The sequence below is a fragment of the Acinetobacter sp. FY683 genome (assembly GCF_059515885.1).
This window is the reverse complement of the sequence record NZ_JCAKNA010000001.1, coordinates 173,015-218,218: the sequence shown is the minus strand read 5'-3', so window position 1 is coordinate 218,218 and position 45,204 is coordinate 173,015. Positions and strand designations below refer to the sequence as shown.

General features: G+C 37.0%; 44 protein-coding genes and 1 tRNA gene (1 of these 45 running past the window's edge). 12 read left to right on the top strand and 33 right to left on the bottom strand.

Annotation, left to right across the window (positions count from 1 at the left end):
- Nucleotides 1-52: 52 nt before the first annotated feature.
- From AC5YDH_RS01010 to AC5YDH_RS01000, 3 genes are all read right to left on the bottom strand, one after another.
- Complete coding sequence (locus AC5YDH_RS01010; protein ID WP_496116183.1) at nt 53-985, bottom strand: IS5 family transposase; 933 nt, start codon at nt 983-985, stop codon at nt 53-55.
- A gap of 7 nt (nt 986-992) precedes the next feature.
- Nucleotides 993-1,559 carry a hypothetical protein gene (locus AC5YDH_RS01005; RefSeq protein WP_496116394.1) on the bottom strand — a complete coding sequence of 189 codons (567 nt, stop codon included), beginning with the start codon at nt 1,557-1,559 and terminating at the stop codon, nt 993-995.
- Between the two features lie 369 nt (nt 1,560-1,928).
- Nucleotides 1,929-2,015: transfer RNA gene (locus AC5YDH_RS01000), tRNA-Leu, on the bottom strand.
- A 171-nt stretch (nt 2,016-2,186) separates the two neighbouring features.
- Between AC5YDH_RS01000 and queA the strand changes: the two genes are divergently transcribed.
- The 5 genes from queA to secF all read left to right on the top strand — a co-directional run bounded on the left by queA (nt 2,187) and on the right by secF (nt 7,977).
- Nucleotides 2,187-3,224: a tRNA preQ1(34) S-adenosylmethionine ribosyltransferase-isomerase QueA gene (gene queA, locus AC5YDH_RS00995; protein WP_496116393.1), complete on the top strand. Its 1,038-nt coding sequence runs from the start codon at nt 2,187-2,189 to the stop codon at nt 3,222-3,224.
- 259 nt (nt 3,225-3,483) lie between these two features.
- A complete protein-coding gene (tgt, locus tag AC5YDH_RS00990; RefSeq protein ID WP_496116392.1) occupies nt 3,484-4,614 on the top strand; it encodes a tRNA guanosine(34) transglycosylase Tgt in 1,131 nt (376 codons plus the stop codon).
- A gap of 101 nt (nt 4,615-4,715) precedes the next feature.
- A complete protein-coding gene (yajC, locus tag AC5YDH_RS00985; protein ID WP_496116390.1) occupies nt 4,716-5,045 on the top strand; it encodes a preprotein translocase subunit YajC in 330 nt (109 codons plus the stop codon).
- 54 nt (nt 5,046-5,099) lie between these two features.
- Nucleotides 5,100-6,998: a protein translocase subunit SecD gene (gene secD / locus AC5YDH_RS00980; RefSeq protein ID WP_496116389.1), complete on the top strand. Its 1,899-nt coding sequence runs from the start codon at nt 5,100-5,102 to the stop codon at nt 6,996-6,998.
- A 7-nt stretch (nt 6,999-7,005) separates the two neighbouring features.
- Nucleotides 7,006-7,977, top strand: coding sequence for a protein translocase subunit SecF (gene secF / locus AC5YDH_RS00975; protein WP_496116387.1), 972 nt, complete (start codon nt 7,006-7,008; stop codon nt 7,975-7,977).
- 45 nt (nt 7,978-8,022) lie between these two features.
- Here the strand turns inward: secF and AC5YDH_RS00970 are convergent, their stop codons facing one another.
- From AC5YDH_RS00970 to cysM, 25 genes are all read right to left on the bottom strand, one after another.
- The gene (locus AC5YDH_RS00970) at nt 8,023-8,679 is read right to left on the bottom strand and encodes a 4'-phosphopantetheinyl transferase family protein (RefSeq protein WP_496116386.1); all 657 of its coding nucleotides are present in this window, start codon (nt 8,677-8,679) and stop codon (nt 8,023-8,025) included.
- Nucleotides 8,680-8,699: 20 nt separating this feature from the next.
- Entirely contained in the window at nt 8,700-9,134 is a 435-nt protein-coding gene (locus tag AC5YDH_RS00965) for an excinuclease (protein WP_496116385.1), read from the bottom strand.
- Nucleotides 9,135-9,247: 113 nt separating this feature from the next.
- Complete coding sequence (locus tag AC5YDH_RS00960; protein WP_496116384.1) at nt 9,248-9,652, bottom strand: hypothetical protein; 405 nt, start codon at nt 9,650-9,652, stop codon at nt 9,248-9,250.
- A 16-nt stretch (nt 9,653-9,668) separates the two neighbouring features.
- Nucleotides 9,669-10,895 (bottom strand): beta-ketoacyl-ACP synthase, encoded by a 1,227-nt coding sequence (locus tag AC5YDH_RS00955; RefSeq protein WP_496116382.1) that lies wholly within the window; start codon nt 10,893-10,895, stop codon nt 9,669-9,671.
- The gene (locus AC5YDH_RS00950; protein WP_496116381.1) at nt 10,895-11,620 is read right to left on the bottom strand and encodes a 3-ketoacyl-ACP reductase FabG2; all 726 of its coding nucleotides are present in this window, start codon (nt 11,618-11,620) and stop codon (nt 10,895-10,897) included. The genes AC5YDH_RS00955 and AC5YDH_RS00950 overlap by 1 nt, the downstream gene beginning before the upstream one ends.
- Nucleotides 11,617-12,057: a hotdog family protein gene (locus tag AC5YDH_RS00945; RefSeq protein ID WP_496116380.1), complete on the bottom strand. Its 441-nt coding sequence runs from the start codon at nt 12,055-12,057 to the stop codon at nt 11,617-11,619. The genes AC5YDH_RS00950 and AC5YDH_RS00945 overlap by 4 nt, the downstream gene beginning before the upstream one ends.
- A gap of 3 nt (nt 12,058-12,060) precedes the next feature.
- Nucleotides 12,061-13,257 (bottom strand): beta-ketoacyl-[acyl-carrier-protein] synthase family protein, encoded by a 1,197-nt coding sequence (locus AC5YDH_RS00940; protein WP_496116379.1) that lies wholly within the window; start codon nt 13,255-13,257, stop codon nt 12,061-12,063.
- Nucleotides 13,247-13,810 carry a DUF3261 domain-containing protein gene (locus tag AC5YDH_RS00935; RefSeq protein ID WP_496116378.1) on the bottom strand — a complete coding sequence of 188 codons (564 nt, stop codon included), beginning with the start codon at nt 13,808-13,810 and terminating at the stop codon, nt 13,247-13,249. Before AC5YDH_RS00935 ends, AC5YDH_RS00940 begins: the two co-directional genes overlap by 11 nt.
- 15 nt (nt 13,811-13,825) lie before the next feature.
- Complete coding sequence (locus AC5YDH_RS00930; RefSeq protein ID WP_496116377.1) at nt 13,826-15,097, bottom strand: NAD(P)/FAD-dependent oxidoreductase; 1,272 nt, start codon at nt 15,095-15,097, stop codon at nt 13,826-13,828.
- A gap of 18 nt (nt 15,098-15,115) precedes the next feature.
- Nucleotides 15,116-17,440, bottom strand: coding sequence for an MMPL family transporter (locus AC5YDH_RS00925; RefSeq protein ID WP_496116376.1), 2,325 nt, complete (start codon nt 17,438-17,440; stop codon nt 15,116-15,118).
- Complete coding sequence (locus AC5YDH_RS00920) at nt 17,415-17,999, bottom strand: LolA family protein (RefSeq protein WP_496116402.1); 585 nt, start codon at nt 17,997-17,999, stop codon at nt 17,415-17,417. The genes AC5YDH_RS00925 and AC5YDH_RS00920 overlap by 26 nt, the downstream gene beginning before the upstream one ends.
- Before the next feature lie 53 nt (nt 18,000-18,052).
- Entirely contained in the window at nt 18,053-18,481 is a 429-nt protein-coding gene (locus AC5YDH_RS00915) for an acyl-CoA thioesterase (RefSeq protein WP_496116375.1), read from the bottom strand.
- Nucleotides 18,482-18,506: 25 nt separating this feature from the next.
- Entirely contained in the window at nt 18,507-20,039 is a 1,533-nt protein-coding gene (locus AC5YDH_RS00910) for an HAL/PAL/TAL family ammonia-lyase (RefSeq protein WP_496116374.1), read from the bottom strand.
- Nucleotides 20,039-20,917, bottom strand: coding sequence for a lysophospholipid acyltransferase family protein (locus tag AC5YDH_RS00905; RefSeq protein ID WP_496116401.1), 879 nt, complete (start codon nt 20,915-20,917; stop codon nt 20,039-20,041). Before AC5YDH_RS00905 ends, AC5YDH_RS00910 begins: the two co-directional genes overlap by 1 nt.
- Before the next feature lie 54 nt (nt 20,918-20,971).
- Entirely contained in the window at nt 20,972-21,709 is a 738-nt protein-coding gene (locus AC5YDH_RS00900; RefSeq protein WP_496116373.1) for a glycosyltransferase family 2 protein, read from the bottom strand.
- Nucleotides 21,710-23,386, bottom strand: a complete 1,677-nt coding sequence (locus tag AC5YDH_RS00895) for an ApeI family dehydratase (protein ID WP_496116371.1) — start codon at nt 23,384-23,386, stop codon at nt 21,710-21,712.
- Nucleotides 23,387-23,409: 23 nt separating this feature from the next.
- Nucleotides 23,410-23,970 carry a COG4648 family protein gene (locus AC5YDH_RS00890; protein WP_496116370.1) on the bottom strand — a complete coding sequence of 187 codons (561 nt, stop codon included), beginning with the start codon at nt 23,968-23,970 and terminating at the stop codon, nt 23,410-23,412.
- On the bottom strand, nt 23,967-24,215 hold the full coding sequence (locus AC5YDH_RS00885; RefSeq protein ID WP_496116368.1) for an acyl carrier protein: 249 nt from the start codon (nt 24,213-24,215) through the stop codon (nt 23,967-23,969). Before AC5YDH_RS00885 ends, AC5YDH_RS00890 begins: the two co-directional genes overlap by 4 nt.
- 9 nt (nt 24,216-24,224) lie before the next feature.
- Nucleotides 24,225-24,485, bottom strand: a complete 261-nt coding sequence (locus tag AC5YDH_RS00880) for a phosphopantetheine-binding protein (protein ID WP_496116367.1) — start codon at nt 24,483-24,485, stop codon at nt 24,225-24,227.
- Nucleotide 24,486: 1 nt separating this feature from the next.
- Complete coding sequence (locus AC5YDH_RS00875; RefSeq protein ID WP_496116366.1) at nt 24,487-25,281, bottom strand: lysophospholipid acyltransferase family protein; 795 nt, start codon at nt 25,279-25,281, stop codon at nt 24,487-24,489.
- Nucleotides 25,275-25,916: a beta-ketoacyl synthase chain length factor gene (locus AC5YDH_RS00870; RefSeq protein ID WP_496116365.1), complete on the bottom strand. Its 642-nt coding sequence runs from the start codon at nt 25,914-25,916 to the stop codon at nt 25,275-25,277. The genes AC5YDH_RS00875 and AC5YDH_RS00870 overlap by 7 nt, the downstream gene beginning before the upstream one ends.
- A 191-nt stretch (nt 25,917-26,107) precedes the next feature.
- Nucleotides 26,108-28,414, bottom strand: a complete 2,307-nt coding sequence (locus tag AC5YDH_RS00865) for a RelA/SpoT family protein (RefSeq protein WP_496116364.1) — start codon at nt 28,412-28,414, stop codon at nt 26,108-26,110.
- A 34-nt stretch (nt 28,415-28,448) separates the two neighbouring features.
- Nucleotides 28,449-29,837 (bottom strand): 23S rRNA (uracil(1939)-C(5))-methyltransferase RlmD, encoded by a 1,389-nt coding sequence (rlmD, locus tag AC5YDH_RS00860; protein WP_496116363.1) that lies wholly within the window; start codon nt 29,835-29,837, stop codon nt 28,449-28,451.
- A gap of 6 nt (nt 29,838-29,843) precedes the next feature.
- Nucleotides 29,844-30,665, bottom strand: a complete 822-nt coding sequence (locus AC5YDH_RS00855; RefSeq protein ID WP_496116362.1) for a 3'-5' exonuclease — start codon at nt 30,663-30,665, stop codon at nt 29,844-29,846.
- A gap of 16 nt (nt 30,666-30,681) precedes the next feature.
- Nucleotides 30,682-31,602, bottom strand: coding sequence for a cysteine synthase CysM (cysM, locus tag AC5YDH_RS00850; RefSeq protein ID WP_496116360.1), 921 nt, complete (start codon nt 31,600-31,602; stop codon nt 30,682-30,684).
- Between the two features lie 256 nt (nt 31,603-31,858).
- Between cysM and AC5YDH_RS00845 the strand changes: the two genes are divergently transcribed.
- The 5 genes from AC5YDH_RS00845 (at nt 31,859) to rsfS (ending at nt 37,779) form a co-directional block, all read left to right on the top strand.
- Nucleotides 31,859-34,672: a GacS-like sensor histidine kinase gene (locus AC5YDH_RS00845; RefSeq protein ID WP_496116359.1), complete on the top strand. Its 2,814-nt coding sequence runs from the start codon at nt 31,859-31,861 to the stop codon at nt 34,670-34,672.
- Between the two features lie 120 nt (nt 34,673-34,792).
- Nucleotides 34,793-35,581, top strand: coding sequence for a crotonase/enoyl-CoA hydratase family protein (locus tag AC5YDH_RS00840; protein ID WP_496116358.1), 789 nt, complete (start codon nt 34,793-34,795; stop codon nt 35,579-35,581).
- 25 nt (nt 35,582-35,606) lie between these two features.
- Nucleotides 35,607-36,476 (top strand): NAD(P)-dependent oxidoreductase, encoded by an 870-nt coding sequence (locus AC5YDH_RS00835; RefSeq protein WP_496116357.1) that lies wholly within the window; start codon nt 35,607-35,609, stop codon nt 36,474-36,476.
- 30 nt (nt 36,477-36,506) lie between these two features.
- Nucleotides 36,507-37,286, top strand: a complete 780-nt coding sequence (locus tag AC5YDH_RS00830; RefSeq protein ID WP_496116355.1) for a hydroxypyruvate isomerase family protein — start codon at nt 36,507-36,509, stop codon at nt 37,284-37,286.
- A gap of 91 nt (nt 37,287-37,377) precedes the next feature.
- A complete protein-coding gene (gene rsfS, locus AC5YDH_RS00825; protein WP_496116354.1) occupies nt 37,378-37,779 on the top strand; it encodes a ribosome silencing factor in 402 nt (133 codons plus the stop codon).
- Between the two features lie 73 nt (nt 37,780-37,852).
- On the opposite strand, the gene AC5YDH_RS00820 is transcribed toward rsfS, so the two are convergent.
- The 5 genes from AC5YDH_RS00820 to AC5YDH_RS00800 all read right to left on the bottom strand — a co-directional run bounded on the left by AC5YDH_RS00820 (nt 37,853) and on the right by AC5YDH_RS00800 (nt 43,050).
- On the bottom strand, nt 37,853-38,464 hold the full coding sequence (locus AC5YDH_RS00820; RefSeq protein ID WP_496116353.1) for a hypothetical protein: 612 nt from the start codon (nt 38,462-38,464) through the stop codon (nt 37,853-37,855).
- A gap of 11 nt (nt 38,465-38,475) precedes the next feature.
- Nucleotides 38,476-39,813 carry an ammonium transporter gene (locus AC5YDH_RS00815; protein WP_496116351.1) on the bottom strand — a complete coding sequence of 446 codons (1,338 nt, stop codon included), beginning with the start codon at nt 39,811-39,813 and terminating at the stop codon, nt 38,476-38,478.
- 328 nt (nt 39,814-40,141) lie between these two features.
- A complete protein-coding gene (locus AC5YDH_RS00810) occupies nt 40,142-41,584 on the bottom strand; it encodes an NAD(P)(+) transhydrogenase (Re/Si-specific) subunit beta (RefSeq protein WP_496116349.1) in 1,443 nt (480 codons plus the stop codon).
- Between the two features lie 3 nt (nt 41,585-41,587).
- Nucleotides 41,588-41,911 (bottom strand): proton-translocating transhydrogenase family protein, encoded by a 324-nt coding sequence (locus AC5YDH_RS00805; RefSeq protein ID WP_004783638.1) that lies wholly within the window; start codon nt 41,909-41,911, stop codon nt 41,588-41,590.
- An 11-nt stretch (nt 41,912-41,922) separates the two neighbouring features.
- On the bottom strand, nt 41,923-43,050 hold the full coding sequence (locus AC5YDH_RS00800; RefSeq protein ID WP_496116348.1) for a Re/Si-specific NAD(P)(+) transhydrogenase subunit alpha: 1,128 nt from the start codon (nt 43,048-43,050) through the stop codon (nt 41,923-41,925).
- 795 nt (nt 43,051-43,845) lie between these two features.
- Between AC5YDH_RS00800 and AC5YDH_RS00795 the strand changes: the two genes are divergently transcribed.
- Complete coding sequence (locus tag AC5YDH_RS00795) at nt 43,846-44,769, top strand: DMT family transporter (RefSeq protein WP_496116347.1); 924 nt, start codon at nt 43,846-43,848, stop codon at nt 44,767-44,769.
- 138 nt (nt 44,770-44,907) lie between these two features.
- Nucleotides 44,908-45,204, top strand: partial view of an MFS transporter gene (locus tag AC5YDH_RS00790; protein ID WP_496116346.1) — the 5' end (the start) only. The gene runs 891 nt beyond the window's last position; only the first 297 of its 1,188 coding nucleotides appear in the window; its start codon is at nt 44,908-44,910; its stop codon lies beyond the right edge, outside the window.

Genomic DNA, 45,204 nt, shown 5'->3' with positions numbered 1-45,204 from the left:
GGCTTTGTTGCATAAAGGCTTGAAAGGCTGAGCTCCCCTAGGTGAGCCAAATTTAAGAGACAACTTGGGTATGAGGACGACCTAATTCTGTGAATTTATTCAAGACTGCCATGCGTGCGTGGATCTCATTCACCTGACTAGGAAAACTCCTTGCTGTTAATTTATCGCCTAATAATTTGATGCAATGCATCTTCGTTTCAACCAAACTCCGACGGTGATAACCAGACCACTTTTTCCAAAGCGATCTACCTAGACGTTTGACTGTCTTTAATAACTCGTTCCGCTCGATAGACCTCGCTTGCTGATCTTTCCAAGGCTTTGCATTTTTCCTCGGTGGAATGATCGCATGTGCATCTCGATCTAAAATGACTTGTCGGCAATGCTTTGTGTCATAAGCACCATCTGTATAAACAGAATCAATTTTCTCATCCAAGGGAATTTGAGAAAGTAAATCTTCAAGTACTTGAGAATCACCAACATCATTTGTAGTGAGCTGTACAGCACGTATTTGAAGAGTTTTAGCATCTATAGCAATATGCAGCTTACGCCATTGACGACGATATTCAGCCCCATGTTTCTTGCATTTCCATTCACCTTCACCTAGAAACTTCAAACCAGTAGAGTCTACGAGTAGATGCAGACCATCACTACTTTTTTCATAGCTAATCGCAATATCAATATGTTTTTGTCTTCTGCAAAGCGTAGTGTAATCCGGCGCTGTCCAATCTAATCCAGAGAGTTTAATCAGACTTTGAACAAAACCTGTGACCATACGTAAAGAGAGTCGAAATAGAGATTTGATCATTAAGCAGCATTGAATCGCTGTATCGGAGTAGGTCTGATTTCGACCTTGCTTGCCTTGTGATTGTGCATACCACTGGGTCTTTGGATCAAACCAAATGGAAATATTACCCCGGTTGATTAAGGCTCGATTATAGGATGACCAATTGGTTGTACGATAGATTTTAGGGGCAGGTTTATTCATTTTGAAATTATATTGCTGAATAAGCCTTCCATGCTAGGTTTGTGCAACAAAGCCTTTTGGGTTTAGGAATAGCAAGCTCAACTTTAGTGAAAAGCTCATAATTTCCTTGAAAGAGTTTTAATAGTCTTTGATAAATAATTGCAACTTGTAATTCTTCTGAAATTGCTGTTTCACGAACATGTAAACCAGCACTGTAATAAGCAGGTTTTCCCCACGAAACCTGAACCTGATCACCTATCGTTTCTACATCTTTATACATATAGTCATACCACACCGAAATATACTGTAGTGGTAGCTCTGTATAGCTTTTTAAGCTTTTGCAAGATGCAGCGATATACAATGAAACACCTAAATGACTTGGATGACTTAACTTCGCAATTTCTAAGCCGATTCCCTCTTTACCGTACTGTTGATCTACATATTTGAGTTTTCTCAACCAACGACTAAAAATCACTCTATCATCAAGATCATAAATACTATGTACTGGTGTTTTTAAATTATTCTGCTCACAAAAAGCATCCAACAATCGAACCATTCCACTATAAACACTTCTCGTTTTTAAAAATGATTTCATGTTAGATTCCTTCTAATCTCATAAAAATTTAATACTTATAATGACTAAAATAATGATGTAAATGACACTTCATTATTCATCTAAAAACTGTAATATTTTTAACATAAAGTTATTCTAAAACGACATTATTATTTTGCGAATACCTAAAGATATCTAAATTTTAAATATCAGATTCAATTTATATACTAGACCATAAATTAGATCATTTGCCTTCATTTTTATAAAACTTAACAGTAAATATATTGGCTTATAAAGTTCATAATATCTAATCCGTGACATGCCCAATACTAGAAAAAATAATAAAATAGTAAATTACAGGCAATAAAAAAGGCTCTAAGTCTTAATTTGCTTAGAGCCTTTTTAGGTAGATGGTCCCGAGGGTCGGACTCGAACCGACACATCATCTCTGATAGTGGATTTTGAATCCACCGCGTCTACCAATTTCACCACCTCGGGATGCGGCTATATTACTCTATTTCAAAAACTTGTCAACGCAAGTTTAAAACATTTGTATATTTTTAAATCAGTCTTATTTTTTTTGACTTATAATCAATCAATATCATCTATAAAACTTAAAAAAGCATATACTAAGCCCAGTTTTAATATATGTGTTTGTTCTATTTCATCATGCAACTTTCCGATTTTAATTTCGATCTCCCAGATGAGCTTATTGCTCGCTACCCTCTTGAAACTCGTAGTGCTTCTCGCCTTTTACATTTAAATGCACAAGGTCAGTACCAAGACCTTCATTTCACCGACATTTTAAATTTACTAGAACCTGGTGATTTACTTGTATTAAACGACACCAAAGTCATGAAGGCTCGCTTAAAAGGTAAACGAGCAAGTGGCGGAGCTGTAGAAGTTCTTGTTGAGCGTATGCAAGATCAATTTGTTGCACACTGTCACATCAAAGCAAGTAATTCACCTAAAGCAGGTGCTGAATTATTTATTGGTGTAGATGAGGTTAAGGTCACGGTAACAGGTCGTCACGAAAATCTATTTATTGTTGAGTTTTCTCAACCTATTTTAGATGTACTCGATAAATACGGAAAGCTCCCTATTCCGCCATATTTCAATCGTGAAGCTGAAGATATTGATACAACACGCTATCAAACTGTTTTTAACGATCCAACGAAACTTGCTAGTGTTGCAGCACCAACAGCCAGTCTTCATTTCGACCAAGCACTTTTAGATCAATTAGAAGCAAAAGGGATTAATAAAACATTTGTCACGCTTCACGTTGGCGCGGGTACTTTCTTACCTGTTCGTACCAATGACATCGAAAATCATATTATGCACAGTGAATGGTGCCAAGTTTCCGATGAATCAATGCAGTTGATTAAAGAAACAAAAGCTCGTGGTAATAAAGTTATTGCTGTAGGAACAACTGCAACTCGTGCAACGGAAAGTGCTGCTCAAGCCAATGGTGGTGAATTAAAAGGTTGGACTGGAGACACTCAAATCTTCATTTATCCAGGTTATGAATTCAAGGTAGTTGATCGTTTAATTACAAACTTCCACTTACCTGAATCTACATTGCTTATGCTTGTTTCTGCTCTGTCAAATCAAGAAAATATTTTGAATGCATATCATCATGCTGTTGCAGAGAAATATCGCTTCTTTAGCTATGGCGATGCCATGCTGATTGACCAATTTAAAAGTTAAATATTCTTAGCAAACTCTAAGAATGATCTCATTTTATGAGATCGTAAAAACCCAATATCTAAAACCTTTGATATTGGGTTTTTTAATGAATAAACTTGAATGCTTAAGCACTCCTATTCAAAAAATTAATTTCCATAAACAAAAATAACAGAGTTAAAACTCAATAAAGCTAGCGTTTCATAGCAGAATCTAGGAAAATATTGAACTTTTAGCACATTTAATCAGCGAACTGTTTTTTCGCCTCGATTTCGGAACGTATATGAAGTTTGAAAAATTAGGTCAGTCGGGTCGTGCTCGACGTGGTCGTTTAACACTTGAACATGGTGTTGTTGAAACGCCGATGTTTATGCCTGTTGGTACTTACGGTACAGTAAAAGGCATGCTTCCTCGTGATGTTGAAGAAATTAAATCTCAAGTCATTCTTGGTAATACCTTCCATTTATATTTACGCCCAGGTTTAGATGTAATCCGTGAACACGGCGGTTTACATGAATTCATGAAATGGAATAACCCTATTCTTACAGATTCGGGTGGTTTCCAAGTGTTTAGCCTTGGTGCTATGCGTAAAATTAAAGAAGAAGGTGTAACTTTCCGATCTCCTATTGATGGTTCAAAAGTTTTCCTTTCTCCTGAAATTTCAATGGATATTCAACATACATTGAATTCTGACATTGTGATGATTTTTGATGAATGTACGCCTTACCCTGCTACACGTGAAGAAGCTCAAAAATCTTTACAGCTTTCTTTACGCTGGGCAAAGCGTTGTAAAACTCAACATCATGACGTATTAAAAAACCGCAATGCCCTATTTGGTATTATTCAAGGTGGTATGTATGAAGATCTTCGTGAGGAATCACTAAAAGGTCTACTCGACATCGACTTTGATGGTTATGCAATTGGTGGTTTATCTGTAGGTGAGCCAAAAGAAGAAATGATTAAAGTACTGGATTATCTACCTGAGCAAATGCCAGCAGATAAGCCACGTTACTTAATGGGTGTAGGTAAACCTGAAGATATCGTAGAAGCCGTGCGCCGTGGTGTCGATATGTTTGACTGTGTTATGCCAACACGAAATGCACGTAATGGTCACTACTTTGTGACAGATGGCTTGGTTCGAATTCGTAATGCTAAATATCGTCATGACCAAAGCCCACTTGATCCTCATTGCGATTGCTACACTTGCACAAACTTCACTCGCTCTTATTTATTCCATTTAGAAAAATGCGGTGAAATGTTGGCTTCTATGTTGGGCACAATTCATAACTTACGTTATTACCTGCGTCTTGCAGAAACTATGCGTGATGCACTAGATAACGGCACATTCGATGAATTTGTAGCAGATTTTTATGCTCGTCGTGGCTTAGAAGTTCCACCTTGTCCTCAAGATTAATATTTCAGTGTTTGCGCTGAAGAAAAAGACAAGGTAAATTGCTATCAAGTTAATTTATTATCATTTAGTTAATTACTGCTTTTTTATTTTAGGAAAATCAAATGAGTCTTTTCATTTCTACTGCTCATGCAGCGGGCGAAGCTTCACAACAGCCTAGCCTAATTGCTAACTTAGGTATGATTGCTGTATTCGTTGCAATCTTTTACTTCCTTATTTGGCGTCCTCAGTCTAAACGTGCTAAAGAACACCGCGCATTAGTTGAAAGCTTAGGTGTTGGTAGTGAAGTAGTTTTTGCTGGTGGTCTTATGGGTAAAGTCCTTAAGATCGAAGGTGATTTCGCTGTTGTTGAATTGAACCGTGGTGTTGAAGTAAAAATTCAACGTGCAAGCGTGATTTCAGTTCTTCCTGAAGGCACATTAAATAATCTTTAATCAAAAAAAAGTCGTGCGATTCGCACGACTTTTTTCATTTTAAGAAGAAAATAAATGCGTTACCCAGCATGGAAATATCTACTAATCCTATTTGTTCTTGTGATTAGTACATTATATGCCCTGCCAAGTTTGTATCCAGATGAACCTGCTGTTCAAATTTCTGGTGCCAAAGCTGGTACCCAAATTGATCAAAGCATCGTACAAAAAGCAGAGCAAATTTTAAAAAGCGAAAAAATTGCCAGTCATGACAATAGTTTCACCAACAACGCGGCATTATTACGCTTAGATTCGTCTGAAGCACAATTAAAAGCAAAAGATGCTTTGCGCCGTGGCCTTGGTGACAATTATGTTGTTGCTCTTAACCTTGCGCCTACAACTCCAGAATGGCTTCAAAAAATTGGTGCAAAACCAATGAAGTTAGGTCTAGATTTACGTGGTGGTGTTCACTTCTTACTTGAAGTAGATATGGACAAAGCCATTAGTCAGCGCATGGAAACATCAGCAACTGATTTACGTCGTCAATTCCGTGATAACAAAATTAAATTCAATAGCCTTTCGCTAAACAACAATGTCATCACAGTTCAATTCGCAGATAACGCTGATCGCGATGCCGCTGCAGATTTCTTACGCCGAAATGGTAATGAATATACACAGCAAGCCGTAGCAACAACGAATGGTTCAACTTTACGTTTAACTTATACAGATGTTCGTAAGCAAGAAATTCAGTCTTATGCGGTTAACCAAAACTTAACGACTTTACGTAATCGTATTAACGAGTTAGGTGTAGCTGAAGCACTTGTACAAACTCAAGGTAGCAACCGTATTGTGGTTGAACTTCCTGGTGTACAAGATACTGCTGAAGCAAAACGTGTATTAGGCCGTACAGCAAACTTAGAATTCCGTTTAGTATCTGACTTAAACGATCAACATATTGACCCTTATACGGGTCAGTTAAAAGATCAAGCACCTCCAGGTACAGAAGTATTCGCTTTCCAATCACTAGACAGTGGTCGTGAATTACTTTTAAACCGTAGCCGTATTTTAACAGGTGAACGCGTTCAAAATGCATCTTCAGGTTTTAGCCAAGATTCTGGCGGTGCTGAAGTTAACATTACTCTAGATTCTTCTGGTGGTAAGTTAATGTCTGATGCCACACGTAATGCTGTTGGCAAACGTATGGCTGTATTGTTCATTGAGAACAAACAAAAGATTAGCTACGTTAAAGATCCTGTAACTGGTGCACAGACTGAAGTACGTACACCATATACAGAATCTGTTGTTATTAATGCTGCAACCATTCAAGCTGTATTAGGCTCGCAATTCCGTATTACAGGTCTAGATTCTCCTCAAGAAGCAGCTGAGCTTGCATTAATGCTACGTGCAGGTGCTTTAGCAGCGCCAATGTATTTTGTTGAAGAGCGTGTTATTGGTCCAAGTTTAGGTCAAGAAAACATCGACAAAGGTGTTCTTTCTACTCAAATTGGTTTCTTACTTGTTGCAATTTGGATGGTTGTATTCTTCCGTCTATTTGGCCTCATCGCCAACTTTGCGCTTGTACTTAACCTTGCTATGATTTTAACAGTTATGTCTTGGCTTGGTGCTTCTCTCACCCTCCCTGGTATTGCAGGTATTGTGATTACCATTGGTATGGCGGTCGATGCCAACGTACTTATTTGTGAGCGAATAAGAGAAGAAATGAAATGGGGAGCCTCTCCTAAACAAGCCATTGTGGCAGGTTATGATCGTGCGTATAACACCATTTTTGACTCAAACTTAACCACATTCCTTGTTGCATTTATCTTATTTGCTATTGGTACAGGTCCTATTAAAGGCTTCGCTGTAACACTAATGATTGGTATCATTTGTTCGATGTTCACTGCCATTACGGTAACACGCGCAATTGTTCAAATTATTTATGGCAAAAAACGTAACTTGAAAAAGTTGAGCATTTAGGAGATCAATGATGACTGATAATACTCAACTAGATTCAAAAAAATACGGTCGCCCTGAAGAAGAACGTGTTATTCCGTTTATGAAAGTTGCAGTGCCTATGGCATTGATCTCAATTTTTTTAACAGTAGCAAGTATCTTCTTTATTGCAACCAAAGGTCTAAATCTAGGTTTAGATTTTACGGGTGGTATCGCTGCTGAGCTTAACTACAGCAAACCCGTTCAAGCAACTGAGGTTTCTGCTGCATTAACTAAATCGGGTTTCCGTGATCCTGTTGTGCAAACATTAGGTTCAAACCAAGACTTAATGGTGCGTATGCCCGTACAAGCAGACATGTCTGTGGAAGACCTAAATAACGTCATCAATACAGCGGTACAACTCCCTGGTAATCCAGCAGTTGTAAATAAAATTGATGTGGTTGGTGGTCAAGTTGGTAATGAGCTTTATTTACGCTCTGCTGGAGCAGTTGCTTTAGCATTACTATTAATGCTTGTTTACGTCACAATCCGCTTCGAATTTAAGCTTGCAATGGGTGCTGTACTTTCATTGTTCCACGATATTGTGGTGACTTTGGGTATTTTCGCCATGATGCAGTGGCCTTTCGACTTAACAGTTCTTGCGGCGTTACTTGCAATTATTGGTTTCTCACTCAACGATAACATTGTTGTGTCAGACCGTATTCGTGAAAACTTCCGTAAAATTCGTGGTGCTTCGCCATTAGAAATCATCAATATTGCATTGACTGAAACTTTACGTCGTACCATTCATACATCTATGACTTTATTGCTTGTTGTTATTGCAATGATGTTAATGGGTGGTGATGGTCTTAAATGGTTCTCTGTTGCAATGTTTGTTGGTGTTTTTGTAGGTACATATTCATCTATCTACATTGGTACTGCATTCGCTTTATGGCGTGGTATCAACCGTCAAGACTTCATTGTTCAAGTAAAACCTGAGTTTGAAGAAGAAGAAACTCACTAAGTAGATGTCTAATTTCATCAAAAGCTCATCTTAGGATGGGCTTTTTTAATGCTGATAAATTTGTATTTGGGCTAGGTTAAAGCCTTTACAAGACTGCTCTGAACGCCAAGCAACCGTTAACATAACATGACCAAGCTGGAAGTTTTGGAAAGCGAATGTACCTATTTGAGGATGATGACACATCCCCCCATTTTGTTCAGGATGGACTTGCGTATCAAACTCATTTAAATTAATTCGAATACCTAAACCTGCTGCTTTTAGTACAGCTTCTTTGGTTGTCCACACTTTAAACCAATATTCTTTTTGCTGTTCTAAGCTATTCCAAGTTTCTAATTCTTTAGGATGAAAAGCATGTTGAGCTAAAGCTTCAAAACGCACTTTACGGTCTAAGTCCTCAATATCAACACCCAAATCTTGTACAGAATGACTGAGTGCCAAAGCATAATTTTTTTGACTATGACTATGATTAAAATAAAACTTTGGATGATGCTCTAAATAAGGCTTACCAAATTCTGTTGACACAATATCTGCATTCGAAACTTCAGTATTTAATTCACTAGACAAATATTGATTACGCTGCGTATAAATCTGTTCTTTTTTATAAAAATTAAATGATCGAATATCAGAAAAGTTGGATTTCGATTTTGCAATAAGTTGTGCCAATGAATGTACATGGATATTAATTAATCTTTGCTTTTTCATTGGCTCAACTCAAGTCCTGCTTAGAACTTAACAAGATTGCCCTTTAAAGCAACACCAGCAAGTGCTGTACCCTTATAGCATTCGTATGTTGTAGTGCTCTTAGACGTATTTGCCTTATAGTAACTTACAATATTTGTGACTGCATTAGCACCGCGTGCTTTTGCTGTATTTTGTAACTGAATCAATGCTGAACGAAGCACATGATCACATGCATTTTCAGCAGATTTTGCAAAACCATTGGTTTTTTTATTGGTAACAACACCTTTTTCAATTAGCTTTCCACCAGACTGTGTTCCTGCTAAAAAAAAGCGCACTGAACCATCTAAAGTACCATCAGCAACTGCACGATCAACAGCTTCTTTAAAATTAAAGTTGTGCACCTTATCTGCAGCTTGAACAGATGTAAAGCCAACCAAACCTAATGCAGTAACTAAACAGATTTTTTTCAATAACATGGTATAACCTCTTTGCTTGTTATTATGGAATATCTTTTACCCTTCACCTTTTCTTACAACCTAATCATAAGACAAAAGTGTAAATTCAGATAAAAAATATATCCCTAAAGTACTTATACACGCATTAATTGTGCATAAACATGTTTGTCTAATTTAAGTTTCCAAGCCATAGCATTCTTATGAATAACATCGCCTTTTTGATTTAAATTTTGACTACCTGTGATTTGTGAAAATACTTGCTTACCGTGAACAAAATACGTTACTTGTAAATAATGACGACCATGAGTAAAACCTGCCGTCACCTTATTTACATCAGAATTTTCTACATACCAACCTGCTTTTGCATTACGTGCAATTGCAGCACGAATACGATCTTCAATATCTACAGGTGTTAAGTTTCCACGAACCATCATTTGTTTCTGTGGGTACGAAGAAATTCGAACACCACTTCCACATCCCACAAGAGCTAAAGTACTACAGCTCAAAACTATCGATAAAACGATATGTTGAATCTTCATTCCACCCCCGAAAGTATTATTCACTTTCACGTTTTAAAATAATTGACGTATTAATTCCGCCAAAAGCAAAGTTGTTACTCATTATAATATTGGCTTGCATTGGACGTAATCCGCCAGTGATATAGTCCAAATCACCACAAGCTTCATCAACTTCATCCAAATTTAATGTTGGAACAAATTGATTGCGATGCATCATCTCGATACTCAACCATGCTTCAACAGCACCACATGCCCCAAGCGTATGACCAAAATAACTTTTCAATGAACTAATAGGCTTACATCCAAGAGTACGTGCTGTAGCTTGTGACTCAGCAATATCGCCCTGATCTGTTGATGTACCATGTGCATTCACATAGTCAATTTCTTCCGCTGAAATTTTTGCATCCTTTAATGCAAGCTCCATGCATCGCCCCATCATTTCTGAATCTGGACGTGTTACATGTTGACCATCTGTATTGCTACCATAGCCAATAATTTCCGCATAAATTGTCGCACCACGTGCTTTCGCATGCTCATATTCTTCTAGAATCAAACAACCTGCACCCTCACCAACAACTAAACCATCACGTGACTTATCAAATGGTCGTGGTTTTTTTTCAGGATGATCATTTTTAGTACTTGTCGCAAGTAATACATCAAATACAGCCGAACCTGCTGAACTTAACTCTTCAGCACCACCTGCTAACATCACAGTTTGTTTACCGTATTTGATCGCCTCATAAGCCTGCCCAATTGCCATTGAACCCGAAGTACAGGCACTTGAAGTAGGTAAAGTTAAACCTTTTAAACCAAAATACACGGTCATATTCACAGCGGATGTATGAGACATCATTCGAATATATGTAGTCGCATTGAGTTGGTTCATATTGTTATCTAACAACATTGCACCAAATTCACGAACAGCATCTACACTTCCTGCAGATGAACCATACGCCACACCCGCTTCACCGCTTTGTAATATAGGATCGTTTAATAGACCTGAATCTTCCAAAGCTTTTTCAGCACAAATAACAGACATCAAAGCGACACGCCCCATCCCACGTGTAACTTTACGATTAAAATGCTTAGGCACTGTAAAAGATTCGACAGGTCCACCAAGTTTACTACGTAAGTCTGTAAAAATTTCCCAGTCAGGCATATAGCGAATACCGCTTTTGCCTTGAGCAAATTGCTCAAAAATTTGATCTGCTGTTTCACCTAAAGAGGTTATTCCCGACATTCCTGTCACTACAACACGTTTCATTAGATCAATCCCCCATTCACTGAAATGACTTGGCGAGTGATATAACTTGCATCATCGCTACATAAGAATTTAACGACTTTTGCAACTTCATCAACTTGCCCCATGCGTTGTAATGGAATCATTTTTAACGCATGTTCTTTAACTTCTTCTGTGACCATTTCAGTTTCAATTAAACCTGGTGCAACACAGTTCACTGTAATTTTTCGCTTGGCCAATTCAAGTGCCAGCGCTTTAGTCGCACCAATTAAGCCTGCTTTCGCTGCACTATAATTAACTTGACCACGATTCCCCATAACGCCTGATACTGAAGATAAAGTCACAATACGACCACCTTTCTTCAAACGAATCATTGGCATGATGAGTGGTTTTAATACGTTATAAAAACCATGAAGTGATGTATCTACGACCTGATCCCAATCATCATCTGTCAATGCTGGAAATGCACCATCACGTGTTAAACCTGCATTTAATACAACACCATAAAATGCTCCATGCTCAGCAATATCTTGCTCTAACATTTCAGCAATTTTTTCACGCTCATTTACATCAAACATAAGAACGTGGCTTTGTTGTCCTAAAGCCTGAATTTCAGCAACAACGGCTTCTGCTTCTTGTAAACGTGATCTAGCATGAACAGTGACATCAAAACCTGCTTGTGCAAGTTGCAAAGCAATTGCCTTACCAATTCCCCGACTTGATCCTGTTACCAATATTCTTTTATTCACGTTAAATTCCCAACTATTTGATCAACTTCTGGAGGTTCATATACACTCAGCATGGCTGAAATTTCATGTTCTTTATATTGAATAATGCATTGAAATTGTCCTAAGCCCTCATGCAAATAACTTTGTTCTACATGAATGACCAACACTTCATTTAATGCAAAATAAGCAATAGGAAGCTGCATTTTTCGAGTGCCAAGTAAAAAACCTATTTTAGGTTTTGCATTACCAGCCTGCTTCCCTCTATATCCTGCATAAGCACTTACTGTTTGTGCCATAATTTCAATACTTGCCCAAGTCGGTAAACCTTGCGCTTCACAAAACATTAAATCTGGTGTAATTATTAGTTCAGCTGTTGCTTTTAACTCATCAGCTTCAAGTAAGTGATCCACAAAAACCATAGGTTTATCGTGTGGAATAAAATCAATAGCATTCATCATATTCTAAAAATGCCTTCCAAAAATTAAACTAATATTGCTACCACCAAATGCAAAAGAATTACTCATTGCATAATAAAGAGGTGCTTTTAATTGTGGATCTAATACATAGTTCTGATCATCTAGCTCAGGATCTAATACGCCTGAATGATGCAGTGGCAACCAAGATTGATCTAACAATATTTGCTGACAAATATAGGCCTCTATTGCCCCCGCTGCACCTAAGCAGTGCCCTGTTTTATGTTTGGTACTACTTAAAGCTACATCGTCACTTTTAAAAACCTTCTGTACTGCTTTAATTTCCATCGCATCATTTTGCAGTGTCGATGTGCCATGCATATTTAAGTAACCAATTTCAGAACTATCTAAGCCTGCCATTACCAAAGCTTTTTGCATAGCTTCTGTGGCCCCCTTACCATCAGGATGTGGTGCAGAAATATGCCAAGCATCCATTGACTCTCCCGCCCCCATCAACATGACTGGTGCAGATTCTTTCGACATCAAAAATAATGCTGCCGCTTCACCAATATTAATACCATCACGTTGTTTTCCGCATGGCTGACAAATGCCATTAGATAAACTTTCTAAGCTATTAAAACCATTTAAAGTAAGCTGACATAATGTATCTACACCACCCACCAAAACAGCATCGACCAAACCTGAATTTAATAACCGCTGTCCCGCAGCCATGGCTTTTGCACTCGATGAACATGCTGTTGAAATTGTATAAGCAGGTCCACTCCAGCCTAAATATTGCTGTAAGTCTTTTGCTAAACTTCCCATTTGCTGTTTTTGATGTGAAATTTCAATTTCTTTTTGATATAAAAAATGCTGTTTCAACACTTTTTCATTATCAGCAATTCCTGAAGTGGACGTTCCCATAACAATAGCTAAACGTGCTGGATGAAATTGATTTGTATAGTGACGAATATCAGCTTCAATTTTTTGTAATGCGGTTAAAGCAAAGCGTAAATTTCGAGAATCTTCAGTAGCTAAACCATTAGGAATTTCTGCAATTAGATGACTAGAATATTCTCCAACCCATACTTTCTTTTCTTCAATAAAATCTACGCACTGACTTAATGTATTTCGTTCAGAAACCAAAGCATGTTGAACTTGCTCCGCTGTTTCCCCTAACGCAGATAAACCTACGCCAAATTGAATCCCAACTGCAGGACCATCGATACGAATATTATTGAGCATCTAAATTCTCATCATTTTCTAAACTGTCACTCATAGCACTGATGACCATTTGATAAGGCACCTGCACATTATTTAAGTCAATTGTATCTGAGCGATGAGAAATCTCTAATACGACCTGTTGTTGAATATAAATTTTTTCAATTGACCCTTGCTTTTCCAGGTGTACGCTTTCATTTTGATAGTCTGCAAAATTTGGATAAGTCGCATATAAAATGTCACGAACCACATAATCAAATGGAAGATATTTCATTTGATCTATACGTTGTTGCACATCAACTTTTTGCCCATCAAAACTGAGTTTGAATAATTGCTGTCCCGTTAAACTCAAAGCAATCATTTCCAATTGATTACCTTGCTGTTGTTGGTACAGTAAAAAGCTAAAGCTACGTTTATTCCACTCAACTTCAATTTGATCTTGACGTTGATAAGCCTGTGCAACCCAACTCGGTGCAACTAAACCTTGTGCTTTTGGAACCAAAACTTGGCAAGCACTGCAAGACAGTGCTATTACCAAAATCATCCCTGATAATTTAAAACCTTGGGTCAAATCCATAAATAAAACGTTCTCTTATAATTCTTCACGACAATATTCAGCAATGGTACTTAAACGTCGTTTTGCATTTTTATAAATTGGATTAGCTTCATCCCAAGCATAACCTGCCAATAATGATGCAATCATACGGCGCACTTTATCATCTTGCTTTTTAGAGAATACAACATCTTGAAACTCTCCCGTATACCACGACTCCACATAAACACGGAACACATTAATACCTGCACGAAGAGGTTTTTCATATTGCTCCATCCAATCTATCGTTTCACCTTGTAGATAACGATCGACCAAAGGAACTGCCATACTTGATGATTTAAGAGCAATGGTTACACCCGAAGAAAATACTGGATCAAGAAACTCACCCGCATTACCCAATAATGCATAATTGCGTTGAGCCAAATGTTTTACATTTGCAGAATAGCCAACAAGTGTACGAACAGGCGTGTCGAATTTTGCATTGCGAAGCACATGAGAAAGTGCGTCATCATCTGCTAAAATACGACGTTGTAAAGCTGCAATATCATAATCTGCACTACCATCAAAACCATATTTCTCAAAAAAATCTTCTTCCGCAACAATACCGAAAGATGAGCGTCCATCGGCAAATGGAATAAGCCAATACCATGCACGTGGGTCTTTTTCATGAACGGTAATTAAGATTTTTTCACGATCAAACTCTGGGTCATCCAAAATTCCATCTTCAATATGTGTAAATACAGCACGGCGTACGGGGAAGTCTGATGGACTTTCTAAATCCAAATGTTTCGGTAAAATACGCCCAAAACCACTTGCATCTAATAAAAATTTTGCCTGAATTTGGTATGTTGTACCATGTTCATCTTTTACTGTTAATACGGGCTGTTCAGACTCAACATCCACTGCTAAAACTTCATGTCCAAAACGAATATCTGTACCAAATTTCTCAGCTTGTTGAGCCAATAGATGATCAAAATTGGCACGGCGTATTTGCCAAGTTGTTCCAGGGCCTTCACTAAATTTTTGCGTAAAATCGTAAAAATTACGTTTTTTCCCCTTTAAAAAAGCAGCACCATTTTTAAATTGAAAAGCATATTGGTCTACGTGTTCTCGAACTGTATCTAATAATCCAGCTTCTTCTAAAAAAACCATACATTGAGGTAGTAAAGATTCACCTATCGAAAATCTTGGAAAAAATTGCTTCTCAATAATAGTAACCGCATAACCTTTCTTCTTCAGTAATGTCGCTGCCGAACTTCCTGAAGGTCCCGCCCCAATAATAATGACATCTGTATTTTGTATTGTGCTCATGCACTGTTCCCCACACCATCAGCTCTTTGACTGATATTGCTGAATAACAACATGTTTTTCATCTGAACGTGTAAACAATGTTGCGTAAATAAAAGCAAAAATAACGCCCAATAAAACAGTTAAACCAAAACAATGAATGGCATAGGTTTGACTAAAAGACAGTAATCCAAAGCCAAAGAATGTCGACATCATACAAAGGAATAACGCCATACCAACCACTTGAGGATGATCATGTCCATGTCGATAGAAAATCGCATAATCTACGCCTATCCCCATAATGAGAAATGTCCCCATTATGCTGAATAAGTTTATTTCAACACCTAACCATGCTTGAATGGCAAATGTTGTCATTAATGCCATGGTCACGGGTAAAACAAGTGGTAAAACCGATTTAACTCCATATAAAACCCCCAAGCCCACCATAAGCAGAATAATTGCGCTTAATAACAACCACTGTGCATGAACTCGATGTTCTTTAAATAATTCAGACAGCTGATGTACAGGACGTAACAATTGTACATTTTGCCCCACTAAAGCTTGAATCGCCCGATCATCCTTAACACCTTGCAACATCACCAATCGCTCTGTTGGTGCCATTTGCATAAATGCGAGTGGATGGTTTTTAAAGATCTGTTCTGTCAGTAAGGGTTGTTGCTTTAATGATGATTGCCATGCCAGAACATCATTCACATTTAACTGCATAGCTTGGGCATATTCAGTTAATGTTTCACGTGGAATCTGCATTAATAATGCTACGTTTTGCTTTTGCTGATCGACAGATGGTAACCACTGTCCTAAACCTTGGAAATTTTCCAACTTGTCTGATTCTTGCAATAACTTTAATTTGGTTAAAAGCTGCTGTTCATTTTGTTCTAATTCATTCTCAGACTTTCCACTTACAACAAAATATTCACTACCTTGTTGTTGCATAAAGCGATCACGTACATATTGATCTTCCTGCTTTAAGCTTTTATCCATACTTTGCAAATTGCGAATGTCATCATTGCTTTGTACAAAGAATAAACTTGCTCCCGTAACCACTAAAATACCTGCCATCAAACCATATTGCAGCTTAGGTTTGGCTTGAACAAAGTTTCGAGTTTTACCAATAAAAGCCAAAGTTCTAATTGCTGGTTCTGCATTTAGTGCAGGCAAACGTGGTAGTAGTAAAATACTGGTGATCCAAGCCGCTGTTAAACCAACCATAGAAAAAACAGCAATTTGTTTAAAACCAGGGAATGGTGTAAAACTTAAAACGACATAAGCAAACAAAGTGGTAAGTAAGCCCACAAATAAGCTTGGTAGAACTGGTGCTAAAACTTTAAAACCATCAATATGTCTATGCTGAGATTGCATTGCCATAAAGTAAAAAGAGAAATCTACACAAACACCAATTAAGCTGGCACCAAAAACCAAAGTCATGAGGTGAATTTCACCAAAAATCCAATAGGTCATGGCAAATGCAACCAAGCAACCTGTTCCCACCGCAACCATTTCTGTCAACATTGGTCGTATAGATCGAAAACCAAACCAGACAAGTAATAACACACCAATAGTCGAGCCAATACCAATGGTCGAAATTTCATTTTTTGCAGAATCTGTACCAAATTGGGCAAACATCAAAGTGCCTGTCCAATGTGGTTGAACCTGATCTTGCTTTAATTGCTGAGTTAAATGTTCAATAAATTGTGTCGTTTTTTCTTGATATTCAATATTGTATGGGCTTTCTTTAAGTCCAATAACCAATAATCTCGAAATACCTTGATCATCTCGAATGGTGGCAAAACCCTGCTCCAAAGTAATATCTGCATTATTTTGTAAGCTTGAAAGACCCATCGCATAACGAGGAAAAAGTAATAATGGATCTTGCTGTAAAAGTTCGGCAGTAATTGGCATGCCCGGACTCATCAGCTGTAACATGCTTTGTTCTGTCAAAGATTGATAATCTTTTTGTTCTAATAATTTACGGTCATTTTCATTCAATAAACCTGCTTTATGCAGATATAGCGACTTGGCAAACTCATCAGTGTTTAACTGAGCTGTTAGAGGCTTAAATAATGCATTATTTTTTAATGCATCTTCAACTTGTGTAGTCGCTTTTTCTAAAGATGCATCATCTTTCGCATCTAACACCAAAAATACTTTATCGTTGAGTTGATTACTCACGTAATTTTGGGCTTTTTCCAATCGCTCATCTTGATGAGACTCGGGTAACAATGCAAAGATATTCGTTTCAATATGAATGTCTTTTTTAAGCCATGCCGCACCCAAAAACAGAGCAATTACACAAAGTACAATCACCCAAATGAGCGTGCACTTATTTTGCCAATTGGAAAAGTGCATTTTCGTTTGCCGTTAAAGTTTGTGGTTGTGCTGTTTGCTGACTAAAGCGAATAGTAGTACTGTTATTAGCTTGCTCATAAATCACGATTCGATCGACATATCGACCACCTTGTGCATTCACTTTTACAAATAACTTTTTAAATAGACTGCTTTTCGGTGACAACGTTACATTCCATGAAGATGGCGAATAACTTACTGAATCAACATTAAAATTCTTCACCAATGCAGCCTCATTACCCGACATCAACTGTAAAAACATAGTCGTAACAGAACCATAAGGTGTTTTGTCGACCTCAATTTGGCTATATGTACGCTGTGTTTTTTGCACAAGCTTTTTCGGACTCACAATTAAATCCGCTTTTACAGGACTCTGAATTTGCCACAACACGCCATTTTGCTTAGTAAAAACAACATTACCTTTAGAAACATACGTCTTATTAATTGAAGCCAATTTTTTATGCTGTTCAAAATTTGCACGCACCACAGGTGTTGATGAAAGTTGGCTAAAAATTTGTTTCAGCTCTGTATTATCTGCATGTGCCGAAGTCATCAAAAACATAATAAATGATAGAATCATGCTTAAGAATGTCATCATGCTAAGGTTTATTTTTTTCATGATAACTCTCCCACTTTAAATTCAGACCATGCATTTAAATGGTCTATTAAAATTTGCGGAGATTGAAAACACATTTCACGAGTTTCCATATTCACTGCAACTTGGGACGTAAAACCTTTGGTTAATCGTTTGTTGGTTTCTGCATCGAATATTTGATATTCAATTTTCAAACGATTTTCCCACTCTTTCAAAATGGCACGTACCTTAATTTTTTGTGCAAATTCGATACCTTGCACATAACGCACATAGCTTTCAATGACAGGCCATGCATAACCTGAATGACGCATTTCATTATAGTTGTATTGAAATTGATCGAGTAGTTTGCATCGTGCAATCTCAAAATACTTTAAATAATGCCCATGCCAAACCACATTCATAGTATCTACATCATGAAATGGCACTTCAATAATTACATCGGCATGCATAGCAAGTTCCTATTTTAAAACTGTTTTACGAAGCAGTAAGTGTGTTTTGTAATTCAAGATTTTCAAAACGATCAACCAAATTTTGCAGTTCTGTCTGCAAAGGTCGATCTTCATCTACATAGTTGAAGCTTTCAAGAACCCACTGTTGAAATGCTATTAATGTTGCACTTAATTCTGTCTCTAAGCCACGTAATTTAATCGCTTGAACACTTGCACAACTCAATGCCGCAATCACTTGTTCAGTTAAAGTAATCACACGTGTTGCATCACGTGCTGCAATTGTTCCCATGCTCACCTTATCTTGATTATGACATTCTGTTGAACGTGAAAAAATTGAAGCCGAAAGTGTTTGTTTTAAAGCCTCAGCCGTCCAAGCAGAAACGCCTATTTGTACAGCTTTAAAACCATGATTTAACGGCAGACGCTCATTACTTGACCCAGTCAAATTGCGTGGCAAACCATTGTTCATTTTATAGTCAACTAACTGTGCAAGTTGTCGATCCATTAAATCGGCAATATTAGCAATCATGATTTTTAGGCTATCCATGGCCTGAGCAATATGCCCACCATAGAAATGCCCACCATGTAACACTCGTAAATTCACAGGATCAATCAATGGATTGTCATTACTTGAATTGAGCTCATTTTCAATAAACTGGCGCAACCATGTTTTTGAATCCTCAAATACACCAATAATATGCGGTGCACAGCGTAGTGAATAACGATCTTGTAGACGTGAGTTTTGGTGTTCCGTTTGTACTTCGCTATTTAACCATTCACGTAATTGTGCCGCAATATGTTGCTGACCGACATGCGGTTTTTGAGCAAATAATACTTCGTCAAAGTGACTAGGATTACCTTCTAAAGCAAGTACGTTTAACGCAGTAATACAAGTGCTTGCCAAAGAAATTTGTTCTGCTTTTTTATAGTTCAAACATGCAATTGCTGTCATTACGGCTGTACCGTTCATGAGTGCAAGACCTTCTTTGGGACGCATCACATGTGCTTGCATTTCTTTTTCAGCATATACCTCTGCAATAGGTACAATCTTACCTTGGTAATACACATCACGCTCACCGACCAATGCACCTGCCACATAAGACAATGGCGTTAAATCACCACTTGCCCCCACTGAACCTTCAGAAGGAATAACTGGAATAACATTTTCATTAAGCATCCAAACCAAACGCTCAAGCAAAGCATGAGAAACACCTGAATAACCACGAGCTAAAGAACATAGACGTGTCACTACAACTGCACGCGCTGTAATTAAATCTAAATTTTGACCTAAACCACAGCCATGAAAACGTGATAAATGAAGTGGAAGTTCATTGACTTGATGTGGTGGAATTTCAACGAGACAAGAATCGCCATAGCCCGTAGTTACACCGTAGATCACCCCTTCATCTTCTAAAAGTTGATCTAAGAAATCTGCACCACGTTGAATAAGCTCACACCATGCAACACTTGTTGGCAATGCAACTTGTTTTTCTTGTCTTGCAACTGCAACAACATCTTCAATTGAAAGAGGCGTTTCTCCAACCACTAACACGTTCATTACTTCTTTACCCAAAAATTATAAAAATTAAACCATTGATACGGTACGCGTACACAGTGCATCTCGAGAAGCATCACATACTGTCGAATCACTTTTTGCATTTCTTCCATGCGTGTTTTTCGAGGAAATTGAAGCTGATCTGCAATTTTATGAATATGCACTTCAAACTTTGCATTCATTCGATAACAAAAAACTGCCAACACAGGTACTTTCAGCAAATTTGCTAAAATCCATGCACCTTGTGGCCAATGGGCATCTTTACCCAAAAACTCAACGGATTGAACCCGATCTGATTGAACAGGCACTCGATCTGCTGCCACAATAATCCATTCACCCTGATCGAGTTTTTCTTGTAAAACAACGGCTGTTTCTATACCTAATTCATCTACTGAAACCAAATTAACATCGGCATGTGCATTTAATTTTTTTAAAAATTCATTAAATTTTGTGGCATGCTTTTGATACACCAAAACATTAATTTTTTGGCTGTGATCAGATTTAATTGCTCGTAATAACTCAATATTGCCAAAATGAGAGACAACAATAACTGCCCCTTTTTGGTAATGCTCTCGAAAATGCTCATGCCCTGAAAGTTCAAGTTTTGAATCATCAATATGACCTAACCAACCTTCAATTTTATCGAGAATACATTCAGCAAATTGCATTAAATGTAGATAGGTATGTCCTAAAGATGGCTCTTTTGGAAAGGGGGAGTTTTTACCCGAAAATTGATGTAATTTTTGCAAATATTGTAAAGATGCATCACGTGCAACTTTTGAAAATATCCAATACCAAAAAATAACAAAGAGAAGAACAAGTCGACAAAGCCAACGCCCACCTAAGCGGTAAAAACCAAGCATCAACATTAAAGGAAGCATGCCACCACGCTCCTTAATGTTACTCCATTGGTTTTGTTTGTTTTGGCTCACAATTTAACTCTTTATTTTGTTATATAGTAATTTAGGTAAGCGAATAAGCATACCTGCAAACAACCGCGAATGCGCTTTAGTCAAACCAATATTGTCACGTAGCGCATTAAAATGTGAAATCCCATCTTCAGGATAAATCACCTTAGTTGGTACATTAATAAAAGGGACATTTTCCCATTTTAAACGGACTAAAATTTCAGTATCAAAGCCCATTCTTGGCTGAAAAGAAGCTTTATCTAAAAGCTGAATTGTACTTCCTAATGGATAAACACGGAATCCACACATGCTGTCTTTAATTTCAAAAGACAAACTATTAATCCAAACCCAAATATGTGTTGCGTAACGTCCATATAAACGTTTTTTAGGCACAGATGCATCAAATATTGGTTGTCCAATTACCATTGCTTGTGGATTTATTTGTGATGCATCTAAAAAGCGCTGCACATCATTCCAATCATGTTGTCCATCAGAATCGAGCTGTAGTGCATGACTAAAACCTAAACTATATGCTTTTCGCAATCCTGTAATAACAGCTTCGCCTTTACCTTTATTTTGCTCATGTTCAACAAGATAAACCCAAGATTCATTTGCTTGAGCCAAGCCACGAAGTAAATCTGTGCAGTCCTTTTCACTTCCATCATTCACTAAAATTGCTGGAAGTTTAGATTGAGCCAAATAACTAACCAAAGCCTCTAAATAATATGGATGGTTATAAACAGGTATAACAAAACATTGCTTCATTTAATTCACCTCAACATCATCTGACTGAACGGTAAACAATAAACGTCCTGATGCAATAATTTTATCTTCCATACGCATTTCGAAACTAACTTTATGTAATTTTCGGATCAGGCTTAGCTTTAATACAGTATAAGGATGAATCAGGTCTTGAAACTTTATTTGCTCCATACCATTACACCACAGTAAGTCTGACCAGCTTTGTTTGGCAAAATGCTGAACAAATCCAATTTGCCCTACCCCTGGGAAAATTGAAAAATTAGGAAAATGCCCCTTAAAACATTCCAATTCAGGACTAAATTCAAGCTTAAACTCACATTGTTCCGCTTGCCATTGCTGTTCTAAAACAACTGGTAATAGCATTGGTTCAAACAAAGACTTTAAATATTGCTTATTTAATTTAGATTGTGCATTTTGTGGCAATTGCGTGATGAAGCGCCACTGACGTGGAATTGCTATCGTTTCGAGCTTGTCTTTCAACTGAGCCTTTAACGCTGCAACAAACGAAGCTTTACCTATTCTTTTGAGTTGTTCACGTGCTGTTTCAGTCAGTACGACAACACATACTAGAATCTGACGATGTTCTTTTTCAATGATAAGAACATGACTATGCTGAACAACATCAAGATTTGAAATTTTATGCTCAATCGCATCTAGACTCAGGCGTTTTTCTTCTAATTTTACAATGCGATCTAAACGTCCTAATAATTTAAACAAACTTTTAGGATTTTGCTCATCAATTAACTCAACCTTATCACCTGTTAAAATCCAATCAGAAGTACAAGCATGGTTTGCTTTTACTGCAAGCTCTTGTTGTTCACTTAAACGAATATCAACATTGGCAAAAGGTTGCCACAATGCATTTTCTTCTTGGCGATATGCAATACCACCTGTTTCCGAACTACCAAATACTTCTGTAATGGGGGCATTTACAAATGGACGTACGCCTGAATCTAATTTACCACCCGATGAATATACAGTAATACACTGCTCAAGAATGACATCAGCTGTCCAGCGCTTTAATAAAGCTGGACTCGAAATCACATAATTTTCTATCTTTAAATGTGCAATTTTCTTTTGAATATCGACAACATCTTCAGGAAATGCGAGCTGTATTTGATAGAAAGCTCGTCCACTTGCAAGTGGCCATAACAGTTTAAACAACAAACCATAAATGTGTTGATGACTTACCGTTGCTATAGCAACAGCTTTTTCCGCTAACGCAAAGCTTGCATCCAAACCTGAAACTTCATTAAATAGTTGTGCAAGCGTACGTGGAATTTTTTTTGGTTGACCTGTTGAACCTGAAGTGTAGAAATAAACATTGGTATTTTCTAAAAAGGCATCATCAAAGCTTTGAACGGTTGATATAGCATTATGAACCACAGGTTGCCGAGTCAAAAAGTGAATATCTTGTTGAGCTAATTCTTCTTCTAAATCTCGAATTCTGTGCGGCGGTAATAAAACTTGTTTTTCCGCATTTAATGATGCAAATAAAAGGACTAGGAATTCGTAACTGTCTTGTTCCCAAAGTGCCCATATTTCATTTTTAAACTGCTCTATTTGTGCTTGTTGCTCTGCAACATCTTGCCAAAACTGAGCAAAACTTACAGTGCTTAAATCGGATTTAATACACAAAATATTGGATGAGTGAACATGATTTTCAAAATGACAAGACATAAGTTTCCGTTCTTTTCTTTTGCTTAATTGGTGTGTTGCGATTCATGCAGCCTTTGTTGACGCTTTCGCAATACAAATTCCCCAAGCAACAAAACTCCCATAAGTACATAGGAAATAAAACCGTTGTACAGCACCCAAACTTTAGTTGAGCTAAATACAACAGTAAATAGAGCAATCAAGGCATTAATGATAAAAAAAACACACCAAACTACCGTGACTTTCTTTGTCCAAACCACCCCTTCTGGTGGTAAATTTGGCTCTGCTAAACGTGCAAAACGCTCAATCATTGATGGTGGTTTTATGAGTGTTGAAGCAAAAATTGTGCATGCTCCCACACTCATAAAAACAGGATATAGTTTTAACCAAGCATGATCTTTAAGAACTAAACTTAAACCGCCACACAAAATTGCAAAGCCTGTTAAGGGCCATAACAATGTATTACCTTTGGACAATAAACGTAAAATACCAAAGCCAATTAAAAAACAACTAACCCAAATATATTGTCCATTTGCAAGGCTATACCCCACTAAAAAGGGATACAGAATCACCCCAAGTGTGACAATCCCTTTTAGTAGCCAACTCATTCAGCAGACATATTCTGAATAACAGTCACAACATCTTGAATGGTACGAACATTTTTAAAGTCTTCAGGATTTACCTGTTTACCTGTTAACTCTTTAATTTTCACAACCAAATCAATTGCATCAATGCTATCGACATCAAGGTCAGTTGCAAGATTAGAGTCTAATTGAATATCTTCTGGAGCAATTTCAAAAAGCTCTTCCATCCATTCACGTAATTTTTCGAGTACTTGGTCTTGAGTCAGCATGAAAACCCCTTATGCCGTTTTTTGCGCTTCAACCAAAGCCACTAAGCTTTGAATTGACTTAAAATATTGTTTCGTTTCAGTAGATTCAGCATTCAAATGAATGTTGTAACGCTTTTTCAGCGCTAACCCCAATTCTAAAGCATCAATTGAGTCCAAGCCCAAACCATCACCAAAAAGAGGTGCTTCAGTTTCAATATCATTTACACTGATATCTTCAAGGGCCAAAACATCAATAATCATTTGCTTTAATTCATCAGCAAGATTGCTCATTTTAAGATAACTCTTGGTAAAAAAATTGATGTAAATAATGATTTAGAAGACGTACATTTTTAGGGTTAACACTGACATCTTCTAAAACATCTTGAATATTAAATGCATCGAGAACTTTTATTTTAATATGAAAAGCTTCTGAAGGAATATGATACCACTTTTCATTTTTAGTCAGGGTTGATGGTGTACAAGTCACGAGAATAGGACGGATAGGAACATTTGCACGTAATGCAATATTTGCAGCTCCACGTTGGAATTCATTCAGTATTGAGCTTTTCTCTGTTCGTGTTCCCTCTGGAAAAACCAATAATGAAGGTGCTCCATTTTGCGAAAGTTTATGCACACAATCGTGAATGAATTTCTCAGAACCCGCATTTAAAATATAACCAGCACCTTGCACAGGACCTCTCGTAAAAGGGTTTGACCATAATGCTTGTTTTACAACACAATTGGCTTGTTCCATTAAACCAATCAACATTACAACATCAATTAGGGTTGGATGATTTGCAATCACCAACTCTTGTCGGCTTTGTTGAAGTTTTTCCAACCCCTCAATTTCATAAGTCATAACGCCCAGCTTTACCATCATTTCAGTAAAACCTTTAAAGGTATGCTTAATTAATTTCTGCGTTTTTATTTTACGTTGTTCTTGATCTTTGGTCGTTAAATAAATAATGGGTGATGCTAAACCACCAATTGCCACACCACCAATTCCAAAGCTTGCAAAACTAAAACCTGTTGCACCAACACGCCATGCATAATTGACTTTTTTCTTTATATTTTTAATATTTAACATTTTGTCCACGCATTAAATTGAACAATATCTTGCTGCTGCCAAAAATCAAAAAATGCTTGTGCTTCTAGTGCTGCATATTTTTCAGTTTTTGCATAACCTATTTCTAAACTTAAATTTTCTTGCGCTAAACTAAAAATTGCAGACATTGCAATTGCATCAAAATTTTGTTGTTCATTATATATTTCTGGAAGTGGCTCATCATAATAAACCACGAGCACTTTAGCATTTTTATTTTCAGTTGTTTTCAACCAAGAATACGCTTCAATAACAGCATCCTTCCATGTACCAGCTAGGCTTGTTGATGGTGTCGAATCTTCACACAAAATCGAATATAAACCTGATACTGCATTATGTACCGATGTTGAAAACTGTGTTGGAGAAGGCGTTTGCCCTTGTAATACATCCTCTAAAATTTTAAATGTTTTTTGTTCATCACCATATTGTGAAACCCACACAATATAGTCCGCAGTATTATTTTCCAAAGCCAATAAAGCATTACCTAGAGCAAGTTTTGCAATTGAAGATAAACGGCGGCGTTGCATAGGAGGAATTTTACTAAGTGATGAAGCAACCATATCAAACTGACATGCTTGCAATTGAGACATATTAATCTTCATTGTATATGTATCATTCATGCTTATCCCCTCATGCATTTGCATGACCTATAATAAAAACTGCGAAATTATATCACTAGCCTTAACTTTTAGATAAAGGTTAAGGCTTAAATTATTAATATATGATATCAGCCATTTTTATTTAAATTAAAATATCTTTTACCGCTAAAAAAAAGAAAACCCACAATTGTGGGTTTTCTTGACATGTAAATTTAGTTTCCTTGAACTAAACGACGTGCGCTAATAATACCAGGCTGTTGTTCCAATCGAGCCAATAGTTTTGACAATTGGGCAAGTCCTTTCACTTCAATTAACAATTTCATATTGGCAATACCATCTGCTTCAGAAATCGTATTAACCTGTCGAATATTGATTTGATCAGAGAAAATAACTTGTGTTAAATCTTTTAGCAAACCACGTCTATCATAAGCTTCAACGACAATTTGCACACTTTGACCACGTGTTGGCTGCATTTCCCAATCTGCTTCTACAGCACGTTCAGGCTCTTGCCCAATCATGCGAATATAATCAGGGCAGGCAACTTTATGGATACTTACACCACGATTTAAAGTAATGTAACCCGCAATTGATTCACCATGAACAGGTTGGCAACATTGAGCAATATGCAACTCAACATTATCTAAGCCATCAATCAAAATTCCATGTGCAGAAAGTGTATGACTCGCACGAGGATTTAGCGTCGGTTTCAGCACTAGCTCAGGCTCATCCTGATCTAAATGCATGTGACGATTCACTTGATTAATTAAGGAATGTAAGCTGATATCACCATTCACCAAAGCAATCAGAATATCTTCGCCCTGTTTTACGTTGAAATGGCTACAGTAATCACTTAAATCAATACTCTTCGGATGAATAGCAAGACGAGCAAGTTCTTTATTTAAAAGCTCACGACCAACCTCTAAATTCTTACTACGGTCTTGTTGACGGAACCAATGACGCAACTTGTCACGTGCCCGTGCAGTTTTAATATAACCTAGAGAGTTCACCAACCAATCACGGTTTGGCTCACGATCTTTTTTGGTTAAAATTTCAACCTGCTCACCTGTTTTTAACGCATACGTTAAAGGTACATAACGCTGGTTAACACGTGCTGCATAACACTTGTTTCCAACTTGCGTATGAACATGATATGCAAAATCTAAAACCGTAGAACCGCGTGGTAACTCTTTAATATCTCCATCACGGCTAAAGACATAAATCTTTTCAAAGTCTTCAAATTCTTGAATTTGATCAAAATCTTCTTCATCTTTATCATCTTTATGTGCACTTGCATCTGTACGCTCTTGATAGTGCTCAAGAACCGAACGCAATGAATGTAAGCGATGATTAAATGAATGATCTGTAGCTTTAGCACCTTCTTTATAATTAAAGTGTGAACATACGCCTAGCTCTGCTTCTTCATGCATACTCATCGTACGAATTTGCACTTCTAGAGATTTATTTTCAGCAATAACGGCTGTATGTAATGAACGATATCCATTGGCTTTAGGATTAGTAATATAGTCATCAAACTGATGTGGAATATGACGCCAAATTTGATGAACAATACCTAAGCTGTGGTAACACTCTGGAATTGTTTTAACCAAAACACGTAATGCTCGAATATCATAAAGCTGATCAAAGCTGAGGTTTTTACTTTTCATTTTTCGATAAATCGAATAAATGTGTTTCACTCGCCCATTAATTTCAGCTTCAATTTGATGATCAGCTAATTCGCTTTTTAACTTATCAATCACAAATTGAATATATTGCTCACGCTCTAAACGCTTTTCATTTAGAAGTGTTGCAATTTCTTTATAACGATCTGGTGCTAAATAACGGAAAGCTAAATCTTCAAGCTCCCACTTTAACTGAGCAATACCTAAACGATGTGCAAGTGGTGCATAAATTGTTAAAATTTCTCGAGCAACACGCTCTTGACGCTCTTTTGAAGAGTGTGCCAACTCACGTAGTGCATACGTACGTTCAGCAAGCTTAATCAGCACCACCCGAACATCTTCCGTTACAGAAATGAGCATTTTATAAATGCCAGTTAAATGTTCACGTTGGTTGTTATTAAAGTGATCTTCTAAACGCTTATTTTTTTCAATTAAGTCTGACAAACGCCCCATTGCCAAAGTACCCTTAACCAAAGCAAATATAGCTTCGCCAAACAAAGAGCGTATTTCGTCAACCGAAACCAACCCCTCTCGGATACTTCGATAAAGGAATGCAGCAGATAAGGTGTCTTCGTCAGCATGTAAATGCGCAAGAATATCTGCCATTTCAATGCCAGCATCTAGCGTATTTGAGCGATGGTTAACCGTCGTTTCAAGTTGCTTTTTTAAAATATAATTAGCAACTTCTTCGAGTCGCTCTAGTGCAGCACCATCTAATATGCCACGTACACGATTGAGCCATTCAGCCACATCTTGTCGTGCTTGCTCGGCATGTTCTACAGTCGTTTCCTCAGACAATTCGTTGAAATGTCCAGGAAGCTGTTCACGTACTGTGACCATACCTTTCTCCTACCTCTATATGTTTCATTATTTATTAATCGTTTATTGCGAGTTCTTTCTCAAACAATGCAATTGATTCAACATGACCCGTATGAGTAAACATATCCATAACGCCAGCTGTTTTCAGTTTATAGCCTTGTTGCTCTAACAATTTTGCATCCCTTGCAAGAGTTGCAGGATTGCACGACACATAAACGATTTTTTTTGCACCAAACTTGGGCACATACCCCATAACCTCTTCCGCACCTGAACGTGGAGGGTCAATCAATAATGCATCAAAACCTTGATTTGCCCAAGAATGATGCGAAAAATCTTTTGTTAAATCTTGTGAATAAAATTTAACATTACTTAAACCATTGAGTTTCGCATTCTCAGCACCACGATGAACCATTTCATCGGAACCCTCAACAGCAACTACTTCACCGTCTGCACCAACACAACGCGCTAAAGGCAATGAGAAATTTCCTAATCCACAAAATAGATCTAGAACTCGTTCTCCACCCTTAAGCTGAAGCAATTCACATGCCATTTTCACCATTTGCGGATTAATCGTAGAATTTACTTGCGTAAAATCTAGAGGATGAAATGCAAACTGAATATCAAAATCACTCAGACTATAATACAAACGCATTACAGTTTTAGCATCATCTACTCGATGAACAGACTCTGCACCTGCAGGTTGTAAATATAACTGCCACTTCTTATGTAACGCAAAACCTTTTAATACGTTGACATCTGCATCACATAATTCTTCAGTATGACGTACCAATAGTGCAATTTCTGTATCACCCATTGCCAGCTCTACATGACCAATGTCTGCTTTGCCTTTTAAACTTTGAAGTAACTGTTTTAAGGTCGTTAAAGAACCGAACTCTTTATCGAGTACCAGACAACGGTCAATATTGGTTAAATGATTGCTCGCACGCTCTCTAAAGCCAACAACAAGTTTATCTTTACTTGGGATATAACGTACACCTACACGTGCTTTACGACGATAATCTTCACGCAATGAACGTAATGGCGCCAACCATTGTTCAGGTTGAATTGCTGCAAAATGTTCTAAGTGAGATTTCAATACATTTTGTTTTAATAAAATTTGTTCATCTTTTTGAATATGTTGCATATTACAACCACCACAAATTCCATAATGTGGACATTGTGGTTCTGCACGAATTGCAGATGGTTCACTTAACAATTCAACAAAATCAGCTTCTTCTAACTTTTTTACTTCACGAGTAATTTTTGCCTTCACTGTTTCGCCAGGTAAAGCAGAACCAATAAAAACTTTTTTACCATGTTTTTCTTTCGGATGATCAGGATGTGAACCATAGTGTGCTATACCACGCCCCTCGTGTGAGAGTGACTCAACCTGAAAAGTATAAATTGCTTGTTGAGTAGTGCGAGGTTTAGCTCTATGTTTCATGTGTACCTAATCTTGGGAAGAAGGGAAATCGGAGGAAGTAAATTCCGTATGCTGAGCGGTTTTCCGCCAAACTTGTAAAAAATCGACATGTTGCGGTTGCAACTGTAAATACTCAATGGTGCTTTGAATCCATAAGCGATGATCTTCCACATTCAGCTGCCCTTTAAGCAAAAGCCAACGAATATAAATAAGCCATGTATTCAATACATCACCTTCGCAATAGCTGGTTAATTTCAACCATTGCTCAGTTTTAACGTATTCAGGAACATGATAACCCGAATCGCCACGTTTACCCGGAAAACCAAGTAAATGTGCCATATCATCTAACTTTTGGAAGTTGCGACCATTAAACATTGCCATCACATCCATTAAGTCGATATGACGGTGATGGTATCTGTTCTGATAATTATTATACCGTTTTTGGCTATCAATTTCGCCTTGATCGAACAAACTTGGTGCAGATAAACCATGATACATCGCACGGTACAAAATTACAGGAATATCAAACTGTGAGCCATTCCAACTCACTAAAGTTGGATTCCTCTTATCAAAAATAGACAAAAATTTTCTTAAAATTTCTGCTTCTGAAAATTGTTCTCGGCTAAATGAAAATAATTTCATTGCACCAAGTTCATCTATCCATAAACCTGAAATACAGACAATTTCATGTAAAGGTAAGCGTGGAAAATCCATACCCGTTTCTTGACGACGAAGTTTCATTAACGCCTGTTCAAGATCGGCTTCGGGTAAATCTAAACCATATAAATGCGCACCCGATTTAAGGTCGGTAAGAGTTTCTATATCAAAAATTAAAACAGGTAAGCGCATTTTTATCTCAAGCTTATTATTCAGGATCTACTACAGAGAATAACCCAGTAGAGAGGTAACGGTCACCACGGTCACAAATAATGCACACAATAACTGCATCTGGATTTTCTTCAGCAATTTTAATTGAAGCCCATGCAGCACCACCCGAAGATGTACCTGCACTAATACCTTCTTTACGTGCCAATTGACGTGCTGTTTTTTCCGCTTCAATTTGCGGAATATCCATAATTCTGTCTACACGTTTAGCATCAAAAATTGTAGGCAAATATTCTGTAGGCCAACGGCGAATACCTGCAATATTTGAACCTTCAGAAGGTTGTAAACCAATAATTTGAATATCAGGATTTTGTTCTTTTAAATATTTAGAAATCCCCATAATCGTGCCTGTTGTTCCCATAGAACTCACGAAATGGGTGATTTTACCACCTGTTTGTTGCCAAATTTCAGGCCCCGTTGTTAAGTAATGTGCTTCCACATTATCTGGGTTACCAAATTGGTTTAAAACAAGACCTTTACCCTCTTTTTCCATTTGAAGAGCTAAATCACGAGCTTCTTCCATGTTTTCAGATTCAATAAGTTCGGCGCCATAAGCACGCATCGCATCTTTACGCTCTTGGCTTGAACTTGCAGGCATAATAAGTGTCATTTTATAGCCACGCATTGCTGCAACCATAGCTAAAGCAATACCTGTATTACCACTTGTTGCTTCAATAAGCGTATCACCCGGTTTTATTTGCCCTCGTTTTTCCGCTTGCATAATCATGTTATATGCAGGACGGTCTTTCACAGAACCTGCCGGATTATTACCTTCAAGCTTTGCTAAAACGGTTGCTTTTGTATGATTTGCAAGGCGCTGTAAACGTACTAATGGCGTTTTTCCGACATAATGGTCTAATAAAAAATCGGCTGCTTGGAAATCTGGGGATGTGTTACTCATTGTATGCACCTATATCGAGGTGCGCATATTGTATGAAAAAAACCTTTATTCTGCATCCTTTTAAGTACTTTTTCCTAAAGATAACCAAATAACAAACGCTTATCTTCTAAATATTTAGCTTGAAAAATACTTAAATATTATAAGGATTTCCCTAGATATCTTTTTACTTTAGTATCTATTGAATTCACAGATGAAAATATTAACTGCTGAAAAAAGCATGCTAAACTCAATTGCATAACGAAAACTTGATCTAAACATGTCAAATATCAACAAAAAGTTATTTAAACGACTTCATTTAAATCATGCTTATGGACAGCTCATTGCACTGATTTTTGTTCCTATCACCATTTTGGCATGTGTAGGCGCGGTTCTTGTTTTATCTGAAACGTCTAATGCTGCAAAGTCACAACAAAAACAAATGGCTTTGGCTATATTAACGCGTAATGAAATTGCTGCAGAAACCTTTGTTTCTCAACTTACCCACCCTGAATTGGCATCTATTCAATCGCAGTTTTTTATGCAAAGTATCATGGATGAAAAACATGTGACGCGGGCTGCAATTGTCAATTTAAATAATCAAATTTTATTAAGCCGTGGCTATCAACCCCAAACACCTTGGCCAAATTTCACTAAAAATACTGATTTTATTGGTCCAATTAAATCTAAAAATAGCAACATTTACGGATTAGCCATTCAGAATGCAGGAACCTCACCAACTTGGTTAATGATTGAGGTTGATAACCAGCCATTACAAATTGCACGTTATCGCGTTTTAATTGTTTTAATTGCAACAGGATTAACCACTTTACTCTTACTGTTACTGTGTTTAAATTTCTATTCTAGACGTTGGATTGCACCAATGTATGAAATTCGGATGCAACTACAACGTCTGAATGCCGATACATTAGATCAACATATGGTGATTAACAGTACGGGAGAGTTACGCTTACTACAACGTGATATTGCAAACGTAGTAAAACGCTTACATTTTAGTTTTTTAGAACTAAAAGAACATACAGAACAAACTGAAGATGACTTAAGAAGAACACTTGATACATTAGAAGTTCAAAATATCACGTATCGTCAAGCACGTGACCAAGCTATTTCAGCCAATCAATCTAAGTCTGTATTTTTGGCCAATATTAGTCATGAATTACGCACACCTTTAAACAGTATTGATGGTTTTATTCATTTGCTCTTACGTCAGGACAACATGAGTAATGAGCAAAAACTTTACTTACAAACTATTCGAAAATCTTCCGCACATTTACTTGCACTCATCAATGACGTTTTAGATTTTTCTAAAATTGATGCAGGCAAACTTGAGTTAGAAACAGCACCTTTTGATTTAGAAGAAGCCATTTATGATGTTATGGATATGCTCTCGCCACTTGCTGCGCAAAAGCATATCAACATGGCATTTTATTATGCTAACGATTTGCCAACACAAGTCATTGGCGATGCACTTCGCTTTAAGCAAATTTTAACGAATCTAATTTCCAATGCCATTAAGTTCACACCAGATGGTGAAATTATTGTACGTGCACGGATAGAACACGATGATATTGGACAATGTCTTGTTCATTTCAGTGTGCAAGATAGTGGAATTGGTTTAAGCGGAACAGATCGAAAACGTCTATTTGAATCATTCTCGCAAGGTGATGCTTCTGTCACGCGTCAATTTGGAGGAACTGGCTTAGGCTTAGCCATTTCAAAACAGCTTGTACACCTTATGCAAGGTCAAATTGGTTTTGAAGATAACCAAGAGCGCGCACCTACAGATAAAGGTTCAACCTTCTGGTTTACTGCAATGTTGGGTACAGATGATGATGAAATTACGGTTCATCCTTCTTTTGAAAATACCCAAGTTTTATCATTTATGGCTCACCCTGCTACTGCCAACATTTTGCGCCATTATTTAGAAGACTACAAAGTCAATCATATTGAAGCGACATCCATTATTGACCTCTTTAGTCGTTTAAGTTTATTGTCCGAAAACATTGAAAACACATGGCTTATTTTTGACCAAAATGGTGACACAGAAGCATTACTGAAAGAAATTCGTTCTAGATACCAAGGTAAAATTGGTATTTATGGCTATCAAATGGCTTTAGAACCAGATTTGCTTCATCAATATCGCGCATTACCACTTTACCAACCATTAAGTCGTTCTGCTTTAGCGCACTTACTCAACAATGAAAATACATTTGAAGAACTTGAAACTGAAGAATTTAACGGACAGGGTTTACATGTCTTAGCCGTTGATGATCACCTTCCAAATCTCATTGTTTTAGAAGCACTATTAGGCGAAATGAACGTCAGAGTAACGAAAGCATTAAGTGGTCAAGAAGCTCTTGGAATTTTAGAACAAAACTTTGAAGATAATAAAAAAACCTTCGATTTAGTCTTTATGGATATTCAAATGCCCGTCATGTCTGGCATTGATACTACACGTGCTATTCGTTCTTTAGAATCGACTTTAGAGAATCATAAACGCTTGCCTATTATTGCTTTAACGGCACATGCCCTTGCCGATGAAAAGCAAAAACTGCTTAAAACAGGCATGGATGATTACGTCACTAAACCAATTCAAATGGAACAAATTATCCAAATTTTAACGGATTGGACATCACCAAATTTTGTAAATAAAGCATCACTGACTGAAAAATCAGTAACGCTTGATGCAATTGATCCTCAAATATTAAATTGGCAACAATGTATTCAGCTTGCCGCAAACAAAGAAGACTTAGCCCTAGATTTACTTAAAATGCTAACCGATAGTTTTTCTGCTGAACTTAAAGAAATTGAACAACTCATCGAAATGGAAGATTTCCCTCAGCTTGAGCATGTCCTACATCGACTACATGGTGCAACACGTTATGTTGGCACGCCAAGCTTACAAGAAATTACCAGTAACTTTGAGCAGTTCGTTTCTACCTTACGTAAAGAAAGACGTAAGGCAGATGATCAATTTATACAAGAAGTTATGCATAAATTTAATGAGTTGAAAGAAATTATTCTTCAAGTAGATCATGTAGCCAAACAAATTTTAGGGCGCTTGAACTCATAAATATCTAGCTCTTTTCACCTAATATTGACAATATCTATAGCTAGGATGTGACTGTGCTGTCATGTATCTTATATAGGCACATGCTATGCTCATAATCGAAGCTAAATAAGAGTTTTTAATATGGCATTACTTCGAATAGAAAAAGACAATGGAATTGCTACGGTTTACTTAAACCGCCCTGACAAACGTAATGCAATGAGCTTTGCGCTACTCAAAGAACTTGTAAATACAGCAGAAAGATTCAAAAAAGATCGTTCACTTCGATGCGTTATTTTAACTGGTGAAGCTCAAGTTTTTAGTGCAGGTATCGATTTAGCAGACTTAAATAACCCTAAAAATAAAGCCTTTGCTGCTTGGGAATTAATAAAACCGGGTCAAAGTTTATTTCAAAAAGCATTCTTAATTTGGCAAGAACTTCCTGTTCCTGTTATTAGTGCGATTGAAGGTTTTTGCTTTGGTGCTGGTATGCAACTTGCTCTTGCATCCGATATTCGAATTGCTCATCCCAAAACACAAATGTCGATTATGGAAAGCCGTTGGGGCTTAGTTCCAGACATGGGTTTAAGCCGTTCCTTAAAAGGACTCATTAGTCTAGATTTAGCTAAAGAATTAACATTAACTGCACGTATTTTTGATGGTGAATATGCCAAAGAAATTGGCTTAATTACGCATTTAGACGAAACACCTTTAGCTCGTGCTCAAACCATTGCAAATGAAATGATTCAACGCTCTCCAGATGCGTTAACAGCATCTAAACGTGTACTCGATGCTATGGAGCATCAACCCTCTAAATCTTTACGTTTAGAGAAAATTTGGCAATTAAAATTACTTTTAGGCAAAAATAGCCAAATTGCCCGAAAGAAAGATAAAAAGCCTGAACTTAAATTTTTACCGCGCCAATATAAATAGTGAAATAGCTTTAAAGGGATTTGCCATGACTTTTGATCAATACACTAAAATCGCATTTTTAGGGATAGGATTAATGGGAAAGCGTATGGCATCCCGCTTATTAAATGCGGGTTTTCACGTTGCTGTATGGAATAGAACTGCATCTGCTTGTGATGACCTTGTTGCTCAAGGTGCAGCCCCACTTCATTTAAAGGATATTGGACAATACCCCATTATTCTTTCGTGCCTTGCAGATGATTTTTCAGTTCAAGCTGTAATTGACCAAATTATCGACAATCTACACCCCCAACAAGTCATTGTGGATTTCTCTAGTTTATCTGTGGATAAAACCTTGTCTTTAGCAAAACAAGTTCAAACCAAAGATGCTATTTGGATTGACTCTCCTGTTTCAGGTGGAACAGCAGGAGCAGAACAAGGTAGCTTAGTCATTTTTGCAGGTGGCGATGCAAAAGTGATTGAAAATCTGACTATTGTTTATGATGTACTTTCACAACGTGTTACACGCATGGGCAATACAGGTACAGGGCAAGCGACAAAAATTTGTAATCAACTTATTGTTGCTGCAAACAGTACTTTAATTGCCGAAGCTGTCGCACTTGCCTCTTTATCTGGTGTGGATACTACTTTATTAGCCCCTGCACTTGCAGGCGGTTTTGCCGATTCAAAGCCCTTCCAAATTTTAGCACCACGCATGGCTACGCATACTTTTGAACCTGTGCAATGGAAAGTTCAAACGCTATCTAAAGATTTAAACAATGCCATAAAACTTGCCGAACAATTTGGCCTAAATATTCCTGTTGCAACACTTGCTTTATCTCAACTCAAAGATCATCAAGAACACGGTTTTTCTGAGGCAGATTTAGCCACAGTCATCCAACATGTTAAACCCCAATAAAATCATACAAAGTATTTAAGGAGCTATCGCATGTCTAAACTCGCAGTTAATCTTTCTATGATTTTTACTGAAGTTCCACTGATTGAGCGTTTTGCTTTAGCAAAAGAACACGGTTTTCAACATATTGAAATTCAATTTCCCTATGAGCTGAGTATTGAAGATATTCAAGCCCAATTAAAACAACATGATTTAAGCCTCTGCCTGATTAACGTTCCTGCGGGAGATTTAATGCAAGGTGGCAACGGCTTAGCAGGTATTCCTGGTAAAGAAACTGAATTTCATCAAGCTTTAAAACTTGCTATTGAATATGCAACTGCGCTCAATGTGCCAAGTATTAATATTTTGGCAGGTAAACAGCCATTAGATGCAGACCTTTTACCCTGTTTAAATACACTTTCTAGTAACTTAAAACTTGCTTGCCATTTGTTTGCTGAACATGATATTCAGCCTGTTTTTGAAATGATTAATGGCACAGATATGCCACGGTTTCTAGTTCAAAATATTGCTCAAGCTCAAGAAATACTTGAAGCAATTCAAAACCCAAAACTTAAAATGCAGTTCGATTGTTACCATATGGCAATGATGGGAGAAAATGTTTTAGAAGCTTTACAAGAGAATATTGGTGAAATTGGACATATTCAATTCGCAGATTGCCCAAATAGACACGAACCCGATACAGCAAATATTGCTTATTCTGAACTTTTTAATTGGTTGAGGAATAGCAAATATGAAGGTTTTGTTGCCGCCGAATACAAGCCATCAAAGAGCTCAACGCTTTCTTTTGATTGGAAAAAGAAATATTTTGCTTAGGCTACATGAACCTAAAAATAGATTCGATTGAATTTTAGCTAAAAAACAGCTATATTAGAACATGCCTAATTGTCAGGAAATTATACCGTTTATGAATTTAGAACCATCGCCTGGCGCTTCTAATTCTCACGATCTCAAAATGAATTCTCAAAGTAAAGACGTACAAGCTTGCTTGAAAGTTGTACACGAAGCTCTTCTAGATGTAAAAGCAAAAGAAATTGTTGAACTCGATATTAGCAGCATTAGCAATGTAGCAGATGCTATTGTTATTGCGAGCGGTACTTCAACTCGTCATGTTAAATCTCTTGCAGATAACGTTGCTGAAGAAGCACGTAAAGCTGGCTTCCGCCCTATTGGTGTTGAAGGTGAGCGTGATGCAGAGTGGATCCTTGTGGATCTTGGGTTTGTTGTGGTGCATTTAATGCTTCCAACAGCTCGTAAATTCTATGATTTAGAAAGCTTATGGCGCGCTACTCCAGAATCTGCAGTTTAAGCGATATAGCAATAAAAAAAGCGGCTCAATAGCCGCTTTTTTTATTGTCTCAATTTTTATCTTTTATCTAAAATTAAAGTAATACATGCATATCTACATTTGGATAGTTTTGCTTTGTTCTCTCTTTAAGTTGTGCATATACATGGTCTGCTTTGGGTGGTCCAAAATATTCACAATATACTTCATACAATGCTGTAATGAAGTTTGCATACGACTCAACAGGTATAAAATCTAAAAAAACCTTTTCATTGATTTTTGAATGCGTTAAAAGCTCAAACTTAGACTGAGATAAAGCGTTATATACATCTAAATTAAACTCTTCAAAGTTCTTAAAAGGTACTGTTTTACACAGCTCTTGAACAAAAAACATAAATGCATCATAGGTTTGTTTAGATAAAGCTACATTATTTAATGTCGAATCTTTTGAAGAATAAAGCAAAGTATCTTTTTCAATAGACGATAACTCACCTAATACTTTCTTTAAAATATCCTTTTTAAAAAAGCGCAACTCATCTGTATTACATATTTCCGTCAAAAATTTATTCAATACAAATGGAGGCTGATCACCATATTCATCTTCCCAGTAATTTAAGACTTGTTGTAATGCTGTCTCATTCATATAAGGACTTAAACCGCGACCTATTGCCTCACGCTTTTGTGTACGGCTCAATAATTGGCTCGACATGTTTTAGCTCCTTAATGACGCTTGTGAATATTATCTGTTTCAAAAGTCACATCTTTTTGAAACTCTGGATAAGATAATTCGGCATGTTCTGTGTAATCCAAACCGCGTTGCTCATGCTGCTTCTCTACACGCAAACCGCCCAACACTATATTTAGAATTTTAAATACGATAAAAGCCACACCAAAACCCCAAGCAAATGCAGATACCACACCCAATGCTTGAACAATTAAAATATCCGAATTAAACATATTGTTTTCTAGGAATAACCCGGCTGCCATCGTTCCCCAAGCACCACAAAAACCATGTACAGTCACTGCATCAACCACATCATCTAAGCGTAATTTTTCCATTAAATATGGCAAAGTACTTACCACAAGACCTGCAAAAGCACCTGTAAGAACTGCGTAAATTGGTGTCATTGATGCACAACCCGCAGTAATAGCAACTAATCCACCCAAAGATGCATTAATGGTTGTTTTCAATAAAATTGCTTTACCACGAAGTAAGGCGTAAATCATATAGGTGACTGCCGAAGCACATGCCGCTAAATGTGTATTTAGTGCAATTCGACCAATACTCACATCTGCATTAATTGTCGAACCTGCATTAAAACCAAACCAAGCCAACCATAAAATAAAACCACCCAATGCTACTAATGGCATGTTATGACCCGCTAAGTAATGACTTTGACCATTTTTACCAAAACGACCTAAACGTGGACCTAAAACAATAATTCCTGCAAATGCAACCCAACCACCCATTGAATGCACAACCGTTGAACCTGCAAAATCAATAAATCCGAGCTGCTTTAACCAACCTTCTCCATTAAACAAACCACCCCAAGCCCAACTACCAAATACTGGATAAATAAAACCTGAAACAACTACTGCACTCACTACATACGCAACAAAATGAATTCGCTCAGCCATTGCACCACTTGCGATTGTTGTCGCTGTTGCAGCAAACATCATTTGGAAAAATAATAAATTCCAATTCCAATCTTCTAAATCATTTGGTGCAAAATGGCTAAAACCGAACCATCCTGTAGAATTCACACCAAACATTAAACCAAAGCCAACCAACCAAAAAACCAATCCGCCTAAACAGGCATCCATATAGTTTTTCATTAATACATTGACTGTGTTTTTACTTCGTACAGAACCACTTTCCACAAGTGCAAACCCTGCCTGCATGAAAAATACTAAAATACCCCCCAAAATGACCCATACACTATCAAGTGAAATACGTATTTCTTGAATATTTTTTGCTGTTGTTACAACTGTCTCATCAGCCCAAGCCGTAGAACACATTGCCATAAGTAGCAATGCTAAATAATTTATTTTTTTCATGCACAATCCCCCAAGATTGAAGCGTGCAATTGCAACAAATATGCCAATTTATTCTTCTATTTTTTATTCTCTTTAAAATCATAAACTCACAGATAAATCATATTTCATAATGGTATGCAAAAGAACATATAAGATTTTTGCTTTTATTTTTCACAAGATTATTCATCTATTAGTGCACCATTAAAAACACACCTGATTTTTTATGCTTCAACAACATACAAATCCTCCATTTCCTAGAATATCTCCTCTTTTAAATGAACAGTTAATACAATTTTTAAAATAAAAAAAACCGCCCAAAGGCGGTTTTTTTTATGAACTAAATTGATGGTTAGTGACCATTACCATTAATGGCTTTTGTCATATCTTCGACCACTTTTTTCGCATCACCAAAAATCATCATTGTTTTGTCATTATAGAATAGATCATTGTCTAAGCCTGCATAACCAGTTGCCATTGAACGCTTAATTACCATAATTGTGCGTGCCTTATGTGCTTCTAAAATCGGCATACCATAAATTGGTGAGTTCGGATCATCTTTTGCAGCTGGATTCACAACGTCATTTGCACCAATCACAAGTACAACATCCGTTGCAGGGAAATCTGAATTAATTTCATCCATTTCCAAGATGTCTTCATAAGGTACATCTGCTTCAGCTAAAAGTACATTCATGTGTCCCGGCATACGACCTGCTACAGGATGAATTGCAAAACGGACAGTTACACCTTGTTCTTTTAACAAATTAGCCAATTCTTTAACTGCATTTTGTGCACGGCCTTGCGCCATACCATAACCTGGCACAATCACAACGCTATCCGCATTCGACATTAAGAAACCTGCATCATCTGCCGAACCAGAACGATGATTACGTGGTGCTTTATCTCCTGCTTCTACAGCAACGGTTGTTCCACCCATTGCTCCACCAAATAAAACATTAATAATTGAACGGTTCATAGCTTTACACATAATGTAAGACAGAATTGCACCTGATGAACCTACAAGTGAACCCGCAACAATCAACATATTATTTTCTAAGGTAAAACCAATACCTGCTGCTGCCCAACCTGAAAATGAATTCAGTAGTGAAACAACAACTGGCATATCACCGCCACCTACAGGCGCAATCCATACCCAACCAAATGCAAGTGCAAGACCCGTCATTGCCCAGAAAGAGGTCATATTTCCTGTGAGGAAAAAATGAATACCTGCTGCGACCATCGCAATGAAAATCAATGCTTGAACTGGTTTAACCCATGCACCTGAAATAGTCTTAGCCCATTTTTTTGCAGCCAATTTACCGTAAGCGAATACAGATGCTGTAAAGGTAATTGCCCCAACAAAACAACCTACAAATAATTCAAATAAATGAACTTTACTCATCTCATGGAAGTTAACACCATTTGCTTGAAGTAAATTAGCATCCATTTTTGCTAATTCATTATTATGAATAATGGCAGCCACTGCAATTAGTACCGCAGCCAGACCCACTAATGAGTGCATTAATGCAACTGTTTCAGGCATTTGTGTCATTGGTACTGTACGTGCACGCGCAATACCTACAATTGCACCTAGCACCATTGCACCTACAATCATCCAAACCACAGGATTTTCAGCAACAAAAAATGTTGTGAGTACTGCAATTGCCATTGCGATCATACCGTAGCGGTTTCCTGCAATTGCTGTTTTAGGTCCAGATAAACCTCGTAGCGTTAAAATAAAAAGTACGGCGCCAATAAGATAAAACCAATCTGCATATTCTCGAATGAAATCCATGTCTTAACCCTCTTTTTTCTTTTGCTTTGGTTTAAACATTTCAAGCATACGTGCAGTTACTGCAAAGCCACCAAAAATATTGATGCTTGCAAGAAATACTGCAATTGCTCCTAACACACTCACAACATTAATGGTTTGGAAATCTACACTACCTTCAACACCAACCATAGGTAAGCCAACAGTTTGAATCATTGCTCCTACAATAATAATTGATGAAAGTGCGTTTGTTACTGCCATTAACGGCGTATGTAAAGCAGGCGTAACACCCCAAACCACGTAGTAACCAACAAAAATGGCTAAGACAAAAATTGTAATAGTTTCAACCATGAAAATTCTCCTTAACCACGTTTGAATAGCAATGAGCCGCTATGAGTAATAAGCAATGCTTTTTGAATTTCATCTTCTTGATTAATTACAAAATTCTTTTCTGCATCAAAAAGTGTTTCAACAAAATTAAAAACATTACGCGCATAAAGTGCAGATGCTTCTGTTGCAACAGTCGATGGAATATTCGGAACACCTAAAATTTTCACACCATTTTCAGTCACAACCGTTTCACCACAGACAGAACCCTCAACATTTCCACCTGTTTCTACAGCCATATCTAAAACAACTGAACCTGGTTTCATTTTGGCAACTGTTTCAGCTTTAATTAAGCGTGGTGCATCACGACCAGGTAAAAGTGCGGTAGTAATTACGATATCTGCATTTGAAACAGCTTTATCTACAATTGCCGCTTGATCACGAATGTATTCTTCGCCCGGCATCCAGCCATAACCATTTTTTGCTGCATCCGCTGCTTTTTGTTGTTCTTCTTCAGACATTGGTACGTCTAACCACTTACCACCTAAAGATTCAACTTGGTCTTTTGCTGTTGGACGTAAGTCTGTTGCCTCCACCACAGCACCTAAGCGCTTCGCAGTTGCAATCGCTTGTAAACCTGCAACACCAACACCCATAATCACAACACGTGCAGGTTTTACTGTACCTGCTGCGGTCATTAACATAGGGAACATACGTTGATATTCAGTTGCTGCTAAGAGCACAGACTTATAACCTGAAAGATTCGCTTGAGATGACAACACATCCATGTTTTGCGCACGAGATAATGTTCGAGGCAATAGCTCTAATGCAAATGCTGTAACTTGTTTTGCTGCAAATTGATCTAGCTCTGTATTTCGATAAGGATCAAACATAGCAACGATAGTACTGTTAGGTGCTAACTTTTGAATTTCATCACCCTTCGGCGCACGAACCTTCAAAATAATCTGACTACCTGCATAGGCATCATCAACAATTTTTGCACCTACTTGTTCAAAAGCACTATTTACATAAGCGGCTTTCACACCTGCATTGCGTTCAATGACTACTGTATGTCCTATACCAATCAACTTTTTTACAGTCTCTGGTGTAGCGGCAATTCGGTTTTCACCGACAATAGTTTCTGCTGGAATTCCTATCTGCATGAGCATCCCTCAAGCTAATTTTTCTTTAGTAAACACTGCAAATATGCAGCATTCCCCTCAAGATTTAATTTCTTTGTTTTTTGGATTCTAATCAAAGTTTTTCAAATTACTACCTACTATTTATTTAATAAATATAAGAATTTTGAACTGATAATTCATAAAAATTTTTATGTCTTTTTATAACTTATATGGCTTAACTAATATAAATAAGGTCTTTTTTACAGAAAAAATAAAGTCAAATTTATGTTAAATGTCATAATTTTTACAGACAAATACCTTTTGTTTTTTCGATTAAATTTTAAACTTGTATTTCTGACAGAAAAGATCAACTTTTCAATATATTTTTATTATTTAAAATTCCTAATAACAATACCGTTTATACAACCTTTTGCTCATAAAATTTTAATCATATTGACTTAATTGACATCGATCTCTTGATCAAATCAACATAAAACTTAATTTTCGTTCATGCTATCTTCATTCAAAAATTAAGCTAAAAAATAGAGCCCTCACATCTTCTCCAAAGCCTTAAAAAATTATGCTTATTGTGCAATTTGCTTAAATTAAGAATAGTGATAAATGAAAATGTTTCAAAAAATATATATTTAGCCATTTAGACAATTTATATCGGATCACTTTTTGCACTATTTTTGTGCATACTTAAATTTAAGCACAAACTGCCCTCTCTCGTTCCATTCCAATAGGTTTTAAGGAGCATCATTTTTTTGCATTTAAACTCTTTGGTATAAAACTTTATACTGTTTTCACCAACCGTCCCTCTATATGTTTAACACAATGAATTTAGCTTTTTCAAAAAACCAAGTTGGGACTCTTTTTGCAGTAACAGCTGCATTTTTATTTAGTACAAAAGCCATTTTTATTAAACAAGCTTATGAATTATCACCATTAGTCGATGGCACCGTGCTTATGGCATTAAGAATGCTCAGTTCACTACCTTTCTTTTTATTATTGGTTTGGCTTAATAGATCACACAGCAAAAATATTGCCGCAAAAGATTGGGGAATTTTAGTTGTTGCAGGCTTAATTGGTTATTATCTTTCTAGTTGGCTAGATTTCGCAGGGCTAATGTATATCAGTGCGTCATTAGAGCGCATTATTTTATTTTTATATCCAACATTAACTGTGATTGCGACCAGTTTTATTTATAAAAAGCCTTTAAGTGCTCAAAATATTTTTGCTATTTCTTTAAGCTATGGTGGTACCGTTATTGTCATGTTACAAGAACAAAGTAATGTGCCACATGAAGGTAATTTTTGGTTAGGTGTAAGTTTAGTCTTTGCGAGTGCTATTTGCTTTGCAACTTACTTATTACTTACGCCACGTTTAATTCGTCAATTTGGATCTTGGAATTTTAGTGGCTTAGCTTTAAGTATTGCCTGTATTGGTATGCTGACACATTATTGTATTGCAACTCCCAATCCTATTGGTTTACTTGTTTCTCTTCCATCGAGTGTTATTTGGTATGGATTCGCTTTAGGCGTATTGGTTACGGTTTTACCAACAATTTTAGTCGCTCAAAGTATTGCTCGACTGGGTGCATCTCAAACCGCCATGATTGCATCGATTGGACCCATTTTAACAATTATTCTAGCAACATTATTCTTAGGTGAAAGCTTAAATGCTATTCAATGGTTTGGCTGTGCTTTAAATATTATAGGTGTGCTGATGATCACATTAGCCAAGAAAAAACTTTCATAAATACAATAATCATGAATCACATTGTATGTCATGATGATGCGCTTTTTAAGCGCTTATTATTTAGGATACACCTTAATATTTAGCCTGATTTTATTCAATGAATTCTTGCTCATTTTTGAGTATTGCAAAGGAAGTTACATGCAGTTAAAAGTAGATATTAGTCAAGATAAAGCCTTGCTTTGGTTAATGGCTATTGCATGTGGTCTTTGTGCTGGGGCAAATTATTATTCACAACCCTTAATTCACTCCATTCACCTTTATTTTCAAGTACCAGAAGATCAAGTCGCTCTCACCGTCACATTTGCACAAATTTCTTATGCACTCGGTTTGCTCTTTATTGTTCCTATTGGAGATATCGTCAATAAAACCAAACTTATTCCGTTGCTAATGTTTTTAGCCTCTTTGAGTTTGTTTTTATGCGCATTTTCTACAAGT

What these genes read in the sequence shown, in the direction of transcription:
- AC5YDH_RS00915 (WP_496116375.1), bottom strand. Translation starts at nt 18,481, where the DNA reads ATGCATGCCGATGTAATTATTGAAGTGCCATTTCATGATGTAGATACT.
- AC5YDH_RS00895 (WP_496116371.1), bottom strand. Translation starts at nt 23,386, where the DNA reads ATGTCTTGTCATTTTGAAAATCATGTTCACTCATCCAATATTTTGTGT.
- AC5YDH_RS00910 (WP_496116374.1), bottom strand. Translation starts at nt 20,039, where the DNA reads ATGAACGTGTTAGTGGTTGGAGAAACGCCTCTTTCAATTGAAGATGTT.
- AC5YDH_RS00900 (WP_496116373.1), bottom strand. Translation starts at nt 21,709, where the DNA reads ATGAAGCAATGTTTTGTTATACCTGTTTATAACCATCCATATTATTTA.
- AC5YDH_RS00845 (WP_496116359.1), top strand. Translation starts at nt 31,859, where the DNA reads ATGTCAAATATCAACAAAAAGTTATTTAAACGACTTCATTTAAATCAT.
- AC5YDH_RS00810 (WP_496116349.1), bottom strand. Translation starts at nt 41,584, where the DNA reads ATGGATTTCATTCGAGAATATGCAGATTGGTTTTATCTTATTGGCGCC.
- AC5YDH_RS00945 (WP_496116380.1), bottom strand. Translation starts at nt 12,057, where the DNA reads ATGATGAATGCTATTGATTTTATTCCACACGATAAACCTATGGTTTTT.
- AC5YDH_RS00885 (WP_496116368.1), bottom strand. Translation starts at nt 24,215, where the DNA reads ATGCTGACTCAAGACCAAGTACTCGAAAAATTACGTGAATGGATGGAA.
- AC5YDH_RS00920 (WP_496116402.1), bottom strand. Translation starts at nt 17,999, where the DNA reads ATGTTTTTGATGACTTCGGCACATGCAGATAATACAGAGCTGAAACAA.
- AC5YDH_RS00905 (WP_496116401.1), bottom strand. Translation starts at nt 20,917, where the DNA reads ATGCTTCCTTTAATGTTGATGCTTGGTTTTTACCGCTTAGGTGGGCGT.
- AC5YDH_RS00855 (WP_496116362.1), bottom strand. Translation starts at nt 30,665, where the DNA reads ATGCGCTTACCTGTTTTAATTTTTGATATAGAAACTCTTACCGACCTT.
- AC5YDH_RS00930 (WP_496116377.1), bottom strand. Translation starts at nt 15,097, where the DNA reads ATGAGCACAATACAAAATACAGATGTCATTATTATTGGGGCGGGACCT.
- AC5YDH_RS00820 (WP_496116353.1), bottom strand. Translation starts at nt 38,464, where the DNA reads ATGTCGAGCCAATTATTGAGCCGTACACAAAAGCGTGAGGCAATAGGT.
- AC5YDH_RS00805 (WP_004783638.1), bottom strand. Translation starts at nt 41,911, where the DNA reads ATGGTTGAAACTATTACAATTTTTGTCTTAGCCATTTTTGTTGGTTAC.
- AC5YDH_RS00880 (WP_496116367.1), bottom strand. Translation starts at nt 24,485, where the DNA reads ATGAGCAATCTTGCTGATGAATTAAAGCAAATGATTATTGATGTTTTG.
- AC5YDH_RS00970 (WP_496116386.1), bottom strand. Translation starts at nt 8,679, where the DNA reads ATGAAAAAGCAAAGATTAATTAATATCCATGTACATTCATTGGCACAA.
- AC5YDH_RS00815 (WP_496116351.1), bottom strand. Translation starts at nt 39,813, where the DNA reads ATGAAAAAAATAAATTATTTAGCATTGCTACTTATGGCAATGTGTTCT.
- tgt (WP_496116392.1), top strand. Translation starts at nt 3,484, where the DNA reads ATGAAGTTTGAAAAATTAGGTCAGTCGGGTCGTGCTCGACGTGGTCGT.
- AC5YDH_RS00875 (WP_496116366.1), bottom strand. Translation starts at nt 25,281, where the DNA reads ATGTTAAATATTAAAAATATAAAGAAAAAAGTCAATTATGCATGGCGT.
- AC5YDH_RS00870 (WP_496116365.1), bottom strand. Translation starts at nt 25,916, where the DNA reads ATGAATGATACATATACAATGAAGATTAATATGTCTCAATTGCAAGCA.
- AC5YDH_RS00835 (WP_496116357.1), top strand. Translation starts at nt 35,607, where the DNA reads ATGACTTTTGATCAATACACTAAAATCGCATTTTTAGGGATAGGATTA.
- AC5YDH_RS00965 (WP_496116385.1), bottom strand. Translation starts at nt 9,134, where the DNA reads ATGTTATTGAAAAAAATCTGTTTAGTTACTGCATTAGGTTTGGTTGGC.
- secF (WP_496116387.1), top strand. Translation starts at nt 7,006, where the DNA reads ATGATGACTGATAATACTCAACTAGATTCAAAAAAATACGGTCGCCCT.
- AC5YDH_RS00800 (WP_496116348.1), bottom strand. Translation starts at nt 43,050, where the DNA reads ATGCAGATAGGAATTCCAGCAGAAACTATTGTCGGTGAAAACCGAATT.
- queA (WP_496116393.1), top strand. Translation starts at nt 2,187, where the DNA reads ATGCAACTTTCCGATTTTAATTTCGATCTCCCAGATGAGCTTATTGCT.
- yajC (WP_496116390.1), top strand. Translation starts at nt 4,716, where the DNA reads ATGAGTCTTTTCATTTCTACTGCTCATGCAGCGGGCGAAGCTTCACAA.
- AC5YDH_RS00960 (WP_496116384.1), bottom strand. Translation starts at nt 9,652, where the DNA reads ATGAAGATTCAACATATCGTTTTATCGATAGTTTTGAGCTGTAGTACT.
- AC5YDH_RS00940 (WP_496116379.1), bottom strand. Translation starts at nt 13,257, where the DNA reads ATGCTCAATAATATTCGTATCGATGGTCCTGCAGTTGGGATTCAATTT.
- secD (WP_496116389.1), top strand. Translation starts at nt 5,100, where the DNA reads ATGCGTTACCCAGCATGGAAATATCTACTAATCCTATTTGTTCTTGTG.
- AC5YDH_RS00840 (WP_496116358.1), top strand. Translation starts at nt 34,793, where the DNA reads ATGGCATTACTTCGAATAGAAAAAGACAATGGAATTGCTACGGTTTAC.
- AC5YDH_RS00935 (WP_496116378.1), bottom strand. Translation starts at nt 13,810, where the DNA reads ATGGATTTGACCCAAGGTTTTAAATTATCAGGGATGATTTTGGTAATA.
- AC5YDH_RS00795 (WP_496116347.1), top strand. Translation starts at nt 43,846, where the DNA reads ATGAATTTAGCTTTTTCAAAAAACCAAGTTGGGACTCTTTTTGCAGTA.
- rsfS (WP_496116354.1), top strand. Translation starts at nt 37,378, where the DNA reads ATGAATTTAGAACCATCGCCTGGCGCTTCTAATTCTCACGATCTCAAA.
- AC5YDH_RS01005 (WP_496116394.1), bottom strand. Translation starts at nt 1,559, where the DNA reads ATGAAATCATTTTTAAAAACGAGAAGTGTTTATAGTGGAATGGTTCGA.
- AC5YDH_RS00865 (WP_496116364.1), bottom strand. Translation starts at nt 28,414, where the DNA reads ATGGTCACAGTACGTGAACAGCTTCCTGGACATTTCAACGAATTGTCT.
- AC5YDH_RS01010 (WP_496116183.1), bottom strand. Translation starts at nt 985, where the DNA reads ATGAATAAACCTGCCCCTAAAATCTATCGTACAACCAATTGGTCATCC.
- AC5YDH_RS00925 (WP_496116376.1), bottom strand. Translation starts at nt 17,440, where the DNA reads ATGCACTTTTCCAATTGGCAAAATAAGTGCACGCTCATTTGGGTGATT.
- AC5YDH_RS00830 (WP_496116355.1), top strand. Translation starts at nt 36,507, where the DNA reads ATGTCTAAACTCGCAGTTAATCTTTCTATGATTTTTACTGAAGTTCCA.
- AC5YDH_RS00890 (WP_496116370.1), bottom strand. Translation starts at nt 23,970, where the DNA reads ATGAGTTGGCTACTAAAAGGGATTGTCACACTTGGGGTGATTCTGTAT.
- AC5YDH_RS00955 (WP_496116382.1), bottom strand. Translation starts at nt 10,895, where the DNA reads ATGAAACGTGTTGTAGTGACAGGAATGTCGGGAATAACCTCTTTAGGT.
- rlmD (WP_496116363.1), bottom strand. Translation starts at nt 29,837, where the DNA reads ATGAAACATAGAGCTAAACCTCGCACTACTCAACAAGCAATTTATACT.
- cysM (WP_496116360.1), bottom strand. Translation starts at nt 31,602, where the DNA reads ATGAGTAACACATCCCCAGATTTCCAAGCAGCCGATTTTTTATTAGAC.